Origin of the sequence: Microbacterium maritypicum (assembly GCF_041529975.1) — a bacterium.
Classification (GTDB): Bacteria; Actinomycetota; Actinomycetes; order Actinomycetales; family Microbacteriaceae; genus Microbacterium.
Genome location: NZ_CP168030.1, coordinates 3493603 through 3549213 on the forward strand (window position 1 = coordinate 3493603; position 55611 = coordinate 3549213).

Sequence of the window (55611 nt, forward strand, 5' to 3'; positions counted from 1 at the left end):
ACCCGCTCGCTGTTCGCCGAGACCGAAGCTGCACTGCAGGCGCAGGGCCCGGCGGTCGCCGCGGGCACGGTCGTCGGACGCGTCACGACCCAGTGGGGCGAGGATGTCGAGGTCGTCACCGACTCCGACGCCGATGTGGTGCTGTGGAACGGTGCCCTCGCCACAGCCACCCCGGCCTTCGACCTCGCGGACGAGCGCGATGAAGACGGCACGGTGGGGACGATGACCGCTGCCGGCCCGCTCGACAGCGTCACGGTTCCCCTGGTCCTGGCCGAAGATGTCGAGGGACCGAGCCCCTGGTGGCGTCTGACCCACCCGCTCGAGCTCCTGGGCATCACCACCGACCCGCGCTGACTCTCGCGCCGAGATCGCGCCGATCGTCGCCGAACCACCGCCGCCTGACTCTCTCACTCCGAGGAGTCAAAGAACGCCGCCTCCAGCCCTTCGGAGGCGGCGTTTTTTGACTCCTCACCTGCTGAGCATGTCGCTCTGCGCGGCAGGATGCCGGTCGAGCAGAACAGCGCACGCAGAACAGCGCCCCACCCCGCGAGTGCGGGATGGGGCGCTGTTCTGCGTGCGTCGCTGCGCCGGACGCGGATCAGCCGCGAGGGGCGGAGCCGTCGGCCCCGTCCTCGAGGAGAGCCTGCGCGGCGGCGACCTCGGCCGCGGGCGCCTGGGCCCCGACCGAGGCTCCGGCCACGGCAGCGGCTTCTTCCTTCGCGCTCTCGTCGTCGCCGGCCTCTCCGGTGACGACGACGGGCGTCGATCCGGTGAGGGCGTCTTCGGCGTCGATGTCGGTCGCCGCCTGCTCGAACTGCGACTGGTACAGCCGCCAGTAGGCGCCCTGCGCGGAGATGAGCTCGTCGTGCGTGCCCTTCTCCACGATGTCGCCGTGCTCCATCACGAGGATGAGGTCGGCGTCGCGGATGGTCGACAGACGGTGCGCGATCACGAACGACGTGCGCCCCTCGCGGAGCGCGGCCATCGCGTGCTGCAGCAGCAGCTCGGTGCGGGTGTCGACCGCCGACGTGGCCTCATCGAGGATGAGGATCGACGGCTGCGCGACGAATGCCCTGGCGATCGTGATGAGCTGGCGCTCGCCCGCGGAGACGTTCGCGGCATCCTCGTCGAGCACCGTGTCGTAGCCCTCGGGGAGGGCGTGCACGAAGCGGTCGACGTAGGTCGCCTTGGCGGCGGCGAGAACCTCTTCGTCGGTCGCCGTGGAGCGACCGTATCGGATGTTCTCGCGGATGCTGCCGGCGAACAGCCACGGGTCCTGCAGCACCATGCCGGTGCGTGAGCGCAGTTCGTCGCGGGTCGCCTCGGCGATGTCCTGGCCGTCGAGCATGATGCGCCCGCCGCTGAGCTCGTAGAAGCGCATGATCAGGTTGACCAACGTCGTCTTGCCGGCGCCCGTCGGGCCGACGATCGCGACCGTCTGCCCCGGCTCCACCCGGAACGACAGGTCCCGGATGAGCGGGCGCTCGGGCGTGTACGAGAACGCGACGTTCTCGAACTCGATGACACCCTTGCCCTCCACGAGCTCGGGAGCATCGGCGTCGTCCGCCTCCTGCTCGTCGGCGTCGAGCAGCTCGAACACCCGCTCGGCGGATGCCGTGCCCGACTGGACCACCGCAGCCATGCCACCCAGCTCGGACAGCGGCTGCGTGAACTGCTGCGAGTACTGGATGAACGCCTGCACGTCGCCGAGACGCAGCTGTCCGTTCGCGACCATCAGACCGCCGAGCACCGCGATGCCCACATAGCTGAGGTTTCCGACGAACATCATCGCCGGCATGATGATGCCGGAGAGGAACTGCGCCTTGAAGCTCGCCTGGAACAGCTCTTCGTTCTCGACCTGGAACTTGTCGAGCGCATCCTTCTCGCGTCCGAAGACCTTCACCAGCGCGTGGCCGGAGAACGCTTCCTCGACGCGGGCGTTCAGTCGCCCGACCTTGCGCCACTGCGTGCCGAAGGCCTTCTGCGAACGCGGTCCGATGATGCCGAAGATCACGCCCATGAGAGGCAGCGTGATGAGTGCGACGAGCGCGAGCTGCCACGAGATCGAGAACATCATGACGAGCACGCCGATCACGGTGAGCACCGAGGTGAGTGCACCGGAGAGCGACTGCTGCATCGTCTGCGTGATGTTGTCGATGTCGTTCGTGACGCGCGAGATCAGTTCACCGCGCTGCACCTTGTCGAAGTACGCCAGCGGCAGACGGTTGATCTTCGCCTCGACGGACTCGCGCAGGCGCCACATGGTGCGCACCATGATCACGTTGATGACGTAACCCTGGATCCAGGTGAGGAATGCCGCAGCCACGTAGATCGCGAGCACCGCGGCGATCACCAGACGCAGCGCCTCGAAGTCGACGCCCTGGCCGACCGTGAAGTCGCCCAGCGCCCCGACCTGGTTCGCGAAGTCGTCCTGACCGGAACCACGCAGCGCATCGATCACGACGTCCTGTGGTGTGCCCGCGGGGAAGCCGGGGAAGTCGCCGTTCGGCTGCCCGAGCTGGATGGAGATGAATCCCTTGTAGACGAGGTTCGTCGCCTCGGCGAGCACCTTGGGCGCCGCGACCGTGAGTACGACGCCGATGGCACCGAGGATCGACACGAAGACGAACCAGATCGCGGAGGGCTTCAGCAGCCCGATCATGCGCGCGAAGCTCGGACCGAAGTTGTCGGCCTTGCCCGGCGCGACGCTGTCCCAGTCGCCGGAGTTCTGACGAGCCTGCTCGGCGAGCTCGGCCTCGTACTGCTCTTCGGCCGACAGCTCGACCTCGGCCACGGCCGTCGTCGCCTTGCCGCGGCTGCGGCCGCGCTTGGCCTTGCCCTGTTCGTCGTTCAGTTCGCTCATGCGTCCACCCCCAGCTGCGACTCGACGATCTCCCGGTAGGTGTCGTTCGTCTCGAGCAGCTGCTCATGCGTGCCGACGCCGACCATGGTGCCGCCGTCGAGGACGACGATGCGGTCGGCGTCCGTGATCGTGGAGACGCGCTGCGCGACGACGATCTTCGTCACGTGCGGGAGTTCCCGCCACAGCGCCTGGCGCAGCCGGGCATCCGTGGTGAGGTCGAGCGCCGAGAACGAGTCGTCGAACACGAGGATCTTCGGCTGGTGCACGATCGCACGCGCGATCGCGAGACGCTGACGCTGACCGCCGGAGACGTTCGTGCCGCCCTGGGCGATGCGCGAGTCGAGCCCGTCGGGCATCTCCTCGACGAAGTCACGTCCCTGCGCGATGTCGAGCGCGTGCCAGAGCTCCTCGTCGGTCGCCTCCTCGCGTCCGTAGCGCAGGTTCGACGCGACGGTTCCGGTGAAGAGGAACGGACGCTGCGGTACGAGGCCGATGCTGTCCCACAGCGACTCGACGTCGGCCTCGCGCACATCCGTGCCGCCGACGTGCACGGATCCGCCCGAGACGTCGAAGAGCCGCGGGATGAGCGAGATGAGCGTCGTCTTGCCGGAACCGGTGGATCCGACGATCGCCACCGTCTCTCCGGGCTCGGCCGCGAAGCTGATGCCGCGCAGCACCGGGGAGTCGGCACCGGGGTAGGTGAACTCCACATCGTCGAGCGCGACGGCTCCGGGAACCGGGAACTCGGTGACGCCGTTCTCGGGGCGGACCAGCGTGGACTCCGAGTCGAGCACCTCGCCGATGCGCTCGGCCGAGACCGCGGCGCGCGGGATCATCATCGCCATGAAGCTCGCCATGATGACGCCGCCCATGATCTGACCGATGTACTGCATGAAGGCGAACAGCGTGCCGACCTGCACCGTGCCGTTGTTGACCTCGATGCCGCCGAACCAGATGACCGAGACGACGGTCACGTTGAGGATGAGCATGAACAGCGGGAACAGCAGCACGAAGAGCGAGCCGACCTTGCGGCCGACCACCATGATGTCGGTGTTGGCTCCGCGGAAGCGCTCTTCCTCGATGCGTTCGCGCACGAAGGCGCGCACGACGCGCACACCGGTGAGTTGCTCGCGCATGATGCGGTTGACGTTGTCGAGCTTGCCCTGGTAGCTGCGGAACAGCGGCACCATGCGCCCGATCACGAGCGCGGCCAGGATCAGCAGCGCGGGCACCGAGACGGCGATCAGCCAGCTGAGGCCGACGTTGGTCTGGATGGCGAAGAAGATGCCGCCGATCGCGAGCAGCGGGGCGGTGACGAGCATGGTGGCGCCCATCATCGCGAGCATCTGCACCTGCTGCACATCGTTGGTGTTTCGCGTGATGAGCGAGCCGGCGCCGAACTGCGACACTTCGCGCTCGGAGAAGCCGCTGACCTTGCCGAAGACGTCGGCGCGGATGTCGCGGCCGGCGCCCATCGCGGCGCGCGCGGCGAAGAAGGTCGCCGTGACCGAGGCGATGATCTGCCCCAGCGACACCGCGAGCATGAACAGACCCGTGCCCCAGATGTAGGCGGTGTCACCCTGGGCGACACCCTTGTCGATGATGTCGGCGTTCAGGCGCGGGAGGTAGAGGGTCGCCGCGGCGCTGGCGAGCTGGAACACCAGCACGCCGAGCAGCAGCCACCGGTATCGAGAGAGATAGCGGAAGAGGATTTTTCCCAGCACAGGCGGACTTTCTAGGAAGGATGAAACGGCGGGTTTCTCGGCAGACGGATGCCGACCGACAACCGGCCACAAGACAGAGTGCCACGAACCGTGGACATTCGTATCCCCCTCGAGGCTGACCTTCGCTGACAGCGAACCCCTCCACCCGGGGATCATTCGTTTCTGCACGCGGGCGAACAAGTGACGAGCCCGACCGCAGCGCTTCTTGTGTTTTCCTGTTGATACAACTTGTGATAGACATATGACACAACCGAGAACGGACCTCCCATGCTTCCGCACATCGCATCCCTGCTCGACCCGATCCAGCTGCTCGGCCGCCTCCTGTCGTTGCCGCTGGTCTCCCTGATCCTCGCGGCGATCATCGCGGTGGGGATCGCCGTCTCGCCCCGAGAGGCTGCGCGACGACGCGGTCGCGTCCGGCTCACGCCCTCGGCATCCACCGCGGTGTCCGCCCGCTATACGCCGGAGCACCGCGCCCTCGGCATCGCGGCGATCGTCGTGATCGTGATCTTCATCGCCGAGAACCTGATCACGGGGTACGTCCTGGGGATGTTCGGCGTGAGCCTCAACGGCGTCGTCGGCTGGTGGCGGTACGCGACACCCGTCTTCACGGCATCCGTCGGCGTGGCCATCCTGCTGGCGATGATCGTCATGCACGGCAGCACCCCTCCGGAGCGACCCGTCGTCGCCGCGCGCCGGACCTGGCTGACCTTCAGCTCCCGCGTGGGGTCGGTGGGCACCGCCCTCGCCCTTCTCGCCCTCGCGACGACCACGCTGCTCGCCGGACTCGCATCGTCGAACCTCAACGGCGGTCCGTACGTCTACCTCGAGATCGACGTCCCCAACGAAACCATCGACCCGATCCGCCCCTGGTTCTACGGATGGGCCTACGGCATCCCCGTCCTGATCTGCACCGCCGCCCTCGTGGCAGTCGTCGTCGCGGCACTGCACGCGAACGCGGCCCGCGCGTTCCTCCGTCCGGAGACGGTCGTCGCCGAGCAGCGGGAGCGCCGCGACATCGCGAGCGGGATCGCCCGGCTCGCGGCGTCCGCGGCCCTGCTCGCTCTGGCGGGGGCGCTCCGGTTCATCGCCGAGGCGGGATCGGTCGCCGGGCTCACCATCCAGGGCGACAGCGGCAGCGACTCCTACGACGTGTTCTGGCGATACGGCGAGCTCGCCGCCATCGGCGGTTGGGTGGCTCCGGCGCTCGAGATCACCGCGTTCGTGCTCCTGTTCCTCGTGACCGCACAGCTGGCGCACGGCACAGGACCCGCCGCCCCCGCCGAGCAGGCCGCCGAATCGAGGGCCGCAAAGTGACCCCGAGCCCGAAGCTGTCGCCCGCGGACGAGGCGAATCCGGCCCTCGACATCTACCGACAGCTGCGCGGCCTGATCGTGTCGGGACAGCTCGGCGCCGGCGAACGGCTGCCGACGGTGCGCCAGACCGCGAGCGATCTGGGCGTCGCTCCCGGCACGGCCGCACGCGCATACAAGATGCTCGAGAGCGAGGGGCTCGTGATCTCGCGCACCGCAGCGGGCACACGGGTGGCGGAGACGGCGGGTGTGCTTCCGGCATCCGTCATCCGGCGCATCCGCGAACTGGTCGAGGAGGCCGCATCCGTCGATGCCGATCCGGATGACGTGGTCGACGTGCTCCGGACGATCTGGCAGACGCGCACCCCGGATCCGACCGCGGCTGGCGAGGGCACGTAGGCCCGGATCCCGCGCCGCGACCTCAGAACAGGGCGGGCTGCGGCACGTAGTCCCGTGCGGGGGCACCGGCATCCGGGGCGAGCTCCGCCAGGGTCGGCGGATCCCACTTCGGGTTGCGGTCCTTGTCGACCAGCTGTGCCCTGATGCCCTCGACGAGGTCAGGATGCTCGTTCACGAACCACAGCACCCGTCGGTACTCACCCTCGAGCGCCGCGCGCAGACCCGGCATCTCCCTCGCCTCGCGCACAGCGTCGAGGGTCACGGTGAGCCCGGTCGGCGCGAGCCCCTCCAGCAGTTCGGCCGTGGCGGCGGCATCCGTGTGCTCCTGCGCGCGCAGTCGATCGACGATCTCGGTCACGGTCGGCGCGGAGAAGGCCTCGTCGATCCACTCCCGCGATGCCGGAAGCTGCGTGGGCTCGGGCGTCTCGTCGAAGAGCAGCACGATCTCGCTGGGCCCGGTCGGGTCCGCGCGGAAGGCGAGCGCCTCGCTCAGGGCCTCCAGCCGCTCCGACGGCACGAAGTGGTCGGCGAAGCCGAGGTACACGGCATCCGCACCGTTCATCGTCGATCCGGTGAGCCCGAAGTACTCGCCGAAACGCCCCGGCGCCCGCCCGAGCAGCCAGGTGCCGCCCACATCGGGCGTGAAGCCGATACGGGTTTCGGGCATCGCGAGCTTCGACCGCTCCGTGACGATGCGGATGGCGGCGTGGCCGGCGAGCCCGATGCCGCCGCCCATGGTGATGCCGTCCGCGAAGGCGACGACCGGCTTCGGGTATTCGGCGATCATCGCGTTCAGGGCGTACTCGGCGCGGAAGAACTCCGCGGTCCGCTCGGCCTGCCCTGCCACGATCTGCGCGTGCAGCGCGCGCACGTCGCCGCCGGCGCACATGCCGCGCTCCCCCGCGCCGTCGATCAGCACGATCTGCACATCGGTGTCGTCGCGCCATGCGGTGAGGGTCTCGGTGAGGATCCCGATCATCTCCACGTCGAGGGCGTTGATCGCCTCCGGACGGTTGAGGGTGAGCCGCCCGAGCGCCCCTTCGGTGCGGACGAGGACACGGGAGGCAGCCTGAGAATCGGTCACGCGTGCCAGGCTACCTTTCCCGAAGGGCGGTATTCCGCGCGAAATGCGGGATCCGACAGGCTTTTCCGGCAGGATAGGGAGGAACTGTTCCACGCGACGAGAGGTCACGATGCCCGAAGGACAGGTGCTGGAGTTCACGCACGTGACGAAGCGCTTCAATGAGGTGACCGCCGTCTCGGACTTCTCCGCGCGCGTCGAGCCGGGTGCCGTCACCGCCTTCCTCGGCCCCAACGGAGCCGGCAAGACCACCACGCTGCGCATCCTGCTCGGTCAGGTGCGCGCCACCTCCGGAACCGCGACGATCGGCGGCACGGCCTACGGCGAACTCCGCCAGCCGCTGCGCACGATCGGTGCCGTGCTGGAAGAGACCGCCTACCGCCCGCGCCGCACCGCCGAGCGACAGCTGACGATCGCCGCGAAGGCGAACGGTGTGCCGCTGGCGCGCGTGGGTGAGGTCCTCTCGCTGGTCGGGCTCGACGGCGAGGGCGACTCGCGGATCGGCGGTTTCTCGCTCGGCATGCGCCAGCGGCTCAGCGTCGCGCACGCGCTTCTCGGCGACCCGGGCGCCCTGGTCTTCGACGAGCCGGCCAACGGGCTCGACCCCGAGGGGATCCGCTGGATGCGGCTGCTGATGCGCCGCCTCGCGGACGAAGGGCGCACGGTGCTCGTATCGTCGCACGTCCTCAGCGAGGTGGAGCAGGTCGCCGACAACGTGCTCGTGCTGTCGAAGGGCGAGCTGGTCCTGGCCAGTGGCATCGAGACGCTGGCCGACCCGAAGGGCGGCTCCGTCATCGTCGACGCCGCCGACCGCGATGCGCTCAGCGCTGCGCTCTCCGCAGCCGGATTCGACATCGAGGTGCTGCGCTCGGGCCTGACCGTCCGCGGCGGCGACGCCGGCACGGTCGGCGCAGTGGCCGCCGACGCAGGCATCGCGCTGAGCACGCTCGTGCAGCGCGGACCGACGCTGGAAGACGTCTTCATCGACCTGATGCGCGGCGGTAGGCACGCGCCCCCCGCCTACCCGGCCCAGGTACCGGCACCGGCACCGATCGCGCCGGCCGTGGCCGCCGAGGCTCTGGCCGCCGACGCCACTCTCGCGCCGAACGAGTCCGTGGTCGCGATCCCCGTCGCCGCAGCGGCAGCATGGGCGGCCGAGGCCGCCGCCGCTCCCGCCGATGAGGCCGTGGCAGACGATCTCGCCGCGGCGGGCACCGCCCGCGCCGACGGCGACTCCGAGGAAGAGGCCGGCGACGAGCCTCCCACCGACGATTCCGCCGAAGAAGTTCCCGCCGAAGAGGCTCCCGCCGACGACGCGGAGAACGCCGCGCCCGTCGAGGCCGCCGACGACACCGACGGAGCGAGTGCGGACGAGGCCGCCGCGGACGAGGCAACCGGCGACGAGGCGACCGGCGACGAGTCCGAATCCGAATCCGAATCCGAGACCACCGCGCCCCCGGCACGGTCCTTCGACGAGATCCTGTTCGGGGCGGCCGCTCCGGTCGCGGCCGACGCACCGACGTCCACCGACGAGGCACGTCACAGCGTCGCCGAGATCTTCGACGCATCCGACGACGAGCACACCGCTGATGACGCTTCCGAGCAGCAGCCTGCCGACGTCGAAGCCACCGCCGACGGCGCGGCGGGTGCACCCGAAGCCACCGACGACGTGAGCACCGGCGACAGCCCGTCAGACGACGAGGGCACGCCGCTGGGCGAGGATGCGTCCGAGGTCGAGCACACGGGTGTCGAGATCTTCGCCGATCTCGCTGGCGCTTCCGATGCCGACCACGACGGCGCAGAGGACGACACCGCGGACCGCGACGACTCGGACCACGACGACTCGGAGCACGACGACTCGGAGCACGACGACTCGGATGGCTCGGACACCGACGAGGATCCGCGCTCCGCTGCCGTCAGCTCGATGCTGGCCGCAGCCGCTCGCGCCTATTACGAGGACGAGCCGAAGGACTACCCCCTCAGCCCGGAATCGGCGGACGACGCCTCGACCGAGAGCGCGCACTGGAGCATCGCGTCCACCGGCGTCATCGACACGGTGCCGCTGGCCGCGTCCGATGAGGCGACCGACGACGAGTCCGCCCCGGAGGAGACTCCCGCCGAGGAGGCCGCCTCCGCAGATGGCGAGTCCGACGCGGACGGCCAGTCCGGCAGCGACGAGCATCATGACGGTGATGAGCACGAAGGTGGCGAGAACCACCACGGCTGACTCTCGTCGCCGATGAGAACCGAGAACGCCCTCCCGACCACATGGTCGCGGGGGCGTTCCTCTGTTCGGTCAGGGGCGACCGCAGCCGTCGAGGCCGTCGTCAGGCAGGTCGGGGACGGATGACCGGCCGACGGCTGCCCTTCGGGACGGCGGTGGGCGAGGTCGCGACGATCTCCTCGACGTCTGCCGGCTCCGCGGACACATCGAGGCGCAACGCCTGAGTGAGCGCGAGCCCGTGCCGCGTGGTCAGGATCAGGCGGCGGTACTGCGCGTCGCCCTCGAGGTCGATCACGACGCTCGGGCGACGCTTGCGGATCAGCACGAAGTCCAGGCTGCCGGCCGCCTTCCAACTGCCGGCGGCGAGGATGCCGGGGATGTGCGTGCCGGGGTTCGGGACGCCCCGCAGCCACGTCCACGCGTCATCCGTGAGCTGGACCTTGGTGATGGTGTCGCGCGCGATGCGGACGTTCTCACGGTGGAAGGTGGCGGCCCGTTCGAGCGGCGAGAGCACGACTTCGAGTTGCGTCTGGTCCAGCAGCAACGTCACCATGCACTCAGTCTGCCAGCGCGGCCCTGCCAGTTGTCTGGAAGTTGCTCACAGGAACGCAACGATCCCTTGTCGATTGCCACCATCCGTCGCGGTTTCTCGCGGCCGGTTCGCCGAAATCGGGTCAGGGGCGCGCAGCAGCCGCGGCATCGGCGGCAGCCGGGAGTGCCCCTTCGATGAGCTGGAGCTCCCGCTCGCCGTGCGCGGCCGTGAGGAACCAGGCCTCGAAGACACTCGGCGGTAGAGCGACGCCCTGCTCCCGCAGGGAGTGGAAGAACGGGGCGTAGCGGAACGACTCCTGCGCCTGCGCCTCGGCGTAGTTCCGCGGCTCGGACGCACGGAACGACGCGCTGAACAGGTTGCCGGCTCGGGCCACGGCATGCGTGACGCCGGCCGACGTGAGGGCGGCATCGAGGGCGGCCGACACCCGGGCGGATGCCGCGTCCACCGTGGCGTACACCTCTGGGGTCGCGAGTCGCAAGGTCGCCAGGCCCGCAGCGACCGACAGCGGGTTCCCCGACAGGGTTCCCGCCTGGTAGACCGGGCCGAGAGGTGCGAGCAGGTCCATGACCTCGGCGCGACCGCCGAGCGCGGCCAGGGGCATGCCTCCACCGACGACCTTGCCGAAGGTGAAGATGTCGGGCAGATAGTCCTCGCCCGCCGCCGCCTGCAGACCCCAGAACCCCGCCGGGTGCACGCGGAAGCCCGTGAGCACCTCGTCGAGGATCATGAGGGCACCATGTGCGTGCGCGGTCTCCGCGATCAGACGGTTGAAGCCGGGCAGGGGGGCGACGACTCCCATGTTCGCGGCCGACGCCTCGACGATCACCGCGGCGATGCGCGGGCCGTGCTCGGCGAACACCGCGGCCAGCGCCTCGGGGTCGTTGTAACCGATCACCAGGGTCTGCGCGGCGATCGGCGCAGGGACACCGGCCGAACCGGGGAGCGCCAGCGTCGCGACACCGGAACCCGCCTCCGCGAGAAGCCCGTCGGAGTGACCGTGGTAGTGCCCGGCGAACTTCACGAGCAGGTCGCGACCGGTCGCGCCGCGCGCGAGGCGGATCGCCGTCATGGTCGCCTCGGTGCCGGTGGACACCAGACGCACACGTTCGATGGGACGGATCTCCCCGAAGCGGACCCGGTCGGCGATGAGCGCGGCGAGCTCGACCTCACCCTCGGTCGGGGCGCCGAAGGAGAGTCCTCGAGCCGCGGCTTCCTGCACCGCAGCGACGATCTCCGGGTGCGCGTGCCCGAGGAGAGCGGGGCCCCAGGAGGCGACGAGGTCGACATACTCGCGCCCCGCGGCATCCGTCACGGTGGCGCCCTTCGCCGAAGCGAGGAATCGCGGCGTGCCTCCTACCGAGCCGTAGGCGCGCACGGGCGAGTTGACCCCACCCGGGATCACCGCGCGGGCAGCGGAGAACAGGTCGTCATTGCGGTCGGTCATGAGAGATCCTCGGAGGTATCAGTCGCGCAGCCAGCCGGCGGCCTCGGTCGCCCAGTAGGTCAGCACGGCATCGGCACCCGCGCGGCGGATGGAGAGCAGGGATTCGAGCACGGCGGCCCGGCGGTCGATCCAGCCGTTCGCGCCGGCGGCCTCGATCATCGCGTACTCGCCGGACACCTGGTACGCCCAGACCGGGATGCTCACGGTGTCGCGCACCTCGCGCAGCACGTCGAGGAAGGCCATCGCCGGCTTCACCATGACGATGTCCGCGCCCTCGGCCTCGTCGACGACGGCCTCGCGGACGCCCTCGCGCCGGTTGCCCGGATCGAGCTGGTACGTGCGACGGTCACCCCGGAGCTGAGAATCCACGGCCTCGCGGAAGGGGCCGTAGAAGGCGCTCGCGTACTTGGCGGCGTAGGCGAGGAGGAGCGTGTCGGTGAAGCCCTCGGCGTCGAGCGCCGCGCGGATCACCGCGACCTGGCCGTCCATCATCCCCGACAGTCCGAGCAGCTGGGATCCGGCACGGGCCTGGGCGAGAGCCATCGAGGCGTAGCGCTCGAGCGTCGCGTCGTTATCCACGGAACCGTCGGCCGCGAGCACGCCGCAGTGGCCGTGATCTGTGAATTCGTCGAGGCACAGGTCGGTCTGCACGACGAGCGCGTCGCCGACCTCGGCGGCCAGCGCTTCGGTCGCGACGTTCAGGATGCCGCGCGGGTCGTCTGCTCCGGACCCGCGAGCGTCGCGAACCGACGGCACACCGAACAGCATCACGCCGCCGACGCCGGCCTCCGCCGCCTCGACGGCGGCAGCACGCAGCGAGTCGATCGAGTGCTGGGCGACCCCGGGCATCGAACCGATCTGCACCGGCTCCGCGATGCCTTCGCGGACGAAGAGCGGCAGGACGAGCTGTCGGGGCTGCAGCGAGGTCTCGCGCACGAGATCACGCACGGCCCGCGACTGACGCAGGCGCCTCAGTCGGACATCGGGGTAGCTCACGGCGCGAACTCGTCGGCCGCGTGCGGAAGCGTGAAGTGCGAGACCGCATCGATCAGCGCATCGATGGTCTGCCGGTCGGCGACCACCGACACCGGGAGGCCCGCACGCTGCGCATCGTTCGCGGTCCGTGGACCGATGGCGGCGAGCAGCGTCTCGTCGGGGATCTCCGGGAACTGCTCGCGCACCTGCTCGGCGACGGAGCCGCTCGTGATGAGGATCGCGTTGATCCGGCCGTTCTCGACGTCGCGGCGGATACGCTCGGTCACCGGGACACCCACCGTGCGGTAGGCGACCACGCCGTGCACGTCGTGACCCGCCTCCGAGAGGAGCAGGCTGAGCACGGGCTTCGCGATCTCGCTGCGGAGCGCGAGGATGCGGCGCGGCTCCTGTTCGAGAGCGATGAGCTGCTGCGCCATGCCCTCGGCCGAGTTGTCCTGCTCGGGCACCAGCGTGACCTCGTAGCCGACCGCCTGCAGGGCGGCCGCGGTGGTCTCGCCCACGGCAGCGATCTTCGTCGACCGAGGGATGACGGCTCGATGCGCGAAGAGCACATCGACGGTCGTGGCGCTCGTGACGGTCAGCCAGTCGAACTCGCCCGCGGCCAGCTGCGCCAGCGCGGTGTCGAGCGTCGCCTGATCGGTGGTCGGCGCGAAGTTGATGAGCGGCGCGACGACGGGCACCGCGCCCAGTGCGCGCAGGCTCGCGGCGACGCTGTCGCCCCACGGCCCGCCACGCGGCACAAGAATGCGCCAGCCGTCCAGCGGTCGGTCCTGCTTGATTTCGGAAGTGGTCATGAGGGTTTATTGCTCTCGGGGTACGAGGCCGGCCGCCCCTTGATCGAGCAGCCGACGGGCAACAGTGAACCCGAGCTCGCGCGCTGCGTGCACCGGGTCTGCACCATCGGCAGCATCCGCTCCATTGCCACTGCCGTTCCGACGAATATACTCCCCGTTCAGGTCTTCGGTGACGTCGAGGCCGATCCGGCGCCCGCCGTCGACGGCGTAGACGACGGTCCTGACACGGATCGAAGACCCGTCGACCACGGCGTGAGCGGCCATCGGCGCCTGGCATCCCGCGTCGAGTCCTTCGAGGATCGCGCGCTCCACCGTGATGGCGAGTCGGGTGTCGAGGTCGTCGAGACCGACGAGCGCCGCGCGCAGCTCTTCCGGCGCGTCCTCCCGTGTTTCGACGGCGAGAGAACCCTGGCCCGGCGCGGTCGGCCACTCGGCGAGACCGAGCTCCTCGCGACGCAGCGGAGACTCCGCCCCGAGCCTCGAAAGCCCTGCCGCGGCGAGGATCACCGCGTCGAGCTCCCCGGTGGAGACCCGCGCCAGCCGGGAGTCGACGTTGCCGCGGATGTCGACGACTTCGGCGCCCGGCGCCCGCCTGCGCACCTGGGCGATGCGGCGCGGCGAGCCGGTGCCGACCGTACTCCCGGAGCGCAGCTCGTGCAGCGGGATGCCGTCACGGGTGAGCACCACGTCACGCGGATCCTCCCGCTTCGGGGTCGCCGCGATCACGAGGCCGTCGGGGATGGCCGTCGGCAGATCCTTCAGGGAGTGCACCAGGAAGTCGCACTCCCCGGCGAGCAGGGCCTCGCGAAGTCGCGTGGCGAAGATGCCCTGGCCGCCGATCTCGGAGAGCGAGGCGCGATTGGTGTCACCCTCGCTGGTGATGGGGACGAGCTCGACCCGGCGCCCCGAGAGCTTCTCGAGGGCCGTGGCGACATGACCGGACTGCGCCTGCGCGAGCGCGCTGCGACGGGTGCCCAGACGGATGGGGGTGCTCATGGCGCTTACTGCAGAACGTCCGCGATCTCGTCGAACCGGAGTCTGCGCCCCGTGTAGAAGGGCACCTCCTCCTTCACGTACAGGCGGGCGTCGGTGTAGCGGAGGTCGCGCATCAGGTCGACGAGGTCGGTGAGCTCGTCGGCCTCGAGGGGCAGCAGCCACTCGTAGTCGCCGAGCGCGAACGAGGCGACCGTGTTGGCGAGGACGCCGGTGAACGCAGCGCCCTTGCGGCCGTGGTCGGCGAGCATCTTGCGACGCTCCTCCTCGGGGGCCAGGTACCACTCCGGCGTGCGCACGAACGGGTAGAGGCACAGCCAATCCTTCGGCTCGACCCCGCGGAGGAAGCCGGGCACGTGGGCGCGGTTGAACTCGGCGTCGCGGTGCACGCCCATGACGTTCCACACCGGGAGGAGCGGGCGGAGCAGTTCGGTGCGGCGCAGGCGACGCAGCGCCTTCTGCAGCTCCTCGGCGGTCTCGCCGTGCAGCCAGACCATGAGATCGGCGTCGGCCTTGAGGCCGGAGACGTCGTAGAAGCCGCGGACGGTCACGCCGGAGTCCTCGACGTAGGAGACGATCGTCTCGAGCTCGGTCGACTCGGTCTCCGTCACGGGAACGTCGGGGTTTCGTCGCCAGACGGCCCAGAGGGTGAAGCCGGACGGGTTCTCATCGCGCTCTTCGGACATCATGCTCCCCAGTCTGCCTCGTTTGCGCAGGAGCCGCTAATCCCCCCGACCGGGGGAATCAGCGGCATCCTGGAATGCGGTCGTCAGCGTGAAATGGCGCGCGCGATCGCCCAGACCGCGCCCCCCACGACGGCTGCGATGCCGACGGTCGCGGCGATCGCGCCGAGCGGATTGCGGTCGGCGAAGACCCGGGCCTTCGCCGCAGTGCGGGTCGATGCCTTCTCGACGCGGCGGGGGATGTTCCCCTTCACCTCGATGGCGGCCAGCGCCGCCTTCAGCTCGGCTCGAGCGGAGGTCACCGGGTCGACGATGCCTGCGGGGACGACGGTGCGCGGCAGGGACTCAGAATTCGTCATCGCCGGCCTCCTTCACGAGTCGGATGTCTTCGGCCACGGCCTGCGCCGGGTTCTGACGGCGGAGAACCTTGCGGAACTTCAGGATGCCCAGCAGCGCGAACAGCAGCACGGCGAGGATCAGGATGCCGAACACGACGATCGCCGACAGCCACACCGGCCACCAGGACGACAGCCCCGCGATCGCGAACACGAGGATCACCGGCACGGCCCAGAACAGGAAGAACAGCGCGACGACGAACCACACGGAACCGATGCCGGCATCCTTCGAGGTGCGCGAGACCCACGCCTTGGCGGCGTCGATCTCGGCCTTGACCAGATTCGTGACGAGTTCCGGAAGATCCCCGAGGAGGGTCAGCAGACTGTCGTCGGCACGATCTCGGTATCCGCGGGGCATGTCAGGCGCCGGTCTTCTTGGGTGCGGACTTCGAGGCAGTGGACTTGGAGGCAGTGGACTTCGACGCGGCCGGCTTCGACGCGGGCTTGCTCGTCTTGGCGGTCGCCTTCGCCGCCTCGACGGCCTCCTCGGTGGCCTCGGCCAGGTCTTCCGCGGCCTCGCGACCGGTGGCGATGGCGGAGTCGAGGCGCTGCCCCGGAGTGCCGTTGCCGGTCACCGACTTGGCCACCTTGACGACGCCGGTCCAGAGAGCGCCCGGCACGGCCGCAGCCTTGTCACCGACGAAGCCCTTGACCTTGGAGACCTGCTCCTGCACGGGATCGAGTTCCCACACCTTCAGCCACTGCGTCTTGATCTGCTCATAGCGCTCACGTCCGGCACGGGTGCCGAGGACGTAGCCCACGCCGAGTCCGACGACGAGTCCGATCTTCCCCTTCATGGGGTCTCCTCACCTAGTTCCGGTTGTCCGGCCTGCTTCGCCCGGCTTGGATGGCCCGCAGGCTTCCGCTCCCCGCGACCAGGCTCCCAGCGTAGCCCCGTATGCCGATTTCGGCATCTATGGGTCAGAGGGTTGACACAGAGCGCGCACTCACTCCCACAACAGGGCGCGGCGCAGGCGGTCGGCTTCGTCGCGCGCATCCGGGATCACCTGTGCGAGGCCCGTGCCGGCGAGCCAGGCTCCCACCGCGGCGATGCCGGGGACGGCCTGGACCGCCGCGCGTGCCGCTGCGCGCCGTTCGCCGGAGCCGATGATCGACGCGGGCTGCGACTGCACGAACCGACCGCGGTGGGCGGCGATCACGGCTTCGGGGGCGAGCGTGACCCCGAGCATCGTGGCGGCTTCGGTCCGCGCGAGATCGGCGGCGGCCTCGTCGCTCAGCGCCGCCGTCGCTGCGGGCTCCCCCTGCGCTCCGAACGACACCCGGACGAGGTGTCGCCGACCTGCGGCTTCCCGCACCCAGGCCCACTTCGCGGTCGAGTGCGTGAGCGCCTTGGCCGTGTGGCTGTCGGGCACCGTGAGCACGCCGGTGCCGCGCGGCGCGGCATCCAGCACGGGGGCGTCGAGCAGGAGCGTGACGATCTCGATCTCGGGCGACGCGGCGGCCTCGGCCTTCTTCAGCGCCGGCACCGCAGCGGAGAGGAGCGCGCGGGCGGCGGCCTCAGGCGTGGCGACGATGACCGCGTCGGCGGCGATCTGATCGATCACGGGCTCGGACTCGACCGCCTCGGCCGCGTGCAGCTCGGCGACCAGCGGACCGGTCTCGTCAGCCGCCGGGGGGGCGATCTCGGGGGCAGCCTCGGTCTCGACGCCCCAGCCCTTCGCGGTCTTGCGGAGGCCCCGCACGCGCACGCCCGTGCGCACCTCGGCCCCGAGACGGGCCAGGTCGTCTGCCAGCGCATCGACGAGCCCGCTCATGCCGCCGGACAGGCCCTCGACCGCCGCGCCGGGGGTCTTCGCCGCCGTGGCGACGCCGGCCTTCGCTGCCGCATCGTCCCGAAGAGATTGCACCGCACCGGACAGCGACCCGACGCGGGTGAGCGCGGCATTGAGGCCGGGAGCCGCGATGTCGATGTCGACGTCGTCGGGAGATGCGGAGTAGACGCCGGTGGTCACGGGAGCGACGAGGCGGTCCCGCACCTTCGATCCCATCCGCGAGGAGACCAGCTTCCCCAGACTCAGCTGGTGGCCGATCGTGAGCGGGGGACGCACCCGGTCGAGGTAGGCGCGCCAGACGCCGGACCAGCCGAGGATGCGACGGACGTCGTCCTGGAAGGGGTTCGCGGGGATGCCGAGGATGCCGCCGACAGGCAGCGGCGCCGCACCCACGCCCGGGATGCCGGCGAGCCATGCACCGCCCGGCCGCGGGGCGACGATACGGTCGGCCAGCCCCAGCTCCTCGACCAGTGCCCGCACCAGGCCGCCCCTGGTCGCGTAGCTCTCGGCGCCGGCGTCCACGACGACTCCGTCGAGCTCGATCCGGCGGATCGCGCCACCCAGTTCGTCTGCGGCTTCGAGCAGCGTCACCTGCATGCCGACCTTGGCGCACTCGCGCGCGGCGACGAGTCCGCCGATGCCGCCGCCGATGACGACGACGTGCTTCTCCGCCGCGCGGGCGGCGAGGTCGGACGGCTCGGCGGAAGACGGCTCTGAGGTCATGCGGTCAATTCTCCCATCGGCCGTCTCGGCCTGATCGTCAGACGGTGTGCGCGAGCTCGACGATGCGGGTGAGCTGGTCGGGGTCGGTCTCGGGCGGGACGCCGTGGCCGAGGTTGAGGATGTGTGCCCGGGCCGCGCGGCCGCGCGCGATCACATCGCGCACGTGTGCCTCCAGCACGGGCCAGGGGGCGGAGAGCAGGGCGGGGTCGATGTTGCCCTGCACCGTGACATCCGGGCCGAGGATCGCGGCGGCCTCATCCAGCGGCTGACGCCAGTCGACGCCGACACCGTCGGCGATGCCGTCGAGGCGCATGTCGGCGAGGAACGGACCCGTGCCGACACCGAAGTGGATGGTCGGCAGGCCGATGCCCTCGAGTGCCGCGCGGGAGTGCGGGGCGACGAAGGCGCGGTAGTCCGCGGTGCTCAGCGAGCCGGCCCAGCTGTCGAAGAGCTGCACGACGGATGCCCCGGCATCGCGCTGGGTCTCGAGGAAGCGGCGCGAGACCTTCGCGAGCCAGCCGGCGAGACGGTTCCACGAGTCGGGGTCGGAGTGCATCATGCCCCGTGCACGCAGGTGCTCCTTGGAGGGGCCGCCCTCGACGAGGTAGGCCGCGAGAGTGAAGGGGGCACCCGCGAAACCGATCAGCGGGGTGTCGCCGAGCTCGGCCGTGACGAGGCGCACGGCCTCGGCGATCGCCGTGCCGTCGAGGCCGTCGGGGTCGATGGCCGTGATGCGATCGACGTCGGATGCGGTGCGCACCGGGTTCGCGAACACCGGCCCACGCCCCGGCTCGATCTCGACGTCGACCCCGGCGAGGCGCAGCGGGATGACGATGTCACTGAAGAAGACGGCCGCATCCACCCCGTGGCGGCGTACCGGCTGCAGCGTGATCTCAGCGGCGAGGTCGGGCGTGAGGCAGGCGTCGAGCATCCGGGTCCCGACGCGCAGGTCGCGGTACTCGGGGAGCGACCTGCCGGCCTGCCGCATGAACCACACCGGAGCATGGGCGGGGCGGTCGCCTGCGAGGGCGCGCAGGAGCGGAGCGTCGGAGAGGGCCATGCCCCCATCCTCCCATTCCGCCCTTATGCGGCCGCCGAGTTCGCCCGGTCGAATCCCGGTCGCCACGCTCTCCGGTACAATCGAGCTGTGCTGCTGTGTGTGACGGCGAGTCACAAGACCGCCTCCTTCGAATTGCTCGAACGCCTGAGCCGCACCCCCGACGACGTCGCTCCCACCATCGTGGGTATGACGCCGTGCGTGCAGGGTGCCGTGGTCCTCGCGACGTGCAACCGGTTCGAGGCGTACGTGGAAATGGACGAACCGCTCACCGCGGCCGGCGCCATCGGGGTCGAAGCGGTCATCGAAGCGGTCGAATCCGCCACCGGCATCCCCGCCGCAGAACTCGACGGCGCCTACACCGTGCACTCGGGCCGCCGCGTCGCCGAGCACCTCTTCTCAGTCGCCTCCGGTCTAGAATCCGTCGTCTCCGGCGAGGGCGAGATCGCCGGTCAGGTGCGCCGCGCTCTGAAGTCCGCCCGCAAGGACGGCACCACCTCGCCCGAGCTCGAGCGCCTCTTCCAGCGCGCCAGCCAGGCGCAGCGCAAGGTCAAGAACGTCACCGCGCTCGGCCGCGCCGGCCGCTCTCTCGTGCGCCTCGCACTGGAGTTGGCCGACAGCCGCATCGCGGATTGGTCCGCCGAGCGGGTGCTGCTGGTCGGCACCGGCGCCTACGCGGCGGTCACCCTCGCCACGCTGCGTGAGCGCGGCGCCGTCGACATCTCGGTGTACTCCCCCTCCGGCCGCGCCGCGGTGTTCGCCGCGAAGCACGGCATCCGTCCGGTCGCCGCCGACGAGTACGCCCGCACCGCCGCGCACTCGAGCCTGCTGATCACCTGCACCACGGCGACGGAGCCCGTTCTCGGCCCGGAGCACCTGCAGCTCCCGGTCGCCGCCGTCGCCGCGGGCTGCCCGGTCGGCGCCCACAGTCGGCTCGTGGTCGACCTCGGCATGCCGCGCAACGTCGACCCCGCCGTCGCCGCCCTCGAGGGTGTCGCCCTGCTCGACCTCGAGACCATCCGCCTGCACGCGCCGCTCGAAGAGCTGCAGGCGACGGATGCCGCACGCAGCGTCGTCCGTGAGGCCGCGGAGACCTTCCATGTGGTGGGTTCCCGCCAGAGCGTGACGCCGTCGGTCGTCGCACTCCGCTCACACATCTTCGAGCTGCTCGAGCGCGAGATCGACCGTGCCCGTGCGCGCGGCGATGAGGACGGCAAGGTGGAACAGGCTCTGCGTCACCTCTCGGGCGTGCTCTTGCACACGCCGACCGTGCGCGCTCACGAGCTCGCCGCCGCCGGCCGCGCCGACGAGTTCACCGCGGCGCTCGCCGCCCTGTACGGCATCGCACCCGAGGCCGACGCGTCTGCCGCGGACGACGCAGCCACCGCCTGACCCGCGCTCGCGCTCCCTTCGGCCTTCTGCACCTCCCTCGGCCGTTTCGCGCCCGAATGGCCGAAGCACGCGCGATCAGCCGATCGATGCGTGCCTCGACCGCAGGGTGCGACACTGGAGGCATGGCCCTTCACATCACCGGAGACACCGCCGCCGACGAGCTGCTGACCGACAATCCGCTCGCCCTGCTGGTGGGGATGCTGCTGGATCAGCAGGTCCCCATGGAGACCGCGTTCGCCGGTCCGCTCAAGATCGAGCAGCGCACCGGAGCGGCGGATGCCGCGACCATCGCGCACATGGCACCGGACGAGTTCCTCGAGGCGTTCAAGCAGACGCCCGCCGTGCACCGCTTCCCCGGGTCGATGGCGACGCGCGTGCAGACGCTGTGCCAGACGCTCGTCGATGACTGGGACGGCGACGCCGCTGCCCTCTGGACCGAGGGCGACCCGGACGGCCCCGAGGTACTGAAGCGCCTGAAGGCCCTCCCCGGATTCGGCGAACAGAAGGCGAAGATCTTCCTGGCTCTGCTGGGCAAGCAGTACGGCTTCACGGGCGAGGGCTGGCGCGAGGCATCCGCTCCCTACGGCGAAGACGGCTCGTATCGCAGCGTCGCCGACATCGTCTCGTCCGAGTCCCTCACGAAGGTGCGCGAGCACAAGAAGGCTATGAAGGCCGCGGCGAAGGCTCCGAAGTGAAGCCCACGGGCGATGATGTCGCGGGACTCATCGCCCGCTCCTCCCCCGCCGTCCGACGCCGGGACGCCGAGACGCTGACCGCACTCATGCAGGAGATCACCGGCCGCGAGCCGCAGACCTGGGGCACGATCATCGGCTTCGGTTCGTGCCACTACCGCTACCCGACCGGCACCGAGGGCGACAGCGGACTGCTCGGCTTCGCACCCCGCAAGGCCGCGACCACGATCTACCTCTTCGACGGCGTCGGTGCCCACTCCGAGGCTCTCGCCGAGCTCGGCCCGCATACGACGGGCGTCGGATGCCTGTACATCAAGGACCTGGAGCAGGTCGACCTCGACGTGCTGCGCGGCATCCTCGAACGCTCGCTCGCGTGGGTCGAAGCCGGCGGCACCCCCGAGGTGCAGCTCACCGTCACCGGTTGACACGCGAGACCCGCCCGTGCGGCAGCGGCACGGACGGGTCTTCAGTGTGCGGGATCAGGACTGCGTGGCGAAGAATGCGCGGATGTCGTCGGCCAGCAGGTCCGGACGCTCCAGGGCGGCGAAGTGTCCGCCCTCGTCGAAGCGGCTCCAGTGCACGATGTTCGTGTTGTCGCGCTCGGCGAAGACCCGGATCGTCTGGAAGTCGTCCGCGAACACGGCGACCCCGGTCCGTGCGGCATTGATCCGCGGCTCGGCGCCCTCTGCCGCGGCATCCGCCCTGGCGTTCTCCAGGTAGCTGCGGCTCATGCCCGAGGCCGCGTTCGCGAACCAGTTCACGCTGACCTCGAGCAGGATCTTCTCGAGCGGCACGAGCGACGTGCCGTTGCCGAACGAGTTGAACAGCTCGCTGTAGGCGAGCAGCCCGACCGGGGAGTCGCTGAGCCCCACCGACACCGTCTGCGGGCGCGAGGCGTTCATCGTGTTGTAGCCGCCGACGGACTGGAACCACTGCATGTGCTCGAGGCCGGCGTAGTCCGCAGGCTCGAGCTTCTCGAACTCCGCCGGGTCGCCCGAGGGGAACGAGAACAGCTGCAGCACGTGGAGTCCGAGGAAGCCCGCGGGCTCGAGCAGACCCAGCTCACGGGCCACCATCGCGCCGTTGTCGGAGCCGTGGATGCCGTAGCTGTCGTAGCCGAGCCCGCGCATGAGGCGGTCGTACGCCGCGGCGACCCGACCGACCGTCCAGCCCGTCGAGGCCAGAGGCTGCGAGAACCCGTAGCCCGGAGCATCCGGGATCACGACGTCGAAGGCATCTTCGGCACGGCCGCCGTGAGCCACCGGGTCGACGAGCCGGTCGATCAGGTCGAGGTAGTCGACCGACGAACCGGGGTAGGTGTGCGCGAGGAGCAGCGGCGTCGCACCCTCGTGAGCCGAGCGCACGTGGAGGAAGTGGATGGTCTGGCCGTCGATCTCGGTGGTGAAGTGCGGGACCGCGTTGATCCGCTCCTGGGCCGCAGCCCAGTCGAAGTCTCGCCAGGCGGCGACGGCCTCGCGCAGGTAGGAGTTGGGGGTGCCGGCATCCCAGTCGTCCGTCGGCGACGGCTGCGGAAGACGGGTGCGGGCGAGGCGATCCTGGAGATCGGCGACCTCGGTGGCGGAGACCAAGACGGTGAAGGGGCGGAAGGCGAGCGTCGTGTTTTCCATATCTCGAAGGTAGAAGGGCATTAGGTTGGATTCGTTCCTAATAAACAGATCACTTTCGAGGAGTTCCGATGGCCGACCCGACCGCTCGTCTGCTCGCGTTGCTGGCCCTCTTGCAGACCGGTCCGGAGCGCTCCGGAAGCGACCTCGCGTCGCGTCTCGGGGTCTCGGCGCGCACCGTGCGACACGACATCGAGCGACTGCGCGACCTCGGCTATCCCGTCGACGCCACGCGAGGGTCCGTCGGCGGCTACCGGCTCGGTGCCGGAGGGAAGCTGCCGCCCCTGCTGCTCGACGACGAGGAGGCGGTGGCCGTCACCGTCGGTCTCCGCGCGGCGGCCGGTATCGCCGGAATCGCGGAGTCGAGCGCCAGAGCCCTCGCCAAGCTGGAACAGGTGCTGCCGTCGCACCTGCGCCCCACGGTCGACGCCCTGCGATCGAGCGTCGAGCGCGCACCGGAGAACAACGACACGGATGCCCCGGACCCCGAAGTCGACGCCGCGTCGCTGCAGGCCATCGCGAGCGCGATCCGCAACGGGGAATGGCTGCGCTTCGACTACGACGGAGCGCCCGTGCTGGTCGAGCCGTACCGGCTGCTCACCTGGGTGCGGCGGTGGTACCTCGTGGCCCGCGATCCGCAGACCGACGAATGGGGAACCTACCGCGTCGACTGGATGGAGCTGCGGATGCCGACGCATCGCCGCTTCGATCCGCAGCCGCTCCCCGGGGGCGACTACACGGCGTTCGCGATGCGGACCATCGCGGTGAGCGGCTGGAAGGTGCACGCCCGACTGCGGATCGACGCACCCGCCGAGGCCGTGCTCGACCGGATCCATGCCGCGGTCGGCGTGGTCGAACCGGTCGACGACGAGCACTGCATCCTCGTCACGGGTGCGGACAGCCTCGACACCGTCGCCGCCTACATCGGGATGCTGATGATGGACTTCACGGTCGAGAGCCCGCCCGAGCTGCTCCCGCGGCTGCAGCTGCTCTCCGAGCGGTATGCGCGGGCGGTCGCCGGGAGCGCATGAAAGACCCCGCCGGCCACTCGGGCCGACGGGGTCTTGATCGCGGGAACCTCAGGCGCCGCGCAGACGCTCCGCGAGGTACGCGTGCAGCTCATCGATCGCGACGCGCTCCTGCGCCATGGTGTCGCGGTCGCGCACCGTGACGGCACGGTCGTCGAGCGAGTCGAAGTCGACCGTGACGCAGAACGGGGTGCCGATCTCGTCCTGGCGACGGTAGCGGCGACCGATCGCACCGGCGTCGTCGAAGTCGACGGCCCAGGAGCTGCGGAGCGTGTCGGCGACCTCGCGGGCGAGCGGCGACAGCTTCTCGTTGCGCGACAACGGCAGCACGGCGGCCTTGACCGGGGCGAGGCGCGGGTCGAGCTTGAGCACCGTGCGCACATCGGTGCCGCCCTTGGCGTTGGGCACCTGCTCCTCGCGGTACGCGTCGACGAGGAACGCCATCATGGCGCGGGTGAGACCGAACGACGGCTCGATCACGTACGGGGTGTAGCGCTCCCCGGTGGCCTGGTCGAAGTACGTCAGGCTCTGGCCCGACGCCTCGCTGTGGCTGGAGAGGTCGTAGTCGGTGCGGTTGGCGACGCCCATGAGCTCGCCCCACTCCTTGCCCGCGAAGCCGAACTTGTACTCGACGTCGATCGTGCCGGCCGAGTAGTGCGCGCGGTCGTCTTCGGGCACGTCGAACTGACGCATGTTCTCGGGGTCGATGCCCAGGTCGATGAACCAGTTCCAGCAGGCCTCGACCCAGTGCTCGAACCACTCCTGCGCCTCAGCCGGGGGCGTGAAGAACTCGATCTCCATCTGCTCGAACTCGCGGGTGCGGAAGATGAAGTTGCCGGGGGTGATCTCGTTGCGGAACGCCTTGCCGACCTGGCCGATGCCGAACGGCGGCTTCTTGCGGCTCGCGGTGAGCACGTTCGAGAAGTTCACGAAGATGCCCTGCGCCGTCTCGGGGCGCAGGAAGTACAGGCCCGACTCGTCGTCGACGACCCCGAGGTACGTCTTCACCAGACCGGAGAACGCCTTGGGCTCGGTGTACTGCCCCTTGGTGCCGCAGTTCGGGCAGGGGATGTCGGCGAGACCGTTCTCGGCCTTGCGGCCCTTGCGCGCCTCGAAGTCCTCGATGAGGTTGTCGGCGCGGAAGCGCTTGTGGCACTGCAGGCACTCGACCAGCGGATCGGTGAACGTGGCGACGTGACCCGACGCCTCCCACACGCGCTTGGGGAGGATGATGCTGGAGTCGAGGCCGACCATGTCGCCACGGCCGCGCACGAACGTCTGCCACCACTGGCGACGGATGTTCTCCTTGAGCTCCGTACCGAGGGGCCCGTAGTCCCAGGCCGATCGAGAACCGCCGTAGATCTCACCCGCTTGGAACACGAACCCGCGGTGGCGGGCGAGGGCGATGACCTTGTCGAGGCGGGACTGTTCGGCCATGGTGGCTCCAATGGTCGGATGCGGGAGAAGACCCGTGAACACGGGCACCTCATTCTATCCGTCGTCCCGCGCGGGACCTGGCCCCTCGGCCCACCGCGGAGTACCGTCCTGGGATGAGCACTTCTGCGCGCACTCGGCGGACCCGCGACGAAGACACCCGCTTCTTCGGCCAACCCTGGGCGCTCGTGCACATCTTCGGCGTCGAGATGTGGGAGCGGTTCAGCTTCTACGGCATGCAGGGCATCCTGCTCATCTACCTGTACTTCGAGATGACCGAGGGTGGCCTCGGCATCCCCAAGGCGGTCGCGGGCGGCATCGTGGGCGCGTACGGAGGGTCGGTCTACCTGTCGACGATCCTCGGGGCCTGGCTCGCCGACCGCCTGTTCGGCGCGGAGCGGGTGCTGTTCGTGAGCGCGATGGTGATCGTGGCGGGCCACCTCGCCCTGGCGTTGCTCCCCGGGGCGGTCGGCGTCGGCGTCGGCCTCGTGCTCGTGGCACTGGGATCCGGCGGACTCAAGGCGAACGCCACATCGGTCGTCGGCAGCCTCTACAGCGCCGACGACCCGCGACGGGATGCCGGCTTCTCGCTGTTCTACCTGGGCATCAACCTCGGCGCTTTCCTGGGCCCGATCCTCACCGGCATCCTGCAGTCCTCGCTCGGCTTCCACTACGGCTTCGGACTTGCGGCCATCGGGATGACACTCGGGCTCATCCAGTACTCGTTCGGCCGCAAGGCGCTGCCCGCCTCGGCGCGGGAGGTGCCGAACCCCCTCCCGAAGTCCCGCTATCCGCTGGTCGGACTCATCGCGGCCGCCGCGATCGTGCTCATCGCCGTCCTGGTGCTCACCGGCGTGATCCGACCCGACAACCTCGCCACCCTGGTGATCGGTGTCACGATCGTCGCCGCGATCACCTACTTCTCCGTGATCCTCGGCAGCCGTCGCATCGACGCGACCGAACGATCGCGGGTGTGGGCGTTCCTGCCGCTGTTCATCACGAGCGTCGCGTTCTGGTCGCTGTATCAGCAGCAGTTCACGGTGCTGACGATCTACTCCGACCAGCGTCTGAACCGCAACCTGTTCGGCTGGGAGATGCCCGTCTCCTGGGTGCAGTCGATCAACCCGGTCTTCATCATCATCCTGTCCGGTGTCTTCGCCGCGATCTGGACCAAGCTCGGAAAGCGTCAACCATCGACGCCCGTGAAGTTCGCGCTCGCGGCGATCATCATGGGATCGGCGTTCCTGCTCTTCCTGCCGTTCGCCGGCGGCGGGGAGAACTCCACGCCGCTGCTGGCGATCGTCGGGATCCTCTTCGTGTTCACGGTGGCGGAGCTGCTCATCTCGCCGGTCGGCCTGTCGGCCGCCACGAAGCTCGCACCTGGCGTGTTCCGCACGCAGATGGTCGCGCTGTTCTTCCTGTCGATCGCGCTGGGGACGGCGATCTCCGGCTGGCTGGTGCAGTTCTACAACCCCGACGACGAGGTGCCCTTCTTCTCGATCCTGGGGGGGATTGCCATCGTCGTCGGCATCGGGCTGCTGCTGAGCGTCAAGCCCGTGCTGAAGCTCATGCGCGGGGTGCGCTGAGCGCGTCCCGCATCGGCGATCCGGCCGCCCGGCTCAGGCAGTGAAGAGGTAGCCGCGCGCGTTGTCGTAGCCGGCGATGGTCAGGCCGCTGCCGAGCAGCCCCTCCATCTGCGCACGCAGGCGCAGCCGCCACTCGTGGGCGGCCGCCGGGTCGGAGACGCGCATCGCCTCGATGTCGGCGGGGATCTCGAGGGTCTCGACCACCGCGTCGTCGGCCGGGGGCTTGGCGATGTCGGCGAGCGCCCACTCGACGTCCAGCCGGTCGCTCTCGTCACCCGCGTCGCCACCGCCGAAGATGCCGTAGCGGTTCACGGAGTAGCCGGTGGCACGGGCGCCCAGCACCGAGAAGAAGAAGTGCGCGTTGCGCGCCACGAGCGGGTCGAACACCCAGGTGATGCGCCCGACGTCGCGCGAGAACGCCCACTGACGCTGGTGCTCCTTGAGCTCGCGACCCCAGCCGCGCCCGCGGTACTCCGGCAGCAGCGCCGTGATGTGCGAATGCATCGCACGTCGGGCGGGCTCGCCGAAGAAGGCGATGGAGGCGCCGACCATGCGCTCCTCGTCGCCCTCGCCGTCGAAGAAGCCGACGACGTAGTTGCCCGACTGCTGCAGGGCGCGCAGGGTGCCGGCATCCACCACGCGCTGCGGACCCCGGATGGAGTCGAGCAGGCCCTGCGCGTCGAGGATGAGTTCAACGGTGTCGAGATCGCGGATGGTTCGCACGCACCCAGTCTGCCCCTCCTGGGCCCGTTCGAGGAAACGGGACCGCGATCAGACCTCTCCGACGACCCCGCACCGTCGGATCGCCGATAGCCTGAGCCGGTGGGTGCGAACGACGACAGAGCCAGGAAGCGCCTCTCCCGAACCCCGCCGAAGTGGGCGATCGTCGCGGTCCTCGCCTTCGCGGGGCTCTGCTCGTCGTTCATGTTCACGCTCGTCGTGCCGTTGCAGGCCGAGCTGCCGCAACTGCTGAACGCGTCCCGCGAGGACACCACCTGGGTCGTCACGATCACGCTGCTGGTGGCCGCGGTCGCCACGCCGATCTCCGGCCGACTGGGCGACATGTACGGCAAACGCCGCGTCGTGATCGTGCTGCTCGCGATCCTGATCCTCGGCTCGGTGATCGCCGCGGTCTCCGGCTCGATCATCGGCGTGATCGTCGGGCGCGCACTCCAGGGCGCCGTGACGGGCGTCGTCCCCCTCGGCATCGCGATCATGCGCGACGTGCTGCCGACCGAGCGGCTCGGCACCGCGGTCGCCCTGATGAGCGCGACCATGGGCGTCGGCGGCGCGATCGGCATGCCCGTCGCCGCACTCCTCGCCCAGAACGCCGACTGGCACATGCTGTTCTGGCTCGCGGCCGCGCTCGGCGTCGTCGGACTGCTGCTCGTGCTGGCCGTGATCCCCGAGGATGTGCTCCGCTCCCCCGGGCGCCTCGATGTGCTCGGCGCCATCGGGCTGGCCATCGGCCTCACCGGCATCCTGCTCTTCGTCTCCCGGGGTGCGCAGTGGGGCTGGACCTCACCCCTCACACTGGTCTGCATCATCGGCGGGCTGGCCGTGCTGCTGGTGTGGGGCTGGTACCAGCTGCGCACGAAGGACCCGCTGCTCGACCTGCGGGTGGCGGCGCGCCCCGCCGTACTGTTCACCAACATCGCCGCGATCGGCATGGGGTTCGCACTGTTCGCCTCGAACGTGACGTTCCCGCAGCTGCTCGAGATGCCCGCGGTCGGCGGCGCCGGTTTCGGGCTCGACATGCTCGCGGCGTCCCTCGTGATCATGCCCGCCGGCCTCGTGATGATGGTGATCTCACCGCTCTCCGGCTGGCTCGAGCGCACGGTCGGACCGCGGCCGCTGTTCACCGTCGGCGCCGGCGCGATCGTGCTCGCCTACGTGTTCGTGCTGCTGTGGTCTTCCGAGGTGTGGCACATCTTCGTCGCCAACATCTTCATCGGAGTCGGCATCGGCTTCACCTTCGCCGCGATGCCCATGATCATCATGCGGTCGGTGCCGGCGAACGAGACCGGCGCCTCGAACGGCCTGAACGCCCTGTTCCGCTCGGTCGGCACCTCGAGCGCCTCGGCCGTGATGGGCGGCGTGCTCGCGGCGATGAGCATCGACGTCGACGGTGTCGCGGTTCCGACCCGCGCCGCGTTCGAGGTGTGCTTCTGGCTCGCGATCGCCGCCGGCATCATCGCGGTCGTGCTGTCGCTCTTCATCCCGAAGCAGCGCAGCTCCGAGCAGCATCCGTCCCTGCCCGGCTGAGTTCCGCTCCCCGCGCCGTCAGCGGGAGATCGTGCGCGGGTCCGGGTCGCCGTCTCGCGGCGGTCGCAGCCGGTCCGGGATCGGCCACGCCAACGACACGGAACCGCTCTCAGTGCGTGTACTCCATGAGCTCGACGCCGAGCACCCGGAAGGCGTCGTGCGCGCGCAGCCGGTGCGTGATGGAGAGGTCGTCGAAGCAGACGATGAGCGAGTAGGCGACGCCGGCACGGGGTCCGGCCAGCACTCCCGCCTCGGCGCGGACACCACGATCGCGGCCGGTCTTGTTCACGAACAGCAGACCGTGCGCGTCGTGATCGTGCGAGAACGGGTCGAGGCCGGTGGATGCCGCGACCAGACTCAGGTCCTGGTTCAGGCTCAGCCACTCCGACACCTGCGCGCTGACCGCGGCGTCGACGACCTGCGAGTTCACCAGGGCCGAGAACAGCCCGGCGAGCTCCCGAGCGGATCCCACGGCGACCTGCGGGGCGTCGTCCGGACCGCGGCGGTCACGGAACCGGTCGAGCAGGGCCGTACGGCGCAGGCCGAGCGACTCGATGCGCTCGCGCACCCGGTCATGTCCGACCTTCTGCAGCAGGGCGTTCACGGCGATCGGATCGCCGGCTGTCGCGGCCAGCACGGCGAGATCCTCGAGCGGCAGCGCCGGGGCGTGCAGATGCCGCCACAGGCCGGAGGTCTCCACGGCCTCGACACTGTCCCGCTCGATGATCTCGAACGGATCGAGCGCTCCGCTCTGGAAACCGGCGGCCACCTCGATCAGCAGTGGGACGACGCCGAGCCCCGCGACGGGCATGGTCACGTGATCGTCGCCGGCCAGCACGTGCACATGATTGTCGAGGTCGACGACGTGCACCGACACCTGAGCGCCGGAATCGACCAACCCCTCGAGCGACCGCAGGGTGGCTGTGAAGGAGCGGCGCCCGAGCGCGGCGCGCCGCGGGAGGCGACGACTGGTGCGCTGGGAGCGACGGCCCGCAGAAGACTCCGGCGCACCGCCGACAGACTCCGGGGCCGAGGAGTTGCGGAACCCTTCACCAGGCTCGAGAGCGCCCACGCGTGATCCTTACGAGGGGGGGGATTTGCGGGATACCGCGGGGAAGCGCTCCCCAGCGGCAGGGCTATCGTAACCCCACCGCCGGGGGATGCATCACAGAGTCAGACGATTGGTCACCAGATGGTCACACGCGACGACTCGGGGAGCCAGAGAGCGTCGTCTTCGTCCACGCCGAACGCCTCGTAGAACGCATCGATGTTGCGCACGATCTGGTTGCAGCGGAACTCGTTCGGCGAGTGCGGATCGATGGTCAGCAGTCGCAGCGTCTCGGCGTCGCGGCTCTTCTGCTGCCACACCTGCGCCCACGAGAGCAGCAGGCGCTGCACGCCCGTGTACCCGTCGATGACCGGGGCCTCCGCGCCGCCGAGCGAGAGCTCGTAGGCCTTGAGCGCGATGCCGAGGCCGCCGAGGTCGCCGATGTTCTCACCGATCGTGAGGGCGCCGTTGACATGGTGCTCAGCGTCGAGCCCTTCGGGGACGAGCGCGTCGTACTGCGCGATGAGCGCCTTGGTGCGTTCCTCGAAGGCCGAACGGTCGGCGTCGGTCCACCAGTCCTGGAGTCGGCCGTCGCCGTCGTAGCGGCTGCCCTGGTCGTCGAAGCCGTGACCGATCTCGTGCCCGATGACCGCGCCGATCCCGCCGTAGTTCGCGGCGGCGTCGCGGCTCGCGTCGAAGAACGGGTACTGCAGGATGGCCGCGGGGAACACGATCTCGTTCATGGACGGGTTGTAGTACGCGTTGACCATCTGCGGCGGCATGTGCCACTCGAGGCGGTCGATGGGCTTGCCGACCTTGTCGACGTGGCGGTCGTGCTCGAAGATCGACGCCCGGCGCACGTTGCCGAACAGGTCGGTGCGGTCGATCTCCAGGCTCGAGTAGTCGCGCCACACCTCGGGGTGGCCGATCTTGGGCGTGAAGGAGTCGAGCTTGGCGAGCGCGCGCTCCCGGGTCTCGGCGGTCATCCACTCGAGGTCGGTGATGCTCTGGCGATACGCCTCGATCAGGTGGGCGACCAGCTCGTCCATCGCGGCCTTCGCTGTCGGCGGGTAGTGCCGCTCGACGTAGACCTTGCCGATCGCCTCGCCGAGCGCGCCCTCGGTCAGAGAGACGCCGCGCTTCCAGCGCTCGCGGATCGTCGGCACGCCGGTGAGCTCGGTGCCGTAGAACGAGAAGTTCTCCTGCACCAGGTCGTCGGTGAGGTACGGAGCCGCCGCGTGCACGACCTTGGCCCGCAGCCACGCCTTCCAGTCGTCGAGCCGCTCGGGCGTGAGGAGCGAGCCGAGCCCCTCGAAGAAGCTGGGCTGCGAGACGACGACCTCGTCGAAGGCCGCCGGGTTCGACGGCGACACCGCTTCGCGCCACGGAGCCAGGTCGACGCCCGCGAGCTCCTGCAGCTCGTCCCAGGTCTTGAGGTTGTAGGTCGCCACGGCGTCGCGGCTGCGCACGTTGTCCCAGTGGTGCCCGGCGAGCTCGGTCTCGAGCGCGATCGCCCGGTCGGCGTTCGCCGCGGCATCCGGAACACCGGCAAGGTCGAGCAGCCGTTCGAGGTGTGCGCGATAGGCGGCCCGGGTGTCGGCGAACGTGTCGAGCCGGAAGTAGCTCTCATCCGGCAGGGACAGCCCGGCCTGCATGAGCACGGGCAGGTAGCGCTCCGGGTCGCCCGGGTCACCGTCGACGTACATGCCGATCACGGCCGCGCGACCGTCGCGGTCGTAGGCGCCCACCGTGCGCAGGAACGCCGGGACGCCGTCGATGGCGTCGACCTCGGCGAGGGTCTCCTCCAGCGGAGAGAGACCGGCGGCATCGATGCGCTCGGTGTCCATGAAGCTCGCGAACAGGTCGCCGATCTTGCGGGCGAGCGTACCCTCCTCGGCATCCTGCGACTCCTCGATGATCGCCCGCACGTCTTTCTCGGCCTGCTCGGCGAGAAGATGGAACGAGCCCCACCGCGCCTTGTCGCCAGGGATCTCGGTGCGCGAAAGCCAGGCGCCGTTCACGTGACGATAGAGGTCGTCCTGCGGGCGGATGTCGGAGCTGAACTCATCAAGGGCGAGGCCCACGGGAAGAACGTCAGTCATGCGCACCAGCCTATGACCCGCCTCGGACGTCAGGTCGATTCGCTGCACCATCTTCGGCCGATCGCGCTTCGTTCGGCCAGACTCGCGGCATCCGGCCGAACGAGGCGCATTTCACCGCGGGAAGCGCAGCGGACTTCAGCGGCGTCGCCGACCGAAGCGTCGGCGGCGCGGCTCCGGCACCGGCGCAGCCGCCGGCCGCGACGCCCGACGCTCCGCCCAGGCCACCGCCTCGGCGTCGACATCCCTCGGTTCGGTCACGACGGGAGGTCCGCCCTGGAGCTGGCGACGCGCCTCGCGCACGCGCTTGTTGAAGTCCTCGAGCACGTCACGCACGTCCGACTCGCGGCCGAGCAGGTCGAGCTGGTCGTTGAGCTCCCGGTCCTCGGTGCGCAGCAGGATGGCGGGCGGGCCGAGTCCGGTGAGGTTCTCGGTCTCGATCTTGCGGCGTATCCACCAGTCCGGGTCGTGGTGGGTGCCGAGTCCCTCGAGCGGCTTGCCCGCGCCGGGAAGATCGTCGAACTCGCCGCGACGGATCGCCACCTGGATCGCCGTCTCGATGAAGGCGGCCCTGTCGACGGCGGCACCGGCTCCCGGCGGGGCGCCCGACTCCTCATCGCCGTCCGCGGTCTCGGCCTGCTGCTGCTGCGCGCGGTAGCGCGCCGCAGCTTCTCGGGGATCCGTCATGATGCACCTCCGCGGCATCCGATTCCCTCCCACCCTACGACGGCTCTCGGGGGCGCGGACGGACGAGGTCGGCGCCAGGTCATAGGCTCGGAGGATGACCGCGCGCGCCTCCCTCAACCGAGAGATCCTGCGCCTCGCGGTCCCGGCCCTCGGCGCGCTGATCGCGGAGCCCGCGTTCCTGATCGTGGATGCCGCCCTGGTCGGGCACCTCGGCACGACCCCGCTCGCGGGCCTCGGCATCGCGGGAGCCGTGCTGCAGACGATCGTCGGACTCATGGTGTTCCTCGCCTACTCGACCACTCCGGCGGTCGCCCGCCGCTTCGGCGCCGGACAGCCGGGCGAGGCCGTGTCGGTCGGCATCAACGGCATGTGGCTCGCGCTCGGACTCGGCGCGGTGCTCGCCGTCGTCGGCGCGGTCTCCTCACCGTGGCTGGTCTCGTTGTTCGGCGCGAACGAGGCCGTCGCACAGCAGGCCAACGAGTACCTGGTGATCTCGATGTGGGGCCTGCCGGCGATGCTCATCGTCTTCGCCGCGACCGGCCTGCTGCGCGGCATGCAGGACACGATGACGCCGCTCTGGATCGCGGGGCTCGGCTTCGGCGCGAACGCCCTGCTCAACTGGCTCTTCATATACGGACTCGGGTGGGGTATCGCGGGCTCGGCCGCCGGCACCGTGACGGCGCAGTGGGGCATGGTCGCCGCGTACGCCCTGGTCATCCGCCGCCTGGCGACCCGTCACAGCGCCTCACTGCGCGCCCAGCGCGCCGGCATCCGGAGCACGGCGACGTCGGGCGGATGGTTGTTCCTTCGCACCGTGAGCCTGCGCGTCGCCCTGCTCGCGACCGTGGGCATCGCCACCGGCATCGGCACCGAGGAGCTGGCCGGGTGGCAGATCGTTTTCACGATCTTCTCCGCCGCGGCGTTCGCGCTCGATGCCCTCGCGATCGCCGCGCAGGCGCTCATCGGCAAGGAGCTGGGCGCCGGAGACGAACGGCAGGTCCACCGGGTGCTGGCCCGCACCGTGGCCTGGGGCGCGTGGTTCGGTGTGATCGTCGGCGGCCTGATCGCCGCACTCTCCGGGGTGCTCGGCATCGTGTTCACCGGCTCGGCGGAGATCGCCGCCCTCGTGCAGCCGGCACTGCTCGTGCTCGCCGTCGCCCAGCCGATCGCGGGTGTCGTGTTCGTGCTCGACGGGGTGCTCATGGGCGCGAACGACGCCCGCTACCTCGCGATCGCCGGGGGCCTGAACCTGGTCCCGTTCCTCCCGGCGCTGTGGATCATCGCCGCGACCGGGGTCGACGGCACCGCGGGACTCGTGTGGCTCGCGGTCGCCTTCTTCGGCGTCTATCTGCTCGCGCGTCTGGGCACTCTCGGCTGGCGCGTGCGGTCCGGGCGCTGGCTCGCGGCGACCGTCTGACGCCGGGCGTCCGGCACTGCACCGATCCGGTCAATCGCCACTTCTCCCCACCCACCGGAATCCGCGGAATACTACGCGCGGAAACCCTGGTGCACTCGACGATGATCGGGGGACACTGAAGGAATGCTGGGGATGACGGAACCACAGGTATGGACGCTGATCGGCGTCTTCGCCGCGGGCATGTTCGGCACGATCACGCTGATCTCGACGATGTTCCTGCGCACGATGCAGAACGAGTTCGAGGGCGTGCGGACCGAGGTCCGCAACGAGTTCGCCAGCGTGCGGACCGAGATGCGGAGCGAGTTCGCCCATGTGCGCACGGAGATCAGCTCGGTCCACGGGCGCATCGATCATCTGGATCGCGACGTCAACGCGATCTACCGCCACCTCTTCGGCATCGATCGCGGCTGAGCGCGCCGTTCATCGCCACCGAGAACGCGAGCTCAGGCGATCTCGAGCTCCGAGATCACGATCTTCTTCATGTGCATCAGCGCCTGGATCTGCTCCGGCCGCTGCTGCAGAAGGTCGAGCCCGGCGGGGACCACCTGCCAGCTGACGCCGAACCGGTCTTTGCACCAGCCGCACGCCTCCGCCTCCGGCACCGCGGAGAGCGCCTGCCAGTAGCGGTCGATCTCTTCCTGGTCGGCGCACTCGATCACGAAGGAGACGGCCTCGTTGAAGGTGAACTCCGGACCCCCGTCGAGGCAGCCGAATCGCGTTCCGTTCAGAGTGAACTCCCCGTTGATGACCTTCCCGGTCATGCCCTCGAAGTGCTCGCTGAGGTTCTCATCCGGATAGTAGGTCACGCTGTCGATCGACGAGTTCGGGAACACCGAGACGTAGTACTCCATCGCCTCCTGCGCCCTGTCGACGAACCAGAGGAACGGGCGGATGGGTGTGACGACTGCCATGTCGACCTCCTCGATCGGCACTCACGCTACGCCCGCAGCCACCGCCTGTCGAGGGGTTTCCGGCGGCGCTCAGCCCGCGTATCTCCGGCACCACTCGTACATGATCACGGCGGCCGCGGCGCTGGCGTTGATCGAGCGCGTCGAGCCGTACTGGGTGATCTCGATGTGGGCGGATGCTGCGGCGAGCGCCTCGGCCGAGAGCCCCGGCCCCTCCTGACCGAACAGCAGCACGCAGCGCTGCGGGAGTTCGGCGCGATCCACGGGCACGGCACCCTCGACGTTGTCGACCGCGATGATCGGGAGGCCCTCCGCCGCAGCCCAGGCGGCGAAGGTCTCGACGTCTTCGTGGTGCACCACGTGCTGGTAGCGATCGGTGACCATCGCCCCGCGCTTGTTCCAGCGGCGGCGACCGATGATGTGCACGGTGTCGGCGAGGAACGCGTTGGCGCTGCGCACGATCGATCCGATGTTCATGTCGTGCTGCCAGTTCTCGATGGCGACGTGGAACGGATGCCGCTGCGTGTCGAGGTCGGCGACGATCGCCTCCATCCGCCAGTAGCGGTAGCGGTCGATCACGTTGCGGGTGTCGCCCGCCGCGAGGAGCTCGGGGTCGTACTGCTCCCCCTCGGGCCACGCATCCTCGCCTCCGGGCCACGGACCGACGCCGTAGCCGGGCTGAGCGGTCGAGCCGCCGTGCATCGGGCCCGCCGGAGTGTCGGCGTGCGAGGGGTCCGAAGCGGCATCATCCATCTCGCCAGGCTATCGCCGGAGCGAACATCCAGATATTTAGGTCCACCGAAAAATACGCTACGGTTTCGGTGTGCCTAAAAATTCTTCGCTCCCGATGACGACCCCGACCGCGTCCCCGGCCAGGGCCCCGCGCAGCCTGTGGCTGCTCGGTCCCGCCCTCGTCGCCGGCGTCGCGTACCTCGACCCCGGCAATGTCGCCAGCAACATGACCGCGGGGGCCCAGTACGGCTACCTGCTGGTGTGGGTCGTGCTCGCGGGCAACATCATGGCGTGGCTGATCCAGTACCTCTCCGCGAAGCTGGGCGTCGTCACCGGGCAGAGCCTGCCCGAGGTGCTGGGCGCGCGGTTGAAGCGACCGTGGGCCCGCCGCGCATACTGGCTGCAGGCCGAGCTGGTCGCCATGGCCACGGACCTGGCCGAGGTCATCGGCGGCGCGGTGGCCCTGAACCTGCTGTTCGACGTGCCGCTGCTGCTGGGCGGACTCATCACCGGCGCGGTCTCGATGATCCTGCTCACGGTGCAGAGCCGGCGCGGCGCCCGCCCGTTCGAGTTCGTGATCATCGGGCTCATGGTCATCATCACGGTCGGCTTCGTCGCCGGGGTCTTCGTCGCGCCGCCGGACCCGGCCGGGGTGCTCGGAGGAATGGTCCCGCGTTTCGAAGACACCGGCTCGGTACTGCTGGCCGCATCCATCCTCGGCGCGACGATCATGCCGCACGCGATCTACGCGCACTCCTCCCTCGCCCGTGACCGCTTCGGCGCCACGACCGCCCACGCAGGCGACGAGGCCGTGCGCACCGAGACCTCACGCATCCGCCGCCTGCTCACCGCCACCCGCTGGGACGTATCGATCGCGATGGTGATCGCCGGCTCCGTGAACCTCTGCATCCTGCTGCTCGCCGCCGCGAACCTCGCCGGCGTCGAGGGCACCGACTCGCTGGAGGGCGCGCACGCCGCTCTCGCCACGGGGCTCGGTCCGGTCGTCGCGACGTTCTTCGCCGTCGGACTCCTCGCATCCGGACTGGCCTCGACCTCGGTGGGCGCCTACGCCGGGGCCGAGATCATGCACGGTCTGCTGCACGTGCGCATCCCGCTGCTCGCCCGTCGCCTGGTCACGCTGATCCCCGCGCTCATCATCCTCGGCATCGGCTTCGATCCGACACTCGCCCTAGTGCTCAGCCAGGTGGTGCTCTCGTTCGGCATCCCCTTCGCCCTGATCCCGCTGGTCGTGCTCACCGCGCAGCGACGTACCCTCGGCGCCTGGGCCAATCGGCGCTGGACGACGGCCGCCGGCATCGTGGCCTCGGTGCTGCTGATAGCCCTCAACGGAGCGCTGCTCTGGCTCGTCCTGACGGGGGCCTGACCCGGATAGGCTCGACAGCATGTCTGCCGATAACGCCCGCCGCAACGTCCGCATCCTCACCTGGATCGGTCTCGCGACGGGCGTGATCGGCGGCCTGCTGATCGCGTTCCCGAAGGTCATCGGCCTCGGCAGCCCGTGGGTACAGCTGGCCCTGGGCATCGCCACTCTCGTGCTGGCTTTCCGCGCGCGCAAGATCGGCATCGCCGAGATCGAGGGGTTCGACGGCCGACTCTCCCTGGCCGCCGCCCTCCTCGGCTTCCTCGTCCTGTTCTTCGCGGGTCAGGCCGCGTACAGCCTGCTGGCCGCCGCGACGAGCTGACCTAAGCTGGTCCGGTGGCATCCCCTGCAGCTGACGACTATCTGAAGACCGTCTACGCGCACACCGAGTGGCAGGACGCACCGATCACTCCCTCGGTGCTCGCCGCGAAGCTCGGCATCGCCCCGTCCTCTGTCACCGAGATGGTGAAGAAGCTCGCCGCCGCGGGTCTCGTCTCGCACGTGCCCTACGGTGCGGTGCGGCTGACGGATGCCGGAACCCTGCGCGCACTCGCGATGGTGCGCCGGCACCGCCTGATCGAGACCTGGCTGGTGCAAGAGTTCGACTACGGCTGGGACGAGGTGCACGACGAGGCCGAGGTGCTCGAGCACACCATCAGCGACCGGCTGCTGGAGGGCATCGACGCCCGACTGGGACGCCCGCGCTTCGACCCGCACGGCGATGCGATCCCCGATGCCGACGGTCACATCGAGCGCGAGCCGTTCGTGCTCCTCGCCCACGCGCCGGCCGGGCACGCGGGACGGGTGCTGCGCGTCGACGACCGCGACCCCGAGCTGCTGCGATCTCTCGAGGCGCTGGGCCTGGCGGTCGCATCGACCGTCACGGTGACGGCATCCGGGGTGGAGATCGACGGCGCGCAGACGGCACTGCCCGAAGGGGCGGCACAGGTCGTCTGGCTCAGCGCCTAGCTCCCCCGCAACACGGTCAGGTGCGCGTCGCCTGGGGCCTCTAGGCTGTGCACATGGCTCAACGTGACGACATCGAATGCTGGCTCACCGACATGGACGGCGTGCTCGTCCATGAGAACGACGCCATCCCCGGAGCATCCGAACTGCTCGCCGGTTGGGAGAGCGCGGGCATCCCGTACCTGGTGCTGACGAACAACTCGATCTTCACCGCTCGTGACCTGTCGGCTCGCCTGCGCACCAGCGGACTGCACGTGCCCGAGGAGCGCATCTGGACCTCGGCCCTCGCGACCGCCGACTTCCTGAAGCAGCAGCTCCCCGGGGGCTCTGCCTTCGTGATCGGCGAGGCCGGCATCCTCACCGCACTGCACGATGCGGGTTTCATCATGACCGAGACCAACCCCGATTTCGTGGTCGTGGGCGAGACGCGCAATTACTCGTTCGAGGCGATCACGAAGGCCATCCGCCTCATCATCGGCGGCGCGCGCTTCATCGTGACGAACCCGGATGCCACGGGCCCGAGCGCCGACGGACCGCTGCCCGCGACGGGCGCCATCGCCGCGCTCATCACGAAGGCCACCGGCAAGGAGCCGTACGTGGTCGGCAAGCCGAACCCGATGATGTTCCGCTCGGCGTTGAACAAGATCGGCGCGCACTCGAAGCGCACCGGCATGATCGGCGACCGCATGGACACCGACGTCGTCGCCGGCATCGAGGCGGGTCTGCACACGATCCTGGTGCTCACCGGTATCAGCGACCAGGCCGAGATCGAGAAGTACCCGTTCCGCCCGGATGAGATCGTGCAGTCGGTCGCCGACCTGCTGCCGCGGATCACGGAGACGATCACGACGGTCAAGATCAAGAAGTAGCCGATGGGCGCACTCGACGAGGGCGAACGACTCCGGGCGGCGGACGCCGCGGCCTGGCGCGCCTGGCTCGAGGCGAACCACGAGCGCGCGGCGGGCGTCTGGTTGCTGAGCGTGCGCGGAGCGTCGGACGGCGTCGGGTACGAGGATGCCGTGCGGCAGGCGCTGTGCTTCGGATGGATCGACGGCCCGGTGCGCGTCTTCGATGACGGGACCGATGACCGCGCCAACGGGCAGTGGTTCTCCCCTCGCCGCCCCGGCAGCGGCTGGGCGGCGACGAACAAGGCGCGGATCGCGGAACTCGAGGCCGAGGGTCTGCTCGCTCCGGCCGGCATCCGTGTGCTCGAGGTCGCGAAGGCGAACGGCTCGTGGACCGTGCTCGACGGCCCGGAAGCCGGGACCGAACCGGAGGAGTTCACCGCCGCCCTCGACGCGGTGCCCGCCGCGCGCGAGAACTGGGATGCATTCCCGAAGTCGGTCAAGAAGTTCGGTCTCACGCACATCGCGATGGCCAAGCGCCCGGAGACCCGGGCGGCCCGCATCGCGAAGATCGTGGCGGATGCCGCGGAGGGGAAACGCCCATGAATCAGAGCGACGTGCTGTTCCTGGTGGTCTTCCTGATCCTGCTCAGCTCGCTGACCGTGTTCGTCGTGCAGTTCGTCCGCTCTCGCCGGGGGCGCGGCGGCTCGGACGACGGCCGCGCCGGCTGGTGGGAAGGCCCCTGGGACGACGACGACAGGTCCCGCTGACCCCGGAGCCGGCGCTGGTCAGGACGCCAGCGTCGCCCCCGGGATCGCAGCGAGGAGCTCGCGAGTGTAGGGATGCTGCGGGTCGTCGAAGATGCGCTCGGGGGTGCCGCTCTCGACCACGACGCCGCGCTGCATGACATGCACCTCGTCGGAGATCATCCGCACGACCGCGAGGTCGTGGCTGATGAACAGGTAGCTCAGGCCCAGGCGCTTCTGCAGGTCGGCGAGCAGGTCGAGGATCTGCGCCTGTACCAGCACGTCGAGCGCCGACACGGCCTCGTCGAGCACCACGAGTTCGGGTTCGAGCGCGAGCGCCCGGGCGATCGCCACGCGCTGGCGTTGCCCACCCGACAGCTCGTGCGGCAGGCGCTCAGCCATCGCCGCGGGCAGGGCGACCTGCTCCAGCAGCTCGAGCACGCGCGCGTGACGGGTGGCCGCGGTGCCGATGCGGTGCACCCGCAGTGGCTCGGCGATCGACTGCTCGACCGTGTAACGGGGGTCGAGCGAGGCGTAGGGGTTCTGGAACACCGGCTGCACACGGCGGCGCAGCGCGAACAGCTCCTTACGGCGGAGCGTGGTCAGGTCGAGCCCGTCGAACAGGATCGATCCCGACGTGGCGTCCTCGAGTCCGAGCACCATGTTCGCCGTGGTCGACTTGCCCGACCCCGACTCGCCCACGATCGAGACGGTCGTGCCGCGACGGATCTCGAAGCTCACCCCGTCGACCGCGGTGAACGTCTCGGGCTCGCCCGCCTTGGGAGACCGGAGGGCGAACTCCTTGCGGAGGTCGCGGATCTCGACGAACGGCGTCCCGGCGGCGGCCTCGCGCTGCGGCAGGGCTTCGCGGCGGGAGGCGAGGCTCGGTGCCGCGGCGAGCAGCTGCTTCGTGTACTCGTGCTGCGGGTTGCCGAGCACCTCGGCCGAGGTGCCCTCCTCCACGATGTGACCGCGGAACATCACGACGATGCGGTCGGCGCGCTCGGCAGCGAGGGCGAGGTCGTGCGTGATGAGGAACACGGCGGTGCCGAGGTCATCGGTGAGCGCATCGAGCTGGTCCAGGATGCGCCGCTGCACGGTCACGTCGAGGGCCGAGGTGGGCTCGTCGGCGATCAGCAGGCGCGGCTTGCAGGCGAGCCCCATCGCGATCAGCACGCGCTGGCGCATACCGCCCGAGAACTCGTGCGGGTACTGGTGCGCCCGCTGCGCGGCATCCGCGATCCCCACCATCTCGAGCAGCTCGACGACCCGCGCCTTCGTGGCATCGCCGTGGGTGTGGCCGTGCACCTCGAGCGCCTCGCCGATCTGCTCGCCCACGCGCATGAGCGGGTTGAGGTTCGACATCGGGTCCTGCGGCACGAGGCCGATCCCGGCACCGCGCAGGGAGACCATCGCGTTCTCGGGCAGATCGGTCAGCTCGCGCCCGTCGAAGCGGATGCTGCCGGCCGTGATCACCCCGTTCTCGGGCAGCAGACGGTTGACCGCGGCGGCGGTGGTCGACTTGCCCGACCCGGACTCCCCGACGATCGCGACGGTCTCACCGGCGGCGACGTCGATGCTGATGTCGCTGATGGCGGTGATCAGTTCGGAACCGGTTCGGAAGGCGACGGCGAGGCCGCTGATGCTCAGCACGGGCTCGGTGGTGCTCATGGTGTTCTCGTTCCTTCGTTGTCGTCCAGGTCGTTGCCGCCCAGATCGTTGTCACCCAGGAGTGCGGGGAGCGCCGTGCGCCACAGCGCCTCGGTCGGCGCGGGTTCGGGGGCGAAGAGGCGGTTGCTCAACAGGACCGCGGCGGTGCCGGTGCCCGGCACCAATCCCAGCGCGCAGCCCGTGAAGCCCGGGTGCCAGAGCATCCGGGTCGGTCGGCCGCCGACCGCGACCATGTCGCTGCGCCAGCCCAGCGCCTGCCCGGCGTCGGGTCCGTCGCGGAACAGGTCGGCTGTCACATCCGGATGCCACAGCTCGGGATGCCGTTCGGGAGCGGCGAGCGCAGCACCCAGGGTGAGCAGCTCGTCGGCGGTGCTGAAGAGTCCGGCGTGGCCAGAGATGCCACCGGCGGCGTGGAAGCTGTTGCCGTCGTTCACGCTGCCTGTGATCTCGTCTTCGCGCCAGGCGAATGTGCGGTCGGCGGCGAGGATCGGATAGGGCTCACCGGTTGCGACCATGCGGCGTTCGGCGGCGTCACCGAGCGACGATGAGGCGACCGGCGCAGCGAAGGGGCCGTATCCGGTACGGCTGAGCCCGAGGGGTGCGGTCACGAGCTCGCGGACGGCGGCATCCAGAGGCCGTCCGGCGATGGCGGCGATGATGCGGCCGAGCAGGAGGAATCCGAGGTCCGAGTAGTGACGGCCCTCGTCGAGGCCGTAGCGGAGCGGGATCGCGTCGGCCGCGGCCGCGGGGTCGCCGGCGTGCGCGTGATCGAGGTAGAGCGGCTGCCACTCCCACAGACCCGCGCGATGCTGCAGCAGGTGGCGCACGGTCGTTCCCGGCGCACAGGACGTGCCGGGGACGAAGCGGTCGACCGGATCGTCGAAGCCCACCTCACCACGGCTGACGAGTCGCAGGATCGCGGTCGTGGTCGCGGCGACCTTCGATACCGAGGCGATGTCGAACGCGGTCTCGGTCGTCATCGGCGTTCCGGCGAGGTCGGCCAGACCGCCCGCGGCGATGTCGCGCCCGGCATCGGTGACGACACCCGCGACGGCGCCCCGCGGGGCGGAGTCCGTGGCGAGGACGGCCGCGACGGCGGCGGCGGCACTCATGTCCACTCCCTGCGCATGCGCTGTTCGGGTTCACCGAACTCCGGCTGGGTGCGGGTGGCTCCGTCGGGGTGCCATCCCTTGGCCTCGTAGAACCCGATCGACGGCAGGTTCGCCGCGAACACCCACAGCGTCGCGGCCTCGGCCCCGGCATCCTGCAACTCCGCGGACGCCTGCGCCAGCAGCGCTCCGCCGATCCCGCCCCCGTGAGCACGAGGCGAGACGTACAGAGAGTGCACGGCGCCGTCGATGCGGCCACCCGCACCGGGGGTCGCGGCATACCGGGTGATCCCGACGATCTCGCCGTCGCGCTCGGCGACGAGCACGACGCCCACCGGATCGGCGAGCACCCGGCGCCACAGCGCCTCTGCCCGCTCATCCGTCATCGCGTCGATCGCCGCGTCGGGGAGCAGACCCCGGTAGCTCTCCCGCCAGCACGCGAGGAACACCTCGAGCACCCCGGACAGGTCGTCCGGGGTGGCGGGGCGCACCTGCAGGCTCACGATGCCGAGGCCTCCGTGAGCACGAGGGAGTCGATGGAGGCGACGGGCTCGGGCATCTGCAGCGGGCCGACGCCCGGGGTGATGGTGCCGAGGATGCGCGGCTCGCGCGCACCGGTGCCGCCGGGGACGATCGCGGGAACGCCGTGCATCGTGGACCAGCCGATGAGCGCGAGGAGGATCGCCTCCTTGCTGTCGGCCGCGGCCCCCAGCTCGTCGGCGAGCACGACCTCGGTCGCCGGCAGAGCGGCGCGCAGTCCGTCGAGGATCAGCGGGTTGCGGCATCCGCCGCCCGACACGGCGAGGAACCCGATGCCGGCGGCCTCCACGTCGCGCGCCACAGTGCGGACCGTGAGCTCGGTCAGGGTGCGCACCACATCGGCGACGGAGATCTCCCGCCCCTGTGCGGCGAGGTGCTCGTGCACGTAGCCGAGGTGGAAATGCTCCTTGCCCGTGCTCTTGGGCGGGGTGAGGGCGTAGTACGGGTCTTCGAGCAGTGCCGCCAGCAGCGCCTCATCGACCTGTCCGGTGCGGGCGATCGCGGCGTCGTCGTCGTAGCCGAGCGGGTTGAGGCCGCGCTCCACGATGACCGCGTCGACCAGGGCGTTCGCCGGGCCGATGTCGTACGCGACGAGGCCGTCCTGCCGCACCACGGTCATGTTCGAGATGCCGCCCAGATTCAGGGCCGCCGAGATACCGGCGCGCGAACGCAGCAGCAGCTCGTCGAGGAACGACACCAGCGGGGCGCCGTGACCGCCGACCGTGATGTCGCGGATGCGGATGTCGGACACCACCGGGGCGCCGACCTTCTCGGCGATCCAGGCCGGCTGCCCGATCTGCAGGGTGCCCAGCGCGCGGGCGCCGTCGACCCAGTGGTAGACGGTCTGTCCATGAGAGCACACCGCGTCGACGCCGCCGACCTCGGCCGCGATGTCGGCCGCGACCTCGGCGAACGCCTGTCCGATCAGGGTGTCGAGCTCGGCCACCTCGGCGAGCGTCGTCTGCGCGGGCGGGAGCGCCGCGATCAGTCGCGCCCGAAGTTCGGGGGCGTAGGGCACGCTCATCGCCGCGAGCACGGTGCCGTGCAGATCCACACCGTGCGCGGTGAAACCGCCGCTGGTCGTGAAATCGACGACGGCGGCATCGATCCCGTCGTGCGAGGTGCCGGAGATCAGTCCGAGGACGCGCATCAGTTCTCCTCCAGTGCGGTGCGCAGCCGTCCGTCGGCGGCGCCCAGTCGTGCGGTGGCCGCGGCGAGGTCCTCACCGCGGCGGATCATGATCGACGCGAGCTTCACGTCGTAGGCGGCGGTCTCCAGCGCCGCCACCGCCGTGTCGCGGTCGGCATCCGCGATGGTCTGCACCATCCGGATCGCCCGCTCGCGCAGCTTGTGGTTGGTGGCCTTCACATCCACCATCAGGTTGCCGTAGGCCTTGCCGTTCCGGACCATCGAGATGGTCGAGAACATGTTGAGCACGAGCTTCTGCGCCGTACCCGACTTGAGCCGGGTCGATCCGGAGAGCACCTCGGGTCCGACCTCGACCTCGATGCCGTGCTCGGCCGCCGCGCTGAGTGCTGTGCCGACGTTGCACGACAGGCCGATGCTGAGCGCTCCGAGCTCGCGCGCCCGGCGGACGGCGGCGATCACATACGGCGTGCGTCCACTCGAGGCGATGCCGATCACGGTGTCGAGCGGGCCGATGCCGGCGGCGTCGATGGCCGCAGCCCCCGCCTCCGCGTCGTCCTCCGCGCCTTCGACGGGGTTCACGATCGCACCGGGCCCTCCGGCCATGATCGCGAACACCAGTTCGGGCGGAGTGCTGAAGGTGGGCGGGCACTCCGAGGCGTCGAGCACGCCGATACGGCCGGGGGTTCCGGCGCCGACGTAGACCAGGCGACCGCCCTGCGCCATGCGGGCGGCCGTGGCCTCGATCGCGGGGACGATCTGTCCGAGGGCGCGCTGCACGGCAACCGGCACCGTGGCATCCGCCTCGTTCATGGTCTGCGCGAGTTCCGCCACGCTCATCAGGTCGAGCTCCGCGTAGCGGGGATCGCTGGCCTCCGTGGCGAGTCCGCCGAGGTCCTCCGTGGTCATCGCTTTCCTCTGTTCCGGGGGTCGAGACTGTCGCGGAGGCCGTCGCCGAGCAGGTTCAGCCCGACCACGAGCAGCACCACGATCACACCGGGCGCGATCATCGTCCACGGGGCGATCGTGACGAGCGTGCGCGCCTCGAAGATCATCGAACCGAGCGAGGGTGCGGGCGGCGGGGTGCCGAGCCCGAGGAAGCTCAGCGAGGCCTCGGTGAGCACGGCCCAGGACAGCGAGAGCGTGACCTGCACGATGATGATCGACGTGATGTTCGGCAGCACGTGTCGGAACATGGTCGCCATGCGGCTCTGACCGGTGCTCTTGGCGGCCTTGACGTATTCGACCTCGCGCAGCGAGAGCACGGGGCCTCGGGTCACGCGGATGAAGATCGGCACGTAGACGATCGCGATGGCCACGGCGATGGTGAACCAGTTGCGCTCGAACACCGACGCCAGCGAGAGCGCGAGCAGCAGCGGCGGGAAGGCGAACAGCACGTTCGTGACGGCCGTGATCGCGCCGTCGGAGAAGCCGCGGTAGAAGCCGGCGATGAGTCCGCACACGGTGCCGACCACGGTGGCGAAGGCGACCGCGACGACGGAGATCAGCGCCGAGTTGGCGACGCCCGCAGCGACGCGGGAGAACACGTCGCGACCGAACTGGTCCGTCCCGAACCAGTGCACGGCCGAGGGCGGCTGCAGGCGCGACGGCGGATCCTGGGCGAGCGGGTCGAAGGGCAGCAGCCCGAACGCCGAGACGAGGCTGAGCACCGCGAGCAGCACGACGATGATGAGGCCGGTGAGCCCGCTACGGCTGCGCAGCAGGAGGCGCACGCGCTCCATGGTGCGCCCGCCGCCGGGGGCGAGGGCCGAGGTCTGAGAGATGTCGGTCATGCGGCACGCACCCGAGGATCGATGACCCGGTAGAGCAGGTCGGTGAGCAGGTTGACGATGACGAAGGCGAGTGCGATCACGAGGACGGTGCTCTGCACGAGCGCGTACTCCTTCTGCTGGATGCCGAGCAGCACCTGTCGTCCGATGCCGGGGAGCGAGAAGATCTGCTCCACCACCACGGCGCCGCCGAGGAGGTACCCGAACTGCAGGCCGGTCATCGTGACGATGGGGACCAGCGCGTTGCCGAGCACGTGCCGCACCTGCAGGCGGCGCGGCGGGACGCCCTTCGCCTTCGCGGTGCGGATGAAGTCGTTGGCGCGGATCTCGAGCACCGCGGTGCGGGTCGTGCGCATGATCGGCGCGGCGATGCCGAACCCGAGCACGATCGACGGCAGCAGCATCTGCTGGAGGTTGAGCAGCGGGTCCTCGAAGAGCGTGGCGTAGGCCTGACCGTTGGGGTTGAAGCCGAACGACGAGGCGAGCACCGCCAGCAGTGCGGTGCCGAGCAGGAACGCGGGGATCGAGAGTCCGGCGAGACCGACCACCTGGCCGAAGCCATCGCGGACCGAGTCGGGCTTCGACGCCGAGAGCATGCCGAGCGGGATGCCGATGGCGAGGGCGATCACGATCGAGAAGATCGCGAGCTCGAACGTGACGGGGAGGGCGGCGGCGGTCAGGTCGAGCACGCTGGTCTGCGCCCGGGACGAGAAGCCGAGGTTGCCGGTGAAGATGTTGCCGAGCCACGAGAAGAACTGCACGAAGAGCGGCTGGTCCAGGCCGTAGTAGGCCTCGAGGGCCGCGCGCTGCGAAGGCGTGAGGGCGGCTGCCTCGGTGCCGAGGCCGGAGCTGATCTGGTCGCCGGGGATGGCGCGCAGCATCAGGAAGACGAAGATGGCGACGCCGAGGAGCGTGCCGAGTGCTGCGAGGATGCGTCGCAGCACGCTGTTGCGGAGGAGCTGTCTGAACATGCGCGTGTGGGGGTGCCTGTCGTCGGGGAGGGAGGGGGCGCGGGCGTGCCGCGCCCCCTCGATCCGCTACTTGATGGAGGTGGTCCGCAGGTACTGCAGCGAGCCGTTCACCATGGGGACGAAGCCGTCGACGGTCGAGGCCGTCGCCGTGTAGGTGTAGCTCGTGAACAGCCAGATCCACGCGGCGTTGTCCTCGAGGTTCTCGGAGACCTGCGCGTAGATGTCCTTGCGCTTCTCCGGGTCGGCCGTCTGGCGTCCCTCGGCGAACAGCGCGTCGAGCTCGGGCGAGGAGTAGCCGGCGACCTTGTTCAGGTTTCCGGTGCTGGTGAAGTAGCGGCCGTACATGCCGTCGGGGTCGGGACGACCGCCGTTGAGCGCGACAGCGGCGTCGAAGTCGGCCGCGATCCAGCGGTCGACGAAGGCACCGGACTCGAGGACCTCGATGTCGAGCGTGATCTTCGCATCGGCGAGCTGGGCCTTGAGGTTCTGCGCCTCGTTCACCGAGGTGGCGTACTCGCCCTGCGAGACGATCGTCTTGATGGTGACGCCGTCTTCCTTGCCCGCCTTCTTGAGGTAGTCGGCGGCCTTGTCGAGGTCACGCTCGGGGCACGGACGCGCCTCGGGGTCGGACTTGTACGCCGGAGAGGTGATCGGGCCGGTGACCTCGCCCTCGCCGAGGGCGGCGGTGTCGAGCACCTCCTGGCGGTCGATCGCGCACTGGATGGCGAGGCGCACGTTGACGTCGGCGAGGTCGCCGCGCGTGGCGTTCAGCTGCAGGGCGTGGTAGCTCAGCTGCGGGGTCGTGGCGACCTCGACGTTGGCACCCTCAGCGGTCTGCGCGACCAGCGGGTCGTCGAACACCGCGAGCTGCACGTTGCCGGACTGCATCGCCGAGACGATCGACGATTCGTCGGGGATCACCCGGAATTCGACGGTGTCGAGCAGTGCGGCGTCGCCCCAGTAGTCCTCGTTCTTGGCGAGCGTGATCGACTGGCTGGCCTTGCGGCTGTCGAGGATGAAGGGACCGGTGCCGTTCGGGGTCGTGTTGAGCGCCTCTTCGGTGTCGTCGGACGACAGCATGGCCATGTTGATCACGGCGAGGTTGGCGGGGAGAGCGGCGTCGGGAGCGCTCAGAGTGAGGGTGACGGTCGTCTCGTCCGTGGCCTCGACCGCGGTGACGGAGGCGAGGGAGCTGCTCGCGACGGCGGCGGTGGCCTCGGCGGCGATCGCGTCGAGCGAGTACTTGACGTCTTCGGAGCCGAACGTGGTGCCGTCGGCGAAGGTGACGCCCTCCCGCAGGTGGAAGGTCACGGTGAGGCCGTCGTCGGAGACGTCCCAGGACTCGGCGAGGCCGGGGACGACGTTGAGGTCCTCGTCGAACTCGGTCAGCGTGCCGTACAGGTTCTGCAGCACGTTGACGGCCTGGAACTGCGTGGCCTTCCAGGGGAACAGGGTGTCCGGGTCGCTGGTGACGCCGATGACGAGGTCGCCGCCCGCCGCGCCCTCAGAGGACTCGGAGTTCGATGCCGGTGCGGAACAACCGGTGATCACGAGCGCCAATGCGGCGGCCGTGGCGGTGAGAGCGCCGAATGACGCTCGCCGTGCTGTGCTCATTGCAGATTCCTCCTGGCTGGGACGCGTCGCCGTGGCGTCGGGTCAGGCGCTGTTGCCTGCCGCCCCGTGAACGTCGTCGGTCTTGGTTGGTACCAAAAGTACACGAAGGTCACTACAGATGTAACAGAAGTTCCTCTACTGTTATGAACAGCGATCGGAGACCGCCATGTCCAATGAAGCTGCCCGCGAAGAAGCCGGCGCACACCCCGTCCTCGTCCGCATGCGCGCGATCCGTCCCGAGCTGCGTCCGAGCGAGCAGCGCATCGCCGACCTCTTCCTCGCCGATCCCGCGGGCACCGCGGGACTCTCGGTCGCCGAGCTCGCGCAGCGCTGCGACACCTCCACCACCTCGGTCGTGCGATTCTGCAAGCGGCTCGGCTACGAGCACGTGCGGGAGCTGCGCAACCACGTCCTGCGCGATGTGGAACGCGAGACCTTCGACACGGCAGCCCTCCCCGCCGTCTCCGGCGACATCGACCGCAACGACACCCTGGCCGACATCGTCGCCAAGGTCTCGCTCGCCGAGACGCTCTCCCTCGCCGACACCGCGAAGGTACTCGACACCGAATCGTTGCGCGCCTCGGTGGAAGCCATCACGTCGTCGACCAGGGTCGACATCTTCGGCGTGGGCGCGAGTTCCATCGTCGGGCTCGACCTGCAGCGCAAGCTCACCCGTATCGGTCGCACGGCGCTGGACTGGTCCGACCCGCATGCCGCCTGGACCTCGGCGGCGACCCTCGGACCGGGGAACGTCGCGATCGCGGTGTCGCACAGCGGCGCCACCACCGACACGATCGAGTTCCTCCTGCTCGCCCGTCGGGCAGGCGCCACGACCATCGCGATCACCAACCACGCCGGGGCACCGCTGGCCGATCAGGCCGACATCGTGCTCACGACGGCCGCCCGCGAGACGGGGTTCCGCTCGGGTGCACTCGGCAGCCGGATCGCGCAGCTCATGGTGGTCGACTGCATCTTCATCGGCGTCGCCCAGTCGAACTACGACCGCTCGATGGAGGCGCTGCGCGACACGTTCGCCGCCGTGCACCGCGTGCGGGCGGCTGGGGCGTGACGAACGCGGGGCGCGCACGGGCGGGGCTGTTCACCGCATTCGCGGGGCTCGGTGTCACGGCGGCCTTCGTCCCGGCGATACTCCCCCGCGCCGAGGGGGCGATCGGGGCCGACCTCAGCGCCGCCGTGCCCGCCCTGTTCGCGGGGCTGCTGGTGGGCGTGCTGGTCTCCGGTCCGCTCCTGATCCGCCGACCGCCCCAGACCACGCTCATCCTCGGCAGCGCGCTTCAGGCTGCCGCCGTCATCGCTGTGGCGGCGGCGAGCACGCCCGGGGTGTTCATCGCCGCGGCGATCGTCGCCGGTTTCGGGTTCGGGCTGGTCGAGGCCTCGGGCTCGGTGGCGGCGAAGTCCCTGGCTGTCGGCAGCGCGACGGGACTGCTGAGCGCACTGCTGGGGACGGTCGCGGTGTGCGCTGCCGTCACGCCGCTGCTCGTCGCCCTCGGGTCGGACGTGCGCCCGGCTCTCGGCATCCTCGCGGTGGTGCCCCTCGTCACGATCGTGATGCTCGCCGGCCCGACTCCTGCGGCCTCCCTTGCCGAAGCTCCTGCGCATCGCGACGTGCGCGGGCTCCTCGTGCTGCTGCCGTTCGCGGCGGCGCTGCCGCTCTACGTCGGCGTCGAGACCGTGCTGTCGGGCTGGTCGGCCGTGATCCCGGAGCGGATCCTCGATGTCGATCCGGCTCTCGCCGCGCTCGGAACCTCGGCGTTCTGGACCCTGATGGCCATCGGACGCTTCGGCGCGGCGGCCCTGCGTCGGGCCTCCGTCTCGCCGATCGTGATCCTCGCCACCGCGACGAGCGGAGCGGCCGTCCTGATGGCCGCGGCCGGGATGCTCGTGAGGTCCGCGCCGGTGGGCGCACTCATCGCGTTGGCCGCGGTGGTCGTGCTCCTCGCTCCCAGCTACGGACTCATCCTGGGGCTCGCCCTCGACCGCCTCGATCCGGCTCGCAGCGCTGCCGTGACCGGTGCGCTCGTGGCCTGCGGCGCGGTCGGCGGCACGTTCGTCCCCACGTTGATCCTGCTGGTCGGCCGCGACCCGGCATCGAGCACGACGTTCTTCGTGTCTGCTGCCCTCTGTGCGCTCGTGCCGGTGCTGGTGCTGATCGCGGCGCGATCCCGCGTCACGGCACCGACGACCGACTGACTTCCCCTCCCCCCTTTCCGGGTATCGAAGACCTTTCCACGGATGCCGGAATACCGCAGGTCGCCTCGGCAGATGCGGCGTAACGTCGATTCTGAACCCGCCCGCGTCAAGGGGAGCCCGTTGTCCACTGAAGTCCTCGCGATCATCATCAGCGCCGTCGGCGTCGTACTCACCCTCGGCACCAGCCTCTTCGCCGCCGGCGCCTGGTTGATCCGCCGCTTCGACGACCGCATCGACGCGATCGCCGCCGACGTCACCGACCTGAAGATCTCCGTCGCGCGCCTCGAAGGCCCGCCGCGGCACCTCATCACCGCGGGAAGAGGATGACCCCGTGACCACGGAGACCCTCACCATCGTCATCAGCGCGATCGGCATCGTGCTCACCCTCGGCGCGAGCCTTTTCGCCGCCGGCGCGTGGATGATTCGCCGCATCGACGACCGCATCGACGCCGTCGACGAGAAACTCAGCACCCGCATCGATGCGGTCGACGAGAAGCTCAGCTCTCGGATCGACGCGGTCGCCGCCGACGTCACCGACCTGAAGATCTCGGTGGCGCGCCTCGAAGGACCGCCACGGCACCTGCTCACGGCAGGGAGGGGATAACACCGTGACCACGGAGACTTGGACCATCGTCGTCAGCGCGATCGGCATCGTACTCACCCTCGGCGCGAGCCTTTTCGCCGCCGGCGCGTGGATGATCCGCCGCATCGGCGACCGCATCGACGCCGTCGACGAGAAGCTCAGCACCCGTATCGATGCCGTCGACGAGAAGCTCAGCACCCGTATCGATGCCGTCGACGAGAAGCTCAGCTCTCGGATCGACGCGGTCGCCGCCGACGTCACCGACCTGAAGATCTCCGTCGCCCGCCTCGAAGGACCGCCGCGGCACCTGCTCACGGCGAGTCGCTGAGCAGCGTTCCGGTACGACCTACCGCAGCACGAGGGCGGCGGCGCCGATAAGGGGCCCTTCGTCACCCAGCCCCGAGCGCACCACGCGGGTGCGCCGGGAGTATTCGTGCACCGCACTGGCGGTGAGCGCCTGCTGCACGAGGTCGATGTAGTCCGCAGACACCCGCGAGAAACCGCCGCCGATGGCGACCACGTCGAGGTCGACCAGGGTCGCGGCGTCCGCCAGCGCCTCTCCCACCGCTCGGGCCGAGCGCTCGATCGCCGAGCGAGCGACGGTGTCGCCGGCCGCTGCGTCGCGCGCGAGGTCTTCGCCCGTGGTGCCGGTCCAGCCCTGCTCCTGCGCCCAGGACGCACTCGCCGGCCCGGAGGCGATCTCCTCGAGGGTCAGCCCGCCCTCACGGCGCACCTGTCCGAGGTGTCCGGCGTTGCCTGTCGCACCGGGGATGTACGACCCGTTCGCGACGAAGCCGCCGCCGACGCCGGTCGAGACGACGATCGACAACGACGCACCGGCACCCTGCGTCGCCCCGAGCCAGGATTCGGCGAGCGCGAGTGCACCGCCATCGTGGCCGAGGACGGTGCGCACGTCGCGCCCCATGACCGTGGATGCTGCGGCGCGAACCGCCTCAGCGAGCGCGAAGCCGCGCGCGAGCGGCATGTTGACCGGCATGATCGTGCCGAGGGTCCGGTCGACGGGGCCGGCGCTCCCCGCGCCCGCGCCGACGAGCTCGGCATCCGCGGGCAGGGCGGCGAGCGCGTGCTCGACGATCGCGATGACGGCGGCGTTCAAAGACTCGACCGTGGCTTCACGCCCGGTCGCCTGCCGGCTGCGGCTGCCCGTGCCGAGCACACCGTCCTCCGCGACGAGCGCGGCCTCCATCTTCGTGCCGCCGACGTCGACGGCCAGTGCGTAGCGCGTCACTGGGGGTCGAGCCCGAGGTCGTCGAGGTCGAAGGCGGCGCGCCATTCGAGCCCCTCGGCTTCGATGGCGGCCTGCGCGCCGGTCTTGCGGTCGACGATCACGGCGACGGCGACGATCTCGGCGCCTTCCTTGCGCAGAGCTTCGACGGCCTTGAGCGCCGACTGGCCGGTGGTCGAAGTGTCTTCGAGCACGACGACCCGCTTGCCCTTGACGTCGGCCCCTTCGATCTGGCGGCCGCGGCCGTGGTCCTTCGGCTCCTTGCGCACGACGAACGCGTCGAGCGGGCGATCGGTGGCGACCGAGGCGTGCAGCACGGAGTTCGCGATCGGGTCGGCGCCGAGCGTGAGGCCTCCGACGGCCACGACGTCGAGGTCGCCGATCAGGTCGAGCATGATCCGGCCGATCGCGGGGGCGGCGCGGTGGTCCAGGGTGAGCTTGCGCATGTCGACGTAGTACGTCGCCTTCTTGCCGCTGGAGAGGGTGAAGTCGCCGTGGAACACCGCCTCGTCCTTGATCAGGTCGAGGAGGGTCTGGCGGTCTGCGTCGAGTGCGGTCACGGCATCCAGTGTAGGAGGTGGGCTCTAGGCTGGATGCATGCGCTTGGCTACCTGGAACGTCAACTCCATCCGCACCCGCGTCACCCGCACCGTCGAGTTCGCCGTCCGTGAAGACATCGACGTGCTGGCGATGCAGGAGATCAAGTGCAAGCCCGAGCAGTTCCCCTACGGACCGTTCGAAGAGGCCGGGTACCACGTCGAGGTGCACGGCCTGAACCAGTGGAACGGCGTCGCGATCGCGAGCCGCCTGCCGATCACCGACGTGCGCACGGCGTTCGACGGGATGCCGGGGTTCGCGAAGGGACATGAGGGACCGGATGCTCCGCTCGAGGCCCGCGCGCTCGGCGTGATGGTCGACGGGGTTCGGGTGTGGAGCCTGTACGTGCCGAACGGCCGTTCGCTCGACGACCCGCACTACCTCTACAAGCTGCACTGGCTGGAGCAGCTGAAGAAGTCGACGGCGGCCGAGCTCTCGGCGAACCCCGACCTGCCGCTCGCTCTGGTCGGCGACTTCAACATCATCCCGTTCGACCACGACAACGGCGATCCCGACATCGTCGTCGGTCGGTCGACGCATGTCTCACAGCCCGAGCGCGATGCGTTCTTCGCCTTCGCCGATGCCGGGGTCACCGACGTGGTGCGCCCGCTGCTGCCGGAGGGATTCACCTACTGGGACTACCAGCGCCTGAAGTTCCCGCGCAACGAGGGAATCCGCATCGACTTCGTCCTGGGTTCGCGCACGCTCGCCGAGGCGGTGACCGGCGCATCGATCCACCGGAACGAGCGCAAGGGCGAGCAGCCCAGCGATCACGTGCCTGTGGTCGTCGACCTCGATTTCGGCGGGTCTGCAGAAGACGACGACCTTCCGATGATCTTCTCCTGACGGCTGCTTCCGTGACCGTGCGGCTGATCGCCACCGATCTCGACGGCACGCTGCTCGACTCCTCATCCGCGGTCACGCCGCGCACCCGCGCTGCGCTCGACGCGGCTCGCGAACGCGGCATCCACGTCATTCCCGTCACCGCACGCCAGCCGATCGGACTGCGGGCGATCGCGGCCGGTGCGGGTTTCGACGGCTGGGCGCTGTGCAGCAACGGCGCCTATGCCGTGCGTCTGGACGACGGGCGGATGCTGTTCGCCGAAGAGCTTCCACCGGACACGATCCGCACGCTGGTCGAGACGCTGCGCGCCAGCATTCCCGGCCTGCTCTTCGCGAGTGTGCGGGAGGCCGGCGAGACCTTCGTGGCGCAGGACGGCTACGCCGAGATCGCGCAGCTCTCCGACCACAAGCGCGACCCTCGAACGATGGGTGGCGTGCCGCTCGAGCAGGTGCTCGCGGCGCCGAGTCTGAAGCTCGTCATCCGGCATCCGGAACTCGCCCCTGCCGCTCTCTTCGACACGCTGCGCAACCTCGGGCTGACCGGGTTCGAGGCGACCCTGTCGGGCGCTCCGTTCGTCGAGGTGATGGCCGAGGGCGTCACGAAGGCCACCGGCCTCGCCCGTCTGTGCGAGCACCTCGGCATCGACCGCGCCGATGTCGTGGCGTTCGGCGACGCGCTCAACGACGTCGAGATGCTGCGCTGGGCCGGGCGCGGTGTCGCCATGGCCCATGCGGAACCCGTGGTTCAGGACGCGGCCGACGAGACGACCTCTTCGAACGACGACGACGGCGTGGCACAGGTGATCGAGCGGCTGCTCGGCTGAGTTCAGCTCTCGACGCGGCGCCGACGCACGAGCAGTCCACCCAGGACGGCGAGCATGACACCGAGCGCGATGATCGCGGTCGGCGTTTCCGCCCCGGTGGCCGCCAGTCGCGGTCCCGGAGTCACCGCAGCGCTACCGCTGGCCTCAGCCGCCGCTGTCACCACGAGCGTCGCGCTCGCGATCACGGCGCCGCCCGACAGCGCGACGAGACTGTGCGTGCCTGCTGGCGCGCTGGCCGGAATCCGCAGGGATCCCCGGAGGACACCATCCGCGTCGGCGGTGAGGGTACCGAGCGCGATCGGGTCGGAGCGCAGCTCGAACGCGATGGTCGCTCCCGGCGCGAAGCCGGTGCCGGAGACGGTGATGTCCTTGCCCGCCTGGATCGAGCCCACCGAGAGCTCCAGCGTCGGCATCGGCTGGGGCTGCACCTCCACGGGGACGAGCGTGAAGTCGACTCCGTTCACCGGCGTACCGACGACTGCGGCGACGGGCGTCGCTTCTGCAGCGGTCGTCACACCGTCGAAGTACTGCGGCTTCGCCGTGAGCGTGGATCCGTCGCGGAACTCTGCCGATGCCTTGA

The 55611-nt window shown here is 69.9% G+C and carries 58 protein-coding genes (2 of these 58 cut by a window edge); 25 read left to right on the forward strand and 33 right to left on the reverse strand.

Annotated features, from left to right (window positions below):
* Positions 1–354, forward strand: partial view of a D-alanyl-D-alanine carboxypeptidase family protein gene (locus ACCO44_RS16945; protein ID WP_372467512.1) — the 3' end only. It extends 1512 nt beyond the left edge of the window; the window shows 354 of its 1866 coding nt (coding positions 1513–1866); its start codon lies off the left edge, out of view; it ends in the stop codon at positions 352–354.
* Positions 355–598: 244 nt separating this feature from the next.
* Here ACCO44_RS16945 and ACCO44_RS16950 read toward each other — a convergent pair whose 3' ends face one another.
* Together ACCO44_RS16950 and ACCO44_RS16955 are read right to left on the reverse strand one after the other, a co-directional pair.
* Positions 599–2863, reverse strand: a complete 2265-nt coding sequence (locus tag ACCO44_RS16950; protein WP_372467513.1) for an ABC transporter ATP-binding protein — start codon at positions 2861–2863, stop codon at positions 599–601.
* On the reverse strand, positions 2860–4587 hold the full coding sequence (locus ACCO44_RS16955) for an ABC transporter ATP-binding protein (RefSeq protein WP_029261224.1): 1728 nt from the start codon (positions 4585–4587) through the stop codon (positions 2860–2862). Before ACCO44_RS16955 ends, ACCO44_RS16950 begins: the two co-directional genes overlap by 4 nt.
* Positions 4588–4854: 267 nt before the next feature.
* Here ACCO44_RS16955 and ACCO44_RS16960 point away from each other — a divergent pair, with 267 nt between their 5' ends.
* Positions 4855–5904, forward strand: a complete 1050-nt coding sequence (locus ACCO44_RS16960; protein ID WP_372467514.1) for a hypothetical protein — start codon at positions 4855–4857, stop codon at positions 5902–5904.
* Positions 5901–6299 carry a GntR family transcriptional regulator gene (locus tag ACCO44_RS16965; RefSeq protein WP_372467515.1) on the forward strand — a complete coding sequence of 133 codons (399 nt, stop codon included), beginning with the start codon at positions 5901–5903 and terminating at the stop codon, positions 6297–6299. The genes ACCO44_RS16960 and ACCO44_RS16965 overlap by 4 nt, the downstream gene beginning before the upstream one ends.
* Positions 6300–6321: 22 nt before the next feature.
* Here ACCO44_RS16965 and ACCO44_RS16970 read toward each other — a convergent pair whose 3' ends face one another.
* Positions 6322–7383, reverse strand: a complete 1062-nt coding sequence (locus ACCO44_RS16970; protein WP_262001689.1) for an enoyl-CoA hydratase/isomerase family protein — start codon at positions 7381–7383, stop codon at positions 6322–6324.
* Positions 7384–7492: 109 nt separating this feature from the next.
* Between ACCO44_RS16970 and ACCO44_RS16975 the strand changes: the two genes are divergently transcribed.
* Positions 7493–9607: an ATP-binding cassette domain-containing protein gene (locus tag ACCO44_RS16975; protein ID WP_372467516.1), complete on the forward strand. Its 2115-nt coding sequence runs from the start codon at positions 7493–7495 to the stop codon at positions 9605–9607.
* Between the two features lie 100 nt (positions 9608–9707).
* Here the strand turns inward: ACCO44_RS16975 and ACCO44_RS16980 are convergent, their stop codons facing one another.
* The 11 genes from ACCO44_RS16980 to hemE all read right to left on the reverse strand — a co-directional run bounded on the left by ACCO44_RS16980 (position 9708) and on the right by hemE (position 19038).
* Entirely contained in the window at positions 9708–10157 is a 450-nt protein-coding gene (locus ACCO44_RS16980) for a hypothetical protein (protein ID WP_029261229.1), read from the reverse strand.
* Positions 10158–10278: 121 nt separating this feature from the next.
* Positions 10279–11601 carry a glutamate-1-semialdehyde 2,1-aminomutase gene (locus ACCO44_RS16985; RefSeq protein WP_372467517.1) on the reverse strand — a complete coding sequence of 441 codons (1323 nt, stop codon included), beginning with the start codon at positions 11599–11601 and terminating at the stop codon, positions 10279–10281.
* An 18-nt stretch (positions 11602–11619) separates the two neighbouring features.
* Positions 11620–12597 (reverse strand): porphobilinogen synthase, encoded by a 978-nt coding sequence (gene hemB, locus ACCO44_RS16990; RefSeq protein WP_262001692.1) that lies wholly within the window; start codon positions 12595–12597, stop codon positions 11620–11622.
* Positions 12594–13391 (reverse strand): uroporphyrinogen-III synthase, encoded by a 798-nt coding sequence (locus tag ACCO44_RS16995; RefSeq protein ID WP_029261232.1) that lies wholly within the window; start codon positions 13389–13391, stop codon positions 12594–12596. Before ACCO44_RS16995 ends, hemB begins: the two co-directional genes overlap by 4 nt.
* 6 nt (positions 13392–13397) lie before the next feature.
* Complete coding sequence (hemC, locus tag ACCO44_RS17000) at positions 13398–14387, reverse strand: hydroxymethylbilane synthase (protein WP_372467518.1); 990 nt, start codon at positions 14385–14387, stop codon at positions 13398–13400.
* A 5-nt stretch (positions 14388–14392) separates the two neighbouring features.
* A complete protein-coding gene (hemQ, locus tag ACCO44_RS17005) occupies positions 14393–15073 on the reverse strand; it encodes a hydrogen peroxide-dependent heme synthase (RefSeq protein ID WP_029261234.1) in 681 nt (226 codons plus the stop codon).
* Positions 15074–15153: 80 nt separating this feature from the next.
* The gene (locus ACCO44_RS17010; protein ID WP_372467519.1) at positions 15154–15426 is read right to left on the reverse strand and encodes a hypothetical protein; all 273 of its coding nucleotides are present in this window, start codon (positions 15424–15426) and stop codon (positions 15154–15156) included.
* The gene (locus ACCO44_RS17015; protein WP_029261236.1) at positions 15413–15820 is read right to left on the reverse strand and encodes a phage holin family protein; all 408 of its coding nucleotides are present in this window, start codon (positions 15818–15820) and stop codon (positions 15413–15415) included. The genes ACCO44_RS17010 and ACCO44_RS17015 overlap by 14 nt, the downstream gene beginning before the upstream one ends.
* 1 nt (position 15821) lies before the next feature.
* Positions 15822–16259, reverse strand: coding sequence for a hypothetical protein (locus tag ACCO44_RS17020; protein WP_372467520.1), 438 nt, complete (start codon positions 16257–16259; stop codon positions 15822–15824).
* Positions 16260–16409: 150 nt separating this feature from the next.
* The gene (locus tag ACCO44_RS17025; RefSeq protein ID WP_372467521.1) at positions 16410–17978 is read right to left on the reverse strand and encodes an NAD(P)/FAD-dependent oxidoreductase; all 1569 of its coding nucleotides are present in this window, start codon (positions 17976–17978) and stop codon (positions 16410–16412) included.
* Positions 17979–18015: 37 nt separating this feature from the next.
* A complete protein-coding gene (gene hemE / locus ACCO44_RS17030; protein ID WP_372467522.1) occupies positions 18016–19038 on the reverse strand; it encodes a uroporphyrinogen decarboxylase in 1023 nt (340 codons plus the stop codon).
* A gap of 87 nt (positions 19039–19125) precedes the next feature.
* Between hemE and ACCO44_RS17035 the strand changes: the two genes are divergently transcribed.
* The 3 genes from ACCO44_RS17035 to ACCO44_RS17045 all read left to right on the forward strand — a co-directional run bounded on the left by ACCO44_RS17035 (position 19126) and on the right by ACCO44_RS17045 (position 21544).
* Positions 19126–20427, forward strand: a complete 1302-nt coding sequence (locus ACCO44_RS17035) for a glutamyl-tRNA reductase (RefSeq protein ID WP_029261240.1) — start codon at positions 19126–19128, stop codon at positions 20425–20427.
* A 122-nt stretch (positions 20428–20549) separates the two neighbouring features.
* Positions 20550–21122, forward strand: a complete 573-nt coding sequence (locus tag ACCO44_RS17040) for an HhH-GPD-type base excision DNA repair protein (RefSeq protein WP_372467523.1) — start codon at positions 20550–20552, stop codon at positions 21120–21122.
* Positions 21119–21544, forward strand: coding sequence for a DUF1801 domain-containing protein (locus ACCO44_RS17045; protein ID WP_105711214.1), 426 nt, complete (start codon positions 21119–21121; stop codon positions 21542–21544). Before ACCO44_RS17040 ends, ACCO44_RS17045 begins: the two co-directional genes overlap by 4 nt.
* A gap of 54 nt (positions 21545–21598) precedes the next feature.
* Here the strand turns inward: ACCO44_RS17045 and ACCO44_RS17050 are convergent, their stop codons facing one another.
* Positions 21599–22747 carry an epoxide hydrolase family protein gene (locus ACCO44_RS17050; protein ID WP_372467524.1) on the reverse strand — a complete coding sequence of 383 codons (1149 nt, stop codon included), beginning with the start codon at positions 22745–22747 and terminating at the stop codon, positions 21599–21601.
* A 68-nt stretch (positions 22748–22815) separates the two neighbouring features.
* Here ACCO44_RS17050 and ACCO44_RS17055 point away from each other — a divergent pair, with 68 nt between their 5' ends.
* Positions 22816–23775, forward strand: coding sequence for a helix-turn-helix transcriptional regulator (locus ACCO44_RS17055; protein WP_372467525.1), 960 nt, complete (start codon positions 22816–22818; stop codon positions 23773–23775).
* A gap of 48 nt (positions 23776–23823) precedes the next feature.
* On the opposite strand, the gene ACCO44_RS17060 is transcribed toward ACCO44_RS17055, so the two are convergent.
* Positions 23824–25209: a glycine--tRNA ligase gene (locus ACCO44_RS17060; RefSeq protein ID WP_372467526.1), complete on the reverse strand. Its 1386-nt coding sequence runs from the start codon at positions 25207–25209 to the stop codon at positions 23824–23826.
* A 113-nt stretch (positions 25210–25322) separates the two neighbouring features.
* Between ACCO44_RS17060 and ACCO44_RS17065 the strand changes: the two genes are divergently transcribed.
* Positions 25323–26792, forward strand: a complete 1470-nt coding sequence (locus ACCO44_RS17065) for a peptide MFS transporter (protein ID WP_029261246.1) — start codon at positions 25323–25325, stop codon at positions 26790–26792.
* A 33-nt stretch (positions 26793–26825) separates the two neighbouring features.
* On the opposite strand, the gene ACCO44_RS17070 is transcribed toward ACCO44_RS17065, so the two are convergent.
* The gene (locus ACCO44_RS17070; RefSeq protein ID WP_029261247.1) at positions 26826–27515 is read right to left on the reverse strand and encodes a GNAT family N-acetyltransferase; all 690 of its coding nucleotides are present in this window, start codon (positions 27513–27515) and stop codon (positions 26826–26828) included.
* 99 nt (positions 27516–27614) lie between these two features.
* On the opposite strand from ACCO44_RS17070, the gene ACCO44_RS17075 reads away from it, so the two are divergent.
* Complete coding sequence (locus ACCO44_RS17075; RefSeq protein WP_372467528.1) at positions 27615–29057, forward strand: MFS transporter; 1443 nt, start codon at positions 27615–27617, stop codon at positions 29055–29057.
* 109 nt (positions 29058–29166) lie between these two features.
* Here the strand turns inward: ACCO44_RS17075 and ACCO44_RS17080 are convergent, their stop codons facing one another.
* From ACCO44_RS17080 to ACCO44_RS17090, 3 genes are all read right to left on the reverse strand, one after another.
* Positions 29167–30129, reverse strand: a complete 963-nt coding sequence (locus ACCO44_RS17080; protein ID WP_029261249.1) for a serine hydrolase — start codon at positions 30127–30129, stop codon at positions 29167–29169.
* Between the two features lie 113 nt (positions 30130–30242).
* Positions 30243–32207 carry a M13 family metallopeptidase gene (locus ACCO44_RS17085; RefSeq protein ID WP_372467529.1) on the reverse strand — a complete coding sequence of 655 codons (1965 nt, stop codon included), beginning with the start codon at positions 32205–32207 and terminating at the stop codon, positions 30243–30245.
* Positions 32208–32342: 135 nt separating this feature from the next.
* Complete coding sequence (locus ACCO44_RS17090) at positions 32343–32891, reverse strand: DUF1992 domain-containing protein (protein ID WP_372467530.1); 549 nt, start codon at positions 32889–32891, stop codon at positions 32343–32345.
* Between the two features lie 94 nt (positions 32892–32985).
* On the opposite strand from ACCO44_RS17090, the gene ACCO44_RS17095 reads away from it, so the two are divergent.
* The gene (locus tag ACCO44_RS17095; RefSeq protein ID WP_372467531.1) at positions 32986–34308 is read left to right on the forward strand and encodes an MATE family efflux transporter; all 1323 of its coding nucleotides are present in this window, start codon (positions 32986–32988) and stop codon (positions 34306–34308) included.
* 132 nt (positions 34309–34440) lie between these two features.
* Positions 34441–34719, forward strand: coding sequence for a hypothetical protein (locus ACCO44_RS17100; protein WP_372467532.1), 279 nt, complete (start codon positions 34441–34443; stop codon positions 34717–34719).
* A gap of 32 nt (positions 34720–34751) precedes the next feature.
* Here ACCO44_RS17100 and ACCO44_RS17105 read toward each other — a convergent pair whose 3' ends face one another.
* Together ACCO44_RS17105 and ACCO44_RS17110 are read right to left on the reverse strand one after the other, a co-directional pair.
* Positions 34752–35219, reverse strand: coding sequence for a VOC family protein (locus tag ACCO44_RS17105; protein ID WP_091032286.1), 468 nt, complete (start codon positions 35217–35219; stop codon positions 34752–34754).
* Between the two features lie 69 nt (positions 35220–35288).
* Complete coding sequence (locus ACCO44_RS17110) at positions 35289–35918, reverse strand: TrmH family RNA methyltransferase (protein WP_372469423.1); 630 nt, start codon at positions 35916–35918, stop codon at positions 35289–35291.
* 145 nt (positions 35919–36063) lie between these two features.
* Here ACCO44_RS17110 and ACCO44_RS17115 point away from each other — a divergent pair, with 145 nt between their 5' ends.
* Genes ACCO44_RS17115 through ACCO44_RS17140 form a run of 6 tightly spaced genes read left to right on the forward strand, consistent with a single transcriptional unit; the run spans position 36064 to position 39910 of the window.
* Positions 36064–37332: an Nramp family divalent metal transporter gene (locus tag ACCO44_RS17115; protein ID WP_372467533.1), complete on the forward strand. Its 1269-nt coding sequence runs from the start codon at positions 36064–36066 to the stop codon at positions 37330–37332.
* 19 nt (positions 37333–37351) lie between these two features.
* On the forward strand, positions 37352–37651 hold the full coding sequence (locus tag ACCO44_RS17120; protein ID WP_372467535.1) for a hypothetical protein: 300 nt from the start codon (positions 37352–37354) through the stop codon (positions 37649–37651).
* 14 nt (positions 37652–37665) lie between these two features.
* The gene (locus ACCO44_RS17125; protein ID WP_372467536.1) at positions 37666–38298 is read left to right on the forward strand and encodes a metal-dependent transcriptional regulator; all 633 of its coding nucleotides are present in this window, start codon (positions 37666–37668) and stop codon (positions 38296–38298) included.
* A 53-nt stretch (positions 38299–38351) separates the two neighbouring features.
* Complete coding sequence (locus tag ACCO44_RS17130) at positions 38352–39164, forward strand: HAD-IIA family hydrolase (RefSeq protein WP_029261258.1); 813 nt, start codon at positions 38352–38354, stop codon at positions 39162–39164.
* Positions 39165–39167: 3 nt separating this feature from the next.
* A complete protein-coding gene (locus ACCO44_RS17135; RefSeq protein WP_372467537.1) occupies positions 39168–39746 on the forward strand; it encodes a YdeI family protein in 579 nt (192 codons plus the stop codon).
* On the forward strand, positions 39743–39910 hold the full coding sequence (locus ACCO44_RS17140) for a hypothetical protein (protein WP_168380811.1): 168 nt from the start codon (positions 39743–39745) through the stop codon (positions 39908–39910). Before ACCO44_RS17135 ends, ACCO44_RS17140 begins: the two co-directional genes overlap by 4 nt.
* An 18-nt stretch (positions 39911–39928) precedes the next feature.
* Here the strand turns inward: ACCO44_RS17140 and ACCO44_RS17145 are convergent, their stop codons facing one another.
* The 8 genes from ACCO44_RS17145 to ACCO44_RS17180 form a co-directional block, all read right to left on the reverse strand.
* Positions 39929–41557: an ABC transporter ATP-binding protein gene (locus ACCO44_RS17145; RefSeq protein WP_372467538.1), complete on the reverse strand. Its 1629-nt coding sequence runs from the start codon at positions 41555–41557 to the stop codon at positions 39929–39931.
* Positions 41554–42669, reverse strand: coding sequence for a serine hydrolase domain-containing protein (locus ACCO44_RS17150; protein ID WP_372467540.1), 1116 nt, complete (start codon positions 42667–42669; stop codon positions 41554–41556). The genes ACCO44_RS17145 and ACCO44_RS17150 overlap by 4 nt, the downstream gene beginning before the upstream one ends.
* Positions 42666–43169 carry an N-acetyltransferase family protein gene (locus ACCO44_RS17155; RefSeq protein ID WP_372467541.1) on the reverse strand — a complete coding sequence of 168 codons (504 nt, stop codon included), beginning with the start codon at positions 43167–43169 and terminating at the stop codon, positions 42666–42668. Before ACCO44_RS17155 ends, ACCO44_RS17150 begins: the two co-directional genes overlap by 4 nt.
* Entirely contained in the window at positions 43166–44356 is a 1191-nt protein-coding gene (locus tag ACCO44_RS17160; protein WP_372467543.1) for an anhydro-N-acetylmuramic acid kinase, read from the reverse strand. The genes ACCO44_RS17155 and ACCO44_RS17160 overlap by 4 nt, the downstream gene beginning before the upstream one ends.
* The gene (gene murQ / locus ACCO44_RS17165) at positions 44356–45261 is read right to left on the reverse strand and encodes an N-acetylmuramic acid 6-phosphate etherase (protein WP_372467544.1); all 906 of its coding nucleotides are present in this window, start codon (positions 45259–45261) and stop codon (positions 44356–44358) included. The genes ACCO44_RS17160 and murQ overlap by 1 nt, the downstream gene beginning before the upstream one ends.
* Positions 45258–46145: an ABC transporter permease gene (locus ACCO44_RS17170; protein ID WP_029261265.1), complete on the reverse strand. Its 888-nt coding sequence runs from the start codon at positions 46143–46145 to the stop codon at positions 45258–45260. The genes murQ and ACCO44_RS17170 overlap by 4 nt, the downstream gene beginning before the upstream one ends.
* Positions 46142–47113 (reverse strand): ABC transporter permease, encoded by a 972-nt coding sequence (locus ACCO44_RS17175; RefSeq protein WP_372467545.1) that lies wholly within the window; start codon positions 47111–47113, stop codon positions 46142–46144. Before ACCO44_RS17175 ends, ACCO44_RS17170 begins: the two co-directional genes overlap by 4 nt.
* A gap of 66 nt (positions 47114–47179) precedes the next feature.
* On the reverse strand, positions 47180–48727 hold the full coding sequence (locus ACCO44_RS17180; protein ID WP_372467546.1) for an ABC transporter substrate-binding protein: 1548 nt from the start codon (positions 48725–48727) through the stop codon (positions 47180–47182).
* Between the two features lie 166 nt (positions 48728–48893).
* Here ACCO44_RS17180 and ACCO44_RS17185 point away from each other — a divergent pair, with 166 nt between their 5' ends.
* From ACCO44_RS17185 to ACCO44_RS17205, 5 genes are all read left to right on the forward strand, one after another.
* On the forward strand, positions 48894–49796 hold the full coding sequence (locus ACCO44_RS17185; protein ID WP_029261268.1) for a MurR/RpiR family transcriptional regulator: 903 nt from the start codon (positions 48894–48896) through the stop codon (positions 49794–49796).
* Positions 49793–50938, forward strand: coding sequence for a sugar MFS transporter (locus tag ACCO44_RS17190; protein WP_372467547.1), 1146 nt, complete (start codon positions 49793–49795; stop codon positions 50936–50938). Before ACCO44_RS17185 ends, ACCO44_RS17190 begins: the two co-directional genes overlap by 4 nt.
* Before the next feature lie 120 nt (positions 50939–51058).
* Positions 51059–51265: a hypothetical protein gene (locus ACCO44_RS17195; RefSeq protein WP_372467548.1), complete on the forward strand. Its 207-nt coding sequence runs from the start codon at positions 51059–51061 to the stop codon at positions 51263–51265.
* A 4-nt stretch (positions 51266–51269) separates the two neighbouring features.
* On the forward strand, positions 51270–51542 hold the full coding sequence (locus ACCO44_RS17200; protein ID WP_372467549.1) for a hypothetical protein: 273 nt from the start codon (positions 51270–51272) through the stop codon (positions 51540–51542).
* Positions 51543–51546: 4 nt separating this feature from the next.
* Entirely contained in the window at positions 51547–51849 is a 303-nt protein-coding gene (locus ACCO44_RS17205) for a hypothetical protein (protein WP_372467550.1), read from the forward strand.
* Positions 51850–51867: 18 nt separating this feature from the next.
* On the opposite strand, the gene ACCO44_RS17210 is transcribed toward ACCO44_RS17205, so the two are convergent.
* Positions 51868–52770 carry an ROK family protein gene (locus tag ACCO44_RS17210; protein ID WP_372467551.1) on the reverse strand — a complete coding sequence of 301 codons (903 nt, stop codon included), beginning with the start codon at positions 52768–52770 and terminating at the stop codon, positions 51868–51870.
* A complete protein-coding gene (gene pyrE, locus ACCO44_RS17215; RefSeq protein WP_029262822.1) occupies positions 52767–53327 on the reverse strand; it encodes an orotate phosphoribosyltransferase in 561 nt (186 codons plus the stop codon). The genes ACCO44_RS17210 and pyrE overlap by 4 nt, the downstream gene beginning before the upstream one ends.
* A 37-nt stretch (positions 53328–53364) precedes the next feature.
* On the opposite strand from pyrE, the gene ACCO44_RS17220 reads away from it, so the two are divergent.
* Positions 53365–54210 carry an exodeoxyribonuclease III gene (locus tag ACCO44_RS17220; protein WP_262001726.1) on the forward strand — a complete coding sequence of 282 codons (846 nt, stop codon included), beginning with the start codon at positions 53365–53367 and terminating at the stop codon, positions 54208–54210.
* Between the two features lie 11 nt (positions 54211–54221).
* Entirely contained in the window at positions 54222–55031 is an 810-nt protein-coding gene (locus ACCO44_RS17225; protein ID WP_372467552.1) for an HAD family hydrolase, read from the forward strand.
* 2 nt (positions 55032–55033) lie between these two features.
* Here ACCO44_RS17225 and ACCO44_RS17230 read toward each other — a convergent pair whose 3' ends face one another.
* Positions 55034–55611 carry the 3' end of a carboxypeptidase regulatory-like domain-containing protein gene (locus ACCO44_RS17230; protein WP_372467553.1) on the reverse strand. 1246 nt of this gene lie beyond the right edge of the window, so the window shows 578 of its 1824 coding nt (coding positions 1247–1824); its start codon lies beyond the right edge, outside the window; the stop codon is at positions 55034–55036.

Bases quoted from the DNA above. Each gene is read 5' to 3' on its own strand.
- ACCO44_RS16960 (WP_372467514.1), top strand. From the start codon at position 4,855: ATGCTTCCGCACATCGCATCCCTGCTCGACCCGATCCAGCTGCTCGGC.
- ACCO44_RS17090 (WP_372467530.1), bottom strand. From the start codon at position 32,891: ATGACGGATCCCCGAGAAGCTGCGGCGCGCTACCGCGCGCAGCAGCAG.
- ACCO44_RS17130 (WP_029261258.1), top strand. From the start codon at position 38,352: ATGGCTCAACGTGACGACATCGAATGCTGGCTCACCGACATGGACGGC.
- ACCO44_RS17220 (WP_262001726.1), top strand. From the start codon at position 53,365: ATGCGCTTGGCTACCTGGAACGTCAACTCCATCCGCACCCGCGTCACC.
- hemC (WP_372467518.1), bottom strand. From the start codon at position 14,387: ATGAGCACCCCCATCCGTCTGGGCACCCGTCGCAGCGCGCTCGCGCAG.
- ACCO44_RS17180 (WP_372467546.1), bottom strand. From the start codon at position 48,727: ATGAGCACAGCACGGCGAGCGTCATTCGGCGCTCTCACCGCCACGGCC.
- ACCO44_RS17135 (WP_372467537.1), top strand. From the start codon at position 39,168: ATGGGCGCACTCGACGAGGGCGAACGACTCCGGGCGGCGGACGCCGCG.
- ACCO44_RS17150 (WP_372467540.1), bottom strand. From the start codon at position 42,669: ATGAGTGCCGCCGCCGCCGTCGCGGCCGTCCTCGCCACGGACTCCGCC.
- ACCO44_RS17160 (WP_372467543.1), bottom strand. From the start codon at position 44,356: ATGCGCGTCCTCGGACTGATCTCCGGCACCTCGCACGACGGGATCGAT.
- ACCO44_RS17095 (WP_372467531.1), top strand. From the start codon at position 32,986: ATGACCGCGCGCGCCTCCCTCAACCGAGAGATCCTGCGCCTCGCGGTC.
- ACCO44_RS17115 (WP_372467533.1), top strand. From the start codon at position 36,064: ATGACGACCCCGACCGCGTCCCCGGCCAGGGCCCCGCGCAGCCTGTGG.
- ACCO44_RS17120 (WP_372467535.1), top strand. From the start codon at position 37,352: ATGTCTGCCGATAACGCCCGCCGCAACGTCCGCATCCTCACCTGGATC.
- ACCO44_RS17040 (WP_372467523.1), top strand. From the start codon at position 20,550: ATGGCCCTTCACATCACCGGAGACACCGCCGCCGACGAGCTGCTGACC.
- ACCO44_RS16995 (WP_029261232.1), bottom strand. From the start codon at position 13,391: ATGACCACTTCCGAAATCAAGCAGGACCGACCGCTGGACGGCTGGCGC.
- ACCO44_RS17105 (WP_091032286.1), bottom strand. From the start codon at position 35,219: ATGGCAGTCGTCACACCCATCCGCCCGTTCCTCTGGTTCGTCGACAGG.
- hemQ (WP_029261234.1), bottom strand. From the start codon at position 15,073: ATGATGTCCGAAGAGCGCGATGAGAACCCGTCCGGCTTCACCCTCTGG.
- ACCO44_RS17145 (WP_372467538.1), bottom strand. From the start codon at position 41,557: ATGAGCACCACCGAGCCCGTGCTGAGCATCAGCGGCCTCGCCGTCGCC.
- ACCO44_RS17085 (WP_372467529.1), bottom strand. From the start codon at position 32,207: ATGACTGACGTTCTTCCCGTGGGCCTCGCCCTTGATGAGTTCAGCTCC.
- ACCO44_RS16985 (WP_372467517.1), bottom strand. From the start codon at position 11,601: ATGACCGACCGCAATGACGACCTGTTCTCCGCTGCCCGCGCGGTGATC.
- ACCO44_RS17055 (WP_372467525.1), top strand. From the start codon at position 22,816: ATGGCCGACCCGACCGCTCGTCTGCTCGCGTTGCTGGCCCTCTTGCAG.
- ACCO44_RS17060 (WP_372467526.1), bottom strand. From the start codon at position 25,209: ATGGCCGAACAGTCCCGCCTCGACAAGGTCATCGCCCTCGCCCGCCAC.
- murQ (WP_372467544.1), bottom strand. From the start codon at position 45,261: ATGACCACGGAGGACCTCGGCGGACTCGCCACGGAGGCCAGCGATCCC.
- ACCO44_RS16950 (WP_372467513.1), bottom strand. From the start codon at position 2,863: ATGAGCGAACTGAACGACGAACAGGGCAAGGCCAAGCGCGGCCGCAGC.
- ACCO44_RS16980 (WP_029261229.1), bottom strand. From the start codon at position 10,157: ATGGTGACGTTGCTGCTGGACCAGACGCAACTCGAAGTCGTGCTCTCG.
- ACCO44_RS17065 (WP_029261246.1), top strand. From the start codon at position 25,323: ATGAGCACTTCTGCGCGCACTCGGCGGACCCGCGACGAAGACACCCGC.
- ACCO44_RS17050 (WP_372467524.1), bottom strand. From the start codon at position 22,747: ATGGAAAACACGACGCTCGCCTTCCGCCCCTTCACCGTCTTGGTCTCC.
- ACCO44_RS17175 (WP_372467545.1), bottom strand. From the start codon at position 47,113: ATGTTCAGACAGCTCCTCCGCAACAGCGTGCTGCGACGCATCCTCGCA.
- ACCO44_RS17170 (WP_029261265.1), bottom strand. From the start codon at position 46,145: ATGACCGACATCTCTCAGACCTCGGCCCTCGCCCCCGGCGGCGGGCGC.
- ACCO44_RS17140 (WP_168380811.1), top strand. From the start codon at position 39,743: ATGAATCAGAGCGACGTGCTGTTCCTGGTGGTCTTCCTGATCCTGCTC.
- ACCO44_RS17025 (WP_372467521.1), bottom strand. From the start codon at position 17,978: ATGACCTCAGAGCCGTCTTCCGCCGAGCCGTCCGACCTCGCCGCCCGC.
- ACCO44_RS17010 (WP_372467519.1), bottom strand. From the start codon at position 15,426: ATGACGAATTCTGAGTCCCTGCCGCGCACCGTCGTCCCCGCAGGCATC.
- ACCO44_RS17015 (WP_029261236.1), bottom strand. From the start codon at position 15,820: ATGCCCCGCGGATACCGAGATCGTGCCGACGACAGTCTGCTGACCCTC.
- ACCO44_RS17185 (WP_029261268.1), top strand. From the start codon at position 48,894: ATGTCCAATGAAGCTGCCCGCGAAGAAGCCGGCGCACACCCCGTCCTC.
- hemE (WP_372467522.1), bottom strand. From the start codon at position 19,038: ATGGCCCTCTCCGACGCTCCGCTCCTGCGCGCCCTCGCAGGCGACCGC.
- ACCO44_RS17100 (WP_372467532.1), top strand. From the start codon at position 34,441: ATGACGGAACCACAGGTATGGACGCTGATCGGCGTCTTCGCCGCGGGC.
- ACCO44_RS16975 (WP_372467516.1), top strand. From the start codon at position 7,493: ATGCCCGAAGGACAGGTGCTGGAGTTCACGCACGTGACGAAGCGCTTC.
- ACCO44_RS17020 (WP_372467520.1), bottom strand. From the start codon at position 16,259: ATGAAGGGGAAGATCGGACTCGTCGTCGGACTCGGCGTGGGCTACGTC.
- ACCO44_RS17110 (WP_372469423.1), bottom strand. From the start codon at position 35,918: ATGCACGGCGGCTCGACCGCTCAGCCCGGCTACGGCGTCGGTCCGTGG.